This window comes from Aeromonas sp. 604282, from assembly GCF_049170575.1.
Lineage (GTDB): Bacteria > Pseudomonadota > Gammaproteobacteria > Enterobacterales > Aeromonadaceae > Aeromonas > Aeromonas veronii_A.
Genome location: NZ_JAAKMV010000005.1, coordinates 173,015 through 229,903, shown reverse-complemented (window position 1 = coordinate 229,903; position 56,889 = coordinate 173,015). Strand labels below are relative to the sequence as shown.

At 58.4% G+C, this 56,889-nt stretch carries 51 protein-coding genes and 1 riboswitch (1 of these 52 running past the window's edge); of the genes, 36 read left to right on the top strand and 15 right to left on the bottom strand.

Features of this window, described 5'->3' with window-relative positions; genetic code table 11:
• Positions 1-20 precede the first annotated feature (20 nt).
• Positions 21-1,973, bottom strand: coding sequence for a TonB-dependent receptor domain-containing protein (locus G5367_RS08920; RefSeq protein WP_421244007.1), 1,953 nt, complete (start codon positions 1,971-1,973; stop codon positions 21-23).
• A gap of 266 nt (positions 1,974-2,239) precedes the next feature.
• On the opposite strand from G5367_RS08920, the gene G5367_RS08915 reads away from it, so the two are divergent.
• From G5367_RS08915 to G5367_RS08865, 11 genes are all read left to right on the top strand, one after another.
• Positions 2,240-3,388, top strand: a complete 1,149-nt coding sequence (locus G5367_RS08915) for an isochorismate synthase (protein WP_421244006.1) — start codon at positions 2,240-2,242, stop codon at positions 3,386-3,388.
• Positions 3,385-5,037 (top strand): (2,3-dihydroxybenzoyl)adenylate synthase, encoded by a 1,653-nt coding sequence (locus G5367_RS08910; protein ID WP_421244005.1) that lies wholly within the window; start codon positions 3,385-3,387, stop codon positions 5,035-5,037. Before G5367_RS08915 ends, G5367_RS08910 begins: the two co-directional genes overlap by 4 nt.
• Positions 5,034-5,969, top strand: a complete 936-nt coding sequence (locus G5367_RS08905) for an isochorismatase family protein (protein WP_421244004.1) — start codon at positions 5,034-5,036, stop codon at positions 5,967-5,969. The genes G5367_RS08910 and G5367_RS08905 overlap by 4 nt, the downstream gene beginning before the upstream one ends.
• Positions 5,966-6,727 (top strand): 2,3-dihydro-2,3-dihydroxybenzoate dehydrogenase, encoded by a 762-nt coding sequence (gene dhbA / locus G5367_RS08900; protein WP_421244003.1) that lies wholly within the window; start codon positions 5,966-5,968, stop codon positions 6,725-6,727. Before G5367_RS08905 ends, dhbA begins: the two co-directional genes overlap by 4 nt.
• 125 nt (positions 6,728-6,852) lie before the next feature.
• On the top strand, positions 6,853-10,842 hold the full coding sequence (locus G5367_RS08895; RefSeq protein WP_421244002.1) for an amino acid adenylation domain-containing protein: 3,990 nt from the start codon (positions 6,853-6,855) through the stop codon (positions 10,840-10,842).
• Complete coding sequence (locus G5367_RS08890) at positions 10,839-11,699, top strand: hypothetical protein (protein ID WP_421244001.1); 861 nt, start codon at positions 10,839-10,841, stop codon at positions 11,697-11,699. The genes G5367_RS08895 and G5367_RS08890 overlap by 4 nt, the downstream gene beginning before the upstream one ends.
• A 269-nt stretch (positions 11,700-11,968) precedes the next feature.
• Complete coding sequence (pdhA, locus tag G5367_RS08885) at positions 11,969-13,057, top strand: pyruvate dehydrogenase (acetyl-transferring) E1 component subunit alpha (protein ID WP_421244000.1); 1,089 nt, start codon at positions 11,969-11,971, stop codon at positions 13,055-13,057.
• Positions 13,050-14,036, top strand: a complete 987-nt coding sequence (locus G5367_RS08880; RefSeq protein ID WP_021231077.1) for an alpha-ketoacid dehydrogenase subunit beta — start codon at positions 13,050-13,052, stop codon at positions 14,034-14,036. Before pdhA ends, G5367_RS08880 begins: the two co-directional genes overlap by 8 nt.
• Complete coding sequence (locus G5367_RS08875) at positions 14,033-15,133, top strand: dihydrolipoamide acetyltransferase family protein (protein WP_421294171.1); 1,101 nt, start codon at positions 14,033-14,035, stop codon at positions 15,131-15,133. Before G5367_RS08880 ends, G5367_RS08875 begins: the two co-directional genes overlap by 4 nt.
• 207 nt (positions 15,134-15,340) lie before the next feature.
• Positions 15,341-15,550, top strand: a complete 210-nt coding sequence (locus G5367_RS08870) for a cold-shock protein (RefSeq protein WP_005302803.1) — start codon at positions 15,341-15,343, stop codon at positions 15,548-15,550.
• A 78-nt stretch (positions 15,551-15,628) separates the two neighbouring features.
• Entirely contained in the window at positions 15,629-15,934 is a 306-nt protein-coding gene (locus G5367_RS08865; protein WP_337072986.1) for a hypothetical protein, read from the top strand.
• On the opposite strand, the gene G5367_RS08860 is transcribed toward G5367_RS08865, so the two are convergent.
• Positions 15,921-16,169 (bottom strand): TIGR02647 family protein, encoded by a 249-nt coding sequence (locus tag G5367_RS08860; RefSeq protein WP_005334209.1) that lies wholly within the window; start codon positions 16,167-16,169, stop codon positions 15,921-15,923. The two genes, G5367_RS08865 and G5367_RS08860, sit on opposite strands and share 14 nt — an antisense overlap.
• Before the next feature lie 245 nt (positions 16,170-16,414).
• Here G5367_RS08860 and G5367_RS08855 point away from each other — a divergent pair, with 245 nt between their 5' ends.
• Both G5367_RS08855 and G5367_RS08850 read left to right on the top strand, forming a co-directional pair.
• Positions 16,415-16,963, top strand: coding sequence for a hypothetical protein (locus tag G5367_RS08855; protein WP_368225626.1), 549 nt, complete (start codon positions 16,415-16,417; stop codon positions 16,961-16,963).
• A 159-nt stretch (positions 16,964-17,122) separates the two neighbouring features.
• A complete protein-coding gene (locus G5367_RS08850) occupies positions 17,123-17,515 on the top strand; it encodes a DUF2750 domain-containing protein (RefSeq protein ID WP_005334204.1) in 393 nt (130 codons plus the stop codon).
• Positions 17,516-17,609: 94 nt separating this feature from the next.
• Here the strand turns inward: G5367_RS08850 and G5367_RS08845 are convergent, their stop codons facing one another.
• The 5 genes from G5367_RS08845 to G5367_RS08825 form a co-directional block, all read right to left on the bottom strand.
• Positions 17,610-19,460, bottom strand: coding sequence for an extracellular solute-binding protein (locus tag G5367_RS08845; protein ID WP_421243998.1), 1,851 nt, complete (start codon positions 19,458-19,460; stop codon positions 17,610-17,612).
• Positions 19,461-19,589: 129 nt separating this feature from the next.
• Positions 19,590-20,483: an EamA family transporter gene (locus G5367_RS08840; protein ID WP_421243997.1), complete on the bottom strand. Its 894-nt coding sequence runs from the start codon at positions 20,481-20,483 to the stop codon at positions 19,590-19,592.
• A gap of 126 nt (positions 20,484-20,609) precedes the next feature.
• Positions 20,610-21,356, bottom strand: a complete 747-nt coding sequence (locus tag G5367_RS08835) for a DNA-binding transcriptional regulator YciT (RefSeq protein ID WP_005344496.1) — start codon at positions 21,354-21,356, stop codon at positions 20,610-20,612.
• A gap of 95 nt (positions 21,357-21,451) precedes the next feature.
• Positions 21,452-23,884: a formate C-acetyltransferase/glycerol dehydratase family glycyl radical enzyme gene (locus G5367_RS08830; RefSeq protein ID WP_421243996.1), complete on the bottom strand. Its 2,433-nt coding sequence runs from the start codon at positions 23,882-23,884 to the stop codon at positions 21,452-21,454.
• A gap of 4 nt (positions 23,885-23,888) precedes the next feature.
• Complete coding sequence (locus G5367_RS08825) at positions 23,889-24,785, bottom strand: glycyl-radical enzyme activating protein (protein ID WP_421243995.1); 897 nt, start codon at positions 24,783-24,785, stop codon at positions 23,889-23,891.
• Between the two features lie 128 nt (positions 24,786-24,913).
• Between G5367_RS08825 and fsa the strand changes: the two genes are divergently transcribed.
• Both fsa and G5367_RS08815 read left to right on the top strand, forming a co-directional pair.
• Positions 24,914-25,567 (top strand): fructose-6-phosphate aldolase, encoded by a 654-nt coding sequence (gene fsa / locus G5367_RS08820; RefSeq protein ID WP_421243994.1) that lies wholly within the window; start codon positions 24,914-24,916, stop codon positions 25,565-25,567.
• Positions 25,568-25,698: 131 nt separating this feature from the next.
• A complete protein-coding gene (locus tag G5367_RS08815) occupies positions 25,699-25,878 on the top strand; it encodes a hypothetical protein (protein ID WP_047437627.1) in 180 nt (59 codons plus the stop codon).
• An 18-nt stretch (positions 25,879-25,896) separates the two neighbouring features.
• Here the strand turns inward: G5367_RS08815 and G5367_RS08810 are convergent, their stop codons facing one another.
• Positions 25,897-27,096, bottom strand: a complete 1,200-nt coding sequence (locus G5367_RS08810; protein ID WP_421294166.1) for an HD-GYP domain-containing protein — start codon at positions 27,094-27,096, stop codon at positions 25,897-25,899.
• A gap of 168 nt (positions 27,097-27,264) precedes the next feature.
• Between G5367_RS08810 and rsuA the strand changes: the two genes are divergently transcribed.
• Positions 27,265-27,957: a 16S rRNA pseudouridine(516) synthase RsuA gene (rsuA, locus tag G5367_RS08805; protein ID WP_005344508.1), complete on the top strand. Its 693-nt coding sequence runs from the start codon at positions 27,265-27,267 to the stop codon at positions 27,955-27,957.
• Between the two features lie 19 nt (positions 27,958-27,976).
• Here the strand turns inward: rsuA and G5367_RS08800 are convergent, their stop codons facing one another.
• Positions 27,977-28,876 carry a DMT family transporter gene (locus G5367_RS08800; RefSeq protein WP_421243993.1) on the bottom strand — a complete coding sequence of 300 codons (900 nt, stop codon included), beginning with the start codon at positions 28,874-28,876 and terminating at the stop codon, positions 27,977-27,979.
• Positions 28,877-29,032: 156 nt separating this feature from the next.
• Here G5367_RS08800 and G5367_RS08795 point away from each other — a divergent pair, with 156 nt between their 5' ends.
• Positions 29,033-30,670 carry a peptide ABC transporter substrate-binding protein gene (locus G5367_RS08795; RefSeq protein ID WP_421243992.1) on the top strand — a complete coding sequence of 546 codons (1,638 nt, stop codon included), beginning with the start codon at positions 29,033-29,035 and terminating at the stop codon, positions 30,668-30,670.
• Positions 30,671-30,680: 10 nt separating this feature from the next.
• Positions 30,681-31,223: a phosphodiesterase gene (gene yfcE / locus G5367_RS08790; protein WP_421243991.1), complete on the top strand. Its 543-nt coding sequence runs from the start codon at positions 30,681-30,683 to the stop codon at positions 31,221-31,223.
• A gap of 36 nt (positions 31,224-31,259) precedes the next feature.
• Here yfcE and G5367_RS08785 read toward each other — a convergent pair whose 3' ends face one another.
• The 3 genes from G5367_RS08785 to flgA form a co-directional block, all read right to left on the bottom strand.
• The gene (locus G5367_RS08785; RefSeq protein WP_421243990.1) at positions 31,260-31,676 is read right to left on the bottom strand and encodes a flagella synthesis protein FlgN; all 417 of its coding nucleotides are present in this window, start codon (positions 31,674-31,676) and stop codon (positions 31,260-31,262) included.
• Positions 31,673-31,993 carry a flagellar biosynthesis anti-sigma factor FlgM gene (flgM, locus tag G5367_RS08780; RefSeq protein ID WP_005344518.1) on the bottom strand — a complete coding sequence of 107 codons (321 nt, stop codon included), beginning with the start codon at positions 31,991-31,993 and terminating at the stop codon, positions 31,673-31,675. The genes G5367_RS08785 and flgM overlap by 4 nt, the downstream gene beginning before the upstream one ends.
• Positions 31,994-32,084: 91 nt before the next feature.
• Positions 32,085-32,768 carry a flagellar basal body P-ring formation chaperone FlgA gene (flgA, locus tag G5367_RS08775; protein WP_216980329.1) on the bottom strand — a complete coding sequence of 228 codons (684 nt, stop codon included), beginning with the start codon at positions 32,766-32,768 and terminating at the stop codon, positions 32,085-32,087.
• A gap of 144 nt (positions 32,769-32,912) precedes the next feature.
• On the opposite strand from flgA, the gene G5367_RS08770 reads away from it, so the two are divergent.
• From G5367_RS08770 to mgtE, 14 genes are all read left to right on the top strand, one after another.
• A complete protein-coding gene (locus G5367_RS08770; protein WP_005344523.1) occupies positions 32,913-33,824 on the top strand; it encodes a chemotaxis protein CheV in 912 nt (303 codons plus the stop codon).
• Between the two features lie 18 nt (positions 33,825-33,842).
• The gene (locus tag G5367_RS08765) at positions 33,843-34,667 is read left to right on the top strand and encodes a CheR family methyltransferase (protein WP_005344525.1); all 825 of its coding nucleotides are present in this window, start codon (positions 33,843-33,845) and stop codon (positions 34,665-34,667) included.
• Between the two features lie 249 nt (positions 34,668-34,916).
• Complete coding sequence (gene flgB / locus G5367_RS08760) at positions 34,917-35,315, top strand: flagellar basal body rod protein FlgB (RefSeq protein WP_005344526.1); 399 nt, start codon at positions 34,917-34,919, stop codon at positions 35,313-35,315.
• Positions 35,315-35,734 (top strand): flagellar basal body rod protein FlgC, encoded by a 420-nt coding sequence (flgC, locus tag G5367_RS08755; protein ID WP_005344527.1) that lies wholly within the window; start codon positions 35,315-35,317, stop codon positions 35,732-35,734. Before flgB ends, flgC begins: the two co-directional genes overlap by 1 nt.
• Before the next feature lie 15 nt (positions 35,735-35,749).
• The gene (locus tag G5367_RS08750) at positions 35,750-36,490 is read left to right on the top strand and encodes a flagellar hook assembly protein FlgD (RefSeq protein WP_005344528.1); all 741 of its coding nucleotides are present in this window, start codon (positions 35,750-35,752) and stop codon (positions 36,488-36,490) included.
• Positions 36,491-36,500: 10 nt separating this feature from the next.
• Positions 36,501-37,886: a flagellar hook protein FlgE gene (gene flgE, locus G5367_RS08745; RefSeq protein WP_216979074.1), complete on the top strand. Its 1,386-nt coding sequence runs from the start codon at positions 36,501-36,503 to the stop codon at positions 37,884-37,886.
• A gap of 138 nt (positions 37,887-38,024) precedes the next feature.
• Positions 38,025-38,771 carry a flagellar basal-body rod protein FlgF gene (gene flgF / locus G5367_RS08740; protein ID WP_005344530.1) on the top strand — a complete coding sequence of 249 codons (747 nt, stop codon included), beginning with the start codon at positions 38,025-38,027 and terminating at the stop codon, positions 38,769-38,771.
• A 14-nt stretch (positions 38,772-38,785) separates the two neighbouring features.
• The gene (gene flgG, locus G5367_RS08735) at positions 38,786-39,574 is read left to right on the top strand and encodes a flagellar basal-body rod protein FlgG (RefSeq protein ID WP_005344532.1); all 789 of its coding nucleotides are present in this window, start codon (positions 38,786-38,788) and stop codon (positions 39,572-39,574) included.
• A gap of 14 nt (positions 39,575-39,588) precedes the next feature.
• Positions 39,589-40,260: a flagellar basal body L-ring protein FlgH gene (gene flgH, locus G5367_RS08730; protein WP_236346693.1), complete on the top strand. Its 672-nt coding sequence runs from the start codon at positions 39,589-39,591 to the stop codon at positions 40,258-40,260.
• Positions 40,261-40,268: 8 nt separating this feature from the next.
• Positions 40,269-41,366, top strand: a complete 1,098-nt coding sequence (locus tag G5367_RS08725) for a flagellar basal body P-ring protein FlgI (RefSeq protein ID WP_005344534.1) — start codon at positions 40,269-40,271, stop codon at positions 41,364-41,366.
• Positions 41,367-41,409: 43 nt separating this feature from the next.
• A complete protein-coding gene (flgJ, locus tag G5367_RS08720) occupies positions 41,410-42,468 on the top strand; it encodes a flagellar assembly peptidoglycan hydrolase FlgJ (protein ID WP_216979073.1) in 1,059 nt (352 codons plus the stop codon).
• A gap of 2 nt (positions 42,469-42,470) precedes the next feature.
• A complete protein-coding gene (locus G5367_RS08715; RefSeq protein WP_421243989.1) occupies positions 42,471-44,474 on the top strand; it encodes a FlgK family flagellar hook-associated protein in 2,004 nt (667 codons plus the stop codon).
• Positions 44,475-44,478: 4 nt separating this feature from the next.
• Positions 44,479-45,687: a flagellar hook-associated protein FlgL gene (gene flgL / locus G5367_RS08710; protein WP_421243988.1), complete on the top strand. Its 1,209-nt coding sequence runs from the start codon at positions 44,479-44,481 to the stop codon at positions 45,685-45,687.
• Between the two features lie 176 nt (positions 45,688-45,863).
• Positions 45,864-46,033, top strand: a riboswitch (M-box (ykoK) riboswitch).
• 122 nt (positions 46,034-46,155) lie between these two features.
• Positions 46,156-47,505 carry a magnesium transporter gene (gene mgtE, locus G5367_RS08705; protein WP_421243987.1) on the top strand — a complete coding sequence of 450 codons (1,350 nt, stop codon included), beginning with the start codon at positions 46,156-46,158 and terminating at the stop codon, positions 47,503-47,505.
• Between the two features lie 73 nt (positions 47,506-47,578).
• On the opposite strand, the gene ppx is transcribed toward mgtE, so the two are convergent.
• From ppx to G5367_RS08690, 3 genes are all read right to left on the bottom strand, one after another.
• Positions 47,579-49,069 carry an exopolyphosphatase gene (gene ppx, locus G5367_RS08700; protein ID WP_421243986.1) on the bottom strand — a complete coding sequence of 497 codons (1,491 nt, stop codon included), beginning with the start codon at positions 49,067-49,069 and terminating at the stop codon, positions 47,579-47,581.
• Positions 49,059-51,128 carry a polyphosphate kinase 1 gene (gene ppk1, locus G5367_RS08695; RefSeq protein WP_005344546.1) on the bottom strand — a complete coding sequence of 690 codons (2,070 nt, stop codon included), beginning with the start codon at positions 51,126-51,128 and terminating at the stop codon, positions 49,059-49,061. Before ppk1 ends, ppx begins: the two co-directional genes overlap by 11 nt.
• Positions 51,129-51,202: 74 nt before the next feature.
• Positions 51,203-51,718: a glycine cleavage system protein R gene (locus G5367_RS08690; RefSeq protein WP_005344548.1), complete on the bottom strand. Its 516-nt coding sequence runs from the start codon at positions 51,716-51,718 to the stop codon at positions 51,203-51,205.
• Between the two features lie 197 nt (positions 51,719-51,915).
• Here G5367_RS08690 and G5367_RS08685 point away from each other — a divergent pair, with 197 nt between their 5' ends.
• The 4 genes from G5367_RS08685 to G5367_RS08670 all read left to right on the top strand — a co-directional run.
• Positions 51,916-52,794, top strand: coding sequence for a DUF2726 domain-containing protein (locus G5367_RS08685; protein ID WP_421243985.1), 879 nt, complete (start codon positions 51,916-51,918; stop codon positions 52,792-52,794).
• 268 nt (positions 52,795-53,062) lie between these two features.
• On the top strand, positions 53,063-54,484 hold the full coding sequence (locus G5367_RS08680; protein WP_005344552.1) for a sigma-54 dependent transcriptional regulator: 1,422 nt from the start codon (positions 53,063-53,065) through the stop codon (positions 54,482-54,484).
• A gap of 106 nt (positions 54,485-54,590) precedes the next feature.
• Positions 54,591-55,625, top strand: a complete 1,035-nt coding sequence (locus tag G5367_RS08675; RefSeq protein ID WP_337072999.1) for a sensor histidine kinase — start codon at positions 54,591-54,593, stop codon at positions 55,623-55,625.
• Positions 55,622-56,889 carry the 5' portion of a sigma-54-dependent transcriptional regulator gene (locus G5367_RS08670; protein WP_421243984.1) on the top strand. The gene runs 76 nt beyond the window's last position, so the window shows 1,268 of its 1,344 coding nt (coding positions 1-1,268); its start codon is at positions 55,622-55,624; its stop codon lies beyond the right edge, outside the window. Before G5367_RS08675 ends, G5367_RS08670 begins: the two co-directional genes overlap by 4 nt.

The following is a 56,889-nucleotide window of genomic DNA, read 5'->3' as shown; positions in this document are numbered from 1 at the left end:
TTATATCGGCCTCGGCTACCTTAGAAGCGGGCTGAGCCGCTGACGTAGTAGCTGCGACCCGGTTCGACGTTCTGGAAGACGGTGTCTTTCTCTTGCAGGCGCACGTCGGTCAGGTTGTTGATCCCCAGTCGCAGGTCAAAGTTCTCGGTGACCTTGAAGCCGGTGCCGAGATCGAAGGTCTGATAGCTTGGCAGCTTGTGCAGTACGACAACCTTGTTGACGGTCTGCTCGGCAAACTGGGTGCCGGTGTAGGTGGTGCCGACAAAGGCATTGACCCGCTCGGTGGCCTGCCAGTTGATCTTGGCGTTGGCCTTGTGCTCCGGCCGCTCGGGCAGTGCCTGACCCTGATCGCCTTCTGCTTTGAGGTAGGTGTAGTTGGCACCCAGACTGATGTTGTCGGTCAGATCGAGCCTGCCGGTCAGCTCCAGCCCCTTGGTGGTGGCCTTCTCCAGGTTGTACCAGGTGCGGTCAGTGGAGTTCGGCAGCTGTTTGAAGGTGAGCATGTCGTCGATATCGGAGTAGAAGAGAGTGGCGCTGGTTTCCCAGATCCCTTGCCCTGCGATAACGCCCAGCTCGTAGTTGGTGCTGGTTTCCGGCTTGACCTTGTCACTGCCATAGATGCGGCAACTGCCGCCGCAGCTCTCGATGCTATAGCCATTGGAGTACTGGTGCGGTGCCGGTGCCTTGAAGGCCTGGCTGACACCGCCTTTCACTGTCACCACATCGTTCATCTCATAGACCAGATAGCCGCGCGGGGTGAAGTGGCTGCCGTAGATCTCGTGGTGATCGTAACGGCCGCCCAGCGTGAAGGTCAGGCTGTCGGTCAGGCCAATTTCATCCTGGGCGAACAGCGCCTCCTGAGAGTGACTCTCTTTGCCGCCGATATCCTTGTAGCTCACCGCATCCACCAGCTCCCGATCCAGATATTCACCACCCAGGGTCAGGTAGTGGTTGGCCAGCGCCAGGTTGGTATAGCCCTTGAGGGTCAAGGTGTTCTCTTCCAGCTCCCGCTGCTGCGGGGCCGAGTAGCTGGTGTTGAAGTCGTCGATCTGGGAGGTCTCGTAGTTGGCCATGACGGTGGTGTCACCCCAGCTCCAGTTCCCCTTGTGAGTCAGGCCAAACAGGTTGCGATCATTCTGCTGCTGGCGGCTGTGAACCTTGTTGCCGGTCTTGCGGAAGATATCGAGAGGCCGCTCATCCTGGTTGTAGAGATAGTCAAACTCGAAGCGTTGCTGCTCATCCACCAGCCAGCTCAGGGTGGAGGCAAAGTTACGGGTCTGTTTGGCTTCGATGAGGGGGATGCCGTCGGCCGCTTCGGGCGGAGTCCAGGCCTGACGGTCGTACACTTCGCCATTCATCCGGATCAGCAGGTTATCGGTCAGCGGGCCGGTAAAGCCCAGGTTGGTTCTGTGCTGATCGCCGCCATCCTTGCCCTCGATGGCCTTGAAGTCGGCATCGGCCGCCCCTTGCCAGGTTTTGCCCGGCTGCTTGGTGATGATGTTGATGACACCACCGATGGCATCGGAGCCGTAAAGTGCTGACATGGGACCACGGATCACCTCGACCCGCTGGATCATGCCAAGGGGCACGGGAGTGTTGTCGAAGTTGCCGCCGCGCCACAGGGCATTGGAGGAGGAGAGGCGTTTGCCATCTACCAGTACCAGGGTGTATTTGCCCGACATGCCGCGAATACCGATATCGCTGCGGCCATTGGTGTCAGCTTCAGCCTGAATGCCCACTTCGTGGCGCAGCAGGTCGGCAAGGTCATTGACCGGCGCTGCGGCGATCTGTTCGGCCGTGATGACAGAGATAGAGGCCGGTGCCGAGCGGGTATTGTGCGCCGTGGTGGTGACGGTGATCACCTCATCGGCTTGAGGGGCGTTGCTGGCGGCGATCGCTTGCTGGGTCAGCAGAGTGACGATGGTGGTGGCCAGCAGGCTGGGAGCAATAAAACGGGAGGTTGAGGATTTCATTATTTACATCTTCCATAATATACAAATGATAAGCGTTATCATTATCAAGTTGAATTTGCTCCGATCGCAACTCTTTTTTATTGGCGAAGCTCAGTTTCGTTCGTCACTCTCTTTTGACTAAAAAGAAGTTAATGAAATTGATTCTCATTTGTATTGATCGTTTTTTCGCTCCTTGTTAGGATGCCGTTCACTCTGACATATAGTGAGTCAAATGACTCACTTTAAGTCGTGTCAGGCAGTGATTCATTCCAAGGAGTAGCACCGTCATGTGTGACCATGCACTGGAAGGAGAGTGGCCCGCCACAGCGGTCGGGCTGGATAAAGTGTGCTGTTTTGCCAGCGGTGACAGGGTTCTGGTCGCCTCCGGTATTCACGACAGTTTTACCGGCATCCCGCCGGAGAAGCTCCTCGCCCATCTGCGTCAGTTGCGCCAGCAGGGGATGGTCAATCCCATCGCCATCGGCGCCATTCCGTTTGATACCCAATCCCCCTGGCATCTGGTGATCCCGGCGCAATCGCAGTGGGTCGCAAGGGATACGATGTTGCCCGCCCGCTGTTGCCAGCTCCATGGCGAGGTGAGCGAAGTGACCGGCTCTGCCCACTATCAGGGGGCGGTGCGGGCGGCACTGCAGCAGTTCAGTGAGGGCCAGCTTGAGAAGGTGGTGCTGTCGCGCGCCATCGATGTGCAGAGCGCAGAGCAGACCTCCCCCGCACACGCCTTTGGCTCTCTGCTGGCACAGAATCCGGGCGCCTATGTGTTCCAGATCCCGCTGCCAGAGGGAGAGACTCTGCTTGGCGCGAGCCCCGAGCTGCTGGTATCGGGCAGCGAGATGGCGGTGGTGAGCAATCCGTTGGCGGGTTCCCGTCCGCGCCACGCTTTTTCCGATCAACAGGCGGCCAGTGCCGAACTGCTGGGGGCGCAAAAAGATCGCTATGAACATGCGCTGGTGGCCGATGCAGTCGCTGCAGCCCTCGCTCCCTTCTGCCGAGAGCTGGATGTTCCCATCGAGCCGCAGGTGATCGCCACTCCTACCATGTGGCACCTCTCGACCCGCATCGCCGGGCGGCTCCATGAACCCTCTCCCGTGCTGGCACTGGCGTTGGCGCTGCACCCGACACCGGCGGTGTGCGGCACGCCGCTTTCGGCTGCGCGTCAGGCCATCGCCCGGCTTGAGGGGTACGATCGCCGTTTCTACTGTGGTGCTGTCGGCTGGATGGATGCCGATGGCAATGGCGAGTGGGTAGTCACCATCCGCTGTGGCGTGCTGGCCGGCAAGCAGCTGCGGCTCTATGCCGGTGCCGGGGTGGTGGTGGGCTCCTCGCCGGAAGCAGAGTGGCAGGAGACCGCCGCCAAGCTCGGCACCATGCTGCGGGCGTTTGGCCTCGAGAGCCGGGAGCCGGAGGTAACTGCATGAAGCCGCTGGTGCCCTTTACCCCCTGGCCTGTAGAGCTGGCAGCCCACTACCGTGCGCAAGGGTGGTGGCGCGGGCAACCGCTCACCGCCCTGCTCGATGACTCCGCCGAACGTTATCCCGAGCGCACGGCCCTGATCTGCGGCGAGCGCACCCTCAGTTATGGCCAGTTAAAGCGTGAGGTCGATGCGCTGGCGGCGCGGCTGGCAGCGCGCGGGCTGGGCCATGGCGATACCGCTCTGGTGCAGTTGCCCAACTGCGCCGAGTTCTATATCTGCTGGTTTGCCCTGATCCGCTGCGGAGTAGTGGCGGTGCATGCCCTCTACAGCCACCAGCGGCGCGAGCTGGTGGCCTTTGCTCGCCAGATTGAGCCCGCTTTGCTGGTACTCAGCCCCTCCCATCCCGGCTTTGCCGGTGCAGCGGGGAGCCTCGCGGCCCTTGATGAGCGGGTATCGCCTTACTGCCAGACATTGCTGTTCGAGCAGACTGAAGGGGGTGATCTTCAGTCTGGATTTGCATGGCGTCGGCCTGAATTGATGGCTAGTACTGATGGTTCTGTGCAGGTGGCTGCTGCACCAACCCCTACACCGACTCCAGCCGATCAGGTCGCCTTTTTCCAGCTCTCCGGCGGCAGCACCGGCACCCCCAAACTGATCCCCCGTACCCACGATGACTATGGCTACAGCGTGCGCCAGAGCGTAGCGGTGTGTGGTTGGGATGAGCGGGTGATCTATCTCTGCGCCCTGCCGGCGCCCCACAACTTTCCACTGAGCTCCCCCGGGTCACTCGGGGTGTTTTATGCCGGTGGCTGCGTGGTGCTGGCAAAGGATCCCTCTGCAGTAACCTGTCTGCCGCTGGTGCAGCGCCATCAGGTCAACTGGGCGGCACTGGTGCCACCGGCTCTGGCGCTCTGGCTGGAGGCGGCCAGCCACTATCCGCAGACCTCTCTGGAGTGTGTGCAGGTGGGCGGTGCGCGCCTCAGCCCGGCTCACGCCGAGGCGGTGGCGAGCCGCCTCGGCTGCCGCTTGCAGCAGGTGTTCGGCATGGCCGAGGGGCTGGTCAACTACACCCGCACCGAGGATGACCAGTGGCACATCGTCAATACCCAGGGTTGCCCCATGAGCCCGGGCGACGAGGTGGAGGTGCGAGGCAGCGATGGGCGCCCCTTGCCCGATGGCGAGTGCGGCGAGCTCTGGACGCGCGGCCCCTACACCTTTCGCGGCTACTTCAAGGCCGATGCCCACAATCAGCGCGCCTTCGACCGGGACGGTTTCTACTGCACCGGCGATCTGGTTTGCCGCTTGCCCAGTGGTCATCTGATGGTGGTGGGGCGCAACAAGGATCAGATCAACCGGGGTGGGGAGAAGATCGATGCCCTCGAGATTGAAGAGCTGTTGCTGACCCACCCGGAGGTGCGGCAGGCGGCACTGGTCGCCATGCCGGATCCCATGCTCGGGGAGCGCAGCTGCGCCTTTCTGATGTGCCGCGAGCCCCTCAATCTGCCCCGCTTGCGCCGTTTCCTGCGCGAGCAGGGGGTGGCCGATTACAAACTGCCCGATCGCCTGGTGCTGGTGGATAAACTGCCTCACACCCCGGTCGGCAAGATAGACAAACAGAGGCTGCGCGAGCAGCTCGCCAAGGAGTGTGCATGACCATTCAATCCCTCGCCGCCTACCCGCTGCCTACCGCCGAGGAGCTGCCAACCGGGCGGGTGAACTGGCCCTTCGAACCGGGCCGCGCCGTCTTGCTGGTCCACGATATGCAGCACTATTTCGTCGATTTCTACGGGGCGGGCAATCCGCTGATCAATCAGGTCATCGACCATATCGCCACCCTGATCCGTCAGGCGCGTGCTCTTGGCATGCCGGTAGTCTATACCGCCCAGCCCGCCGAGCAGAGTCAGGCCGATCGGGCGCTGCTCAACGACATGTGGGGGCCCGGGTTGACCCGAGCGCCGGAGCGCCAACCCATCGTTCCGGCGCTGGCGCCCGAGCCGCAGGATACGGTGCTGACCAAGTGGCGCTACAGCGCTTTTTGCCGCTCACCGCTGGTCGAGCTGATGGCCGAATGGGAGCGGGATCAGCTGGTGATCTGCGGCATCTACGGTCATATCGGGGTGATGCAGACGGCGGTCGATGCTTTTATGCGCGATATCCGCCCCTTCCTGGTGGCTGATGCCATCGCCGATTTTTCCCGCGAAGATCATCTGCTGGCGCTCTCCTACGTCAGCCGCAATGCCGGTCGGGTGATTACCGTGGCCGAGGTGATGGCGGCCAGCAAACGCCCTCTGACTCGCGAGTCACTACGTGCTCAGGTGTTGGCACGGCTGCCCGCCGAGATGCAGCAGGAGCAGCCCACCGAGGATGACAACCTGCTCGACTACGGTCTCGACTCGCTGGCGGTGATGGGGCTGGTGGAAGAGTGGCGTCAGCAGGAGCTGGTGGTGGAGCTGGCCGAGCTGGCCCGCACGCCGACCCTGGCTCACTGGTGGGCGCTCCTCTCCCGTCAGCTTCACGTTAGTCAGGCCACGGCTTATCAGGTGGTCAACGAAGATCACGTCAGCGAACCGGAGTGCACCCCATGAGCGAGTGGCAAGGTAGAACCATCTGGGTGACCGGCGCGGCGCAGGGAATTGGCCACGCAGTGGCGCACACCTTTGCCGAGGCAGGGGCCAGCGTGGTGGCGTTTGATCTGCAACTGGCCGAGGCGCTGCCCGGCAACGTGAAGGGAGTGCTGATCGATGTGAGCGACAGCGAGGCTGTGACCCGCTGCTGCGAACAGCTGCTGGACGAGGGGCTGGGGCCCGATGTGCTGGTCAATGTCGCCGGCGTACTGGCGACCGGCAGGCTCGATGAGGTGGATGACGCCCTCTTGCTGCGCACCTTCGCCATCAATACCTTCGCCCCTTTCTACCTGATGCGGGCCCTGACCCCCTGGTTTCAGGGGCGGCGCAGGGGATCCATCGTCAATGTCTCCTCCAATGCCGGTCGGGTACCGCGAGTGGGGATGGGCATCTATGGCGCCTCCAAGGCGGCGCTGACCAGCCTCACCCAAACGGCGGGGTTGGAGCTTGCCCCCTACGGTGTGCGCTGCAATCTGGTGTCACCGGGCTCGACCCGTACCCCGATGCTGTACGGCATGTGGCAGGAGGGGGAACAGCGCGAAGGGGAGATACGTACCATCGCGGGCCTGCCCGGGCAGTTCAAGCTGGGGATCCCCCTTGGCAAACTAGGGACCCCCGACGAGGTGGCTGCCTGCGTGCTGTTTCTCGCCTCCGATGCCGCCAGCCATATCACCTTGCAGGATCTGGTGGTCGATGGCGGTGCCACCCTGGGGGTCTAGCCCACGTGCTGCCGATCTGGCAGGCGTGACACTCTCTTTATGCAGGAGGCCTTGTCTCCTCGCTTTTCAGCCATGCGGGCAGGGGCAAGCCGCTGCCCGCCCGATGTTTGCGCAAGGACATTCCCATGGAACAGACAATGGCGATGCGCGCCACCCACCAGCGCGGTGAGCACCCGCGCTGGCCGCTTACCACCGCTCAGGCGGGCATCTGGTTTGCCCAGCAAAAATACCCGCAGAGCCCCGCCTGCAATACCGGCGAGTACTGGCTGCTGGAGGGGGCGCTGGCTCCCCATCACTTCACCCGCGCGGTGCGTCAGACCCTCGACGAGATCCCCGGTCTGCACTGCGCTTTTGTGGCCACTGCCGATGGCCCGCAGATGGTGGCCAACCCCGCGTGCTGGCAGCTGAGCGAACGGGATCTGCGCAGCGAAGCTGACCCGCTCGCAGCCGCGCAGGCCGAGATGCGTGCACAGCTGGCCGCCCCCTTCAATCTGGCCGGGGGGCCGCTGTTTGCCACCATCCTTTATCGCCTTGACGAGCAGCAGTGGGCCTGGTTTATCGCTGTGCACCATATTGCCATCGACGGCTTTGGCCTGAGCCTGCTCTGCCAGCGGGTGGCGAGCTGGTATGAGGCGCTCTGTGCCGGCGAGCAGCCAGCACCCTGCCGTTATGCGACCCAGCAGCAGCTGCTGGCCGAAGAGGTGGCCTATCAGGATTCGCCGCGCGCCGCGCGGGATCGCGATTTCTTCACCCAACAGCTAGCTGGGGTGGAGAATCCTGCGTCGCTCTCCCGTCGTCCGGTGCAAGGGCCGGGCCCCACCTATCGTCTTGAGCAGCGGCTTGTTGGCCGCCAGTGGCAGGCATTGGTGGCGCGGGCGAGTCGTTCGGCCTGTCACCCCTACAGCCTGCTGCTGGCGGCGGTGGCCAGCTATGTGCAGCGGATGAGCGGTGCTGGCGAGGTAGTGCTGGGTATTCCGCTGATGGGACGGCTGGGCTCAGCGGCGGCCGATACCCCCTGCATGAAAGTCAATGTGGTGCCCCTGCGCATCGAGCTGAGCGGCACCAGCCGGGTAGGGGAGTTGCTGGCACAGGTCGAGCGGCAATTTGCCGCCCTGCGCCGTCATCAGGGCTGCCGTCAGGAGTGGTTGCAACAGCGTCAGCCGGGCCAGCCGCTGTTTGGCCCTCAGGTCAATTTGATGCCCTTTGCCCGCACCCTCAGCGTTGGTGAAGGGCACAACCAGGTTCGTGGCGAGGTGCAGGTGCTGGCGGCGGGGCCGGTGGAGGAGTGCGCCTTCTACTTTGCCGAGGAGGCAGGCGCGATGACCCTGACCCTCGAAGCACATCAGGGGCGCTTCAGCCAACAGGAGAGCGAACGTCATCTGGCCCGACTGCTGGCCTATCTGGCCGCCTGGAGTGAGGCGGATGACGAGGTGGAGGCAGTGCGTTTGCCGCTGCTGCTGCCTTGCGAGCAGGCTGAGCTGGCGCGCTGGAACCAGACCGACTATCCGTTGCCGACCACCACCCTGAGCGCACTGCTGGCCGAGGGGCTGGCGGCGGCAGATCAGAGCGCCATCGCGCTGGAGTGTGGCGCCGAGCGCTGGAGTGTGGCCGAGCTGCGCCAGCGCACCCGCCAGCTGGCCAGCTATCTGGCGGGGAGGGGCGTGGGCCCCGGTTGCCGGGTGGCGGTGGTGATCCCGCGCGCTCCCGAGCTTATTCTCGCCCAGCAGGCCATCATGGCGGTGGGAGCCGTCTACGTGCCCGTTGATCTGGACTATCCGGCGGAGCGGATTGGCTACATTCTCGCCAGCAGCGATCCTGCGCTGGTGTTGACCAGCCATACGCTTCAGATGCCGCTCGATGTGGCGGCGCCACTTGTCTGCCTCGATGCCCCCGGTGTGGCAGAGCAACTGGCGACGATAGACGTGGCGGGGATAGCACCTTGTGATCTGCCAGCCCCCAAACCGGAAGATGCGGCCTACATCATCTACACTTCCGGCTCGACCGGTCGGCCCAAAGGGGTGGTGGTGAGCCATGGCGCCATCGTCAACCGGCTGCTCTGGATGCAGCACATGTATCCCATCGGCCCGGCGGATCGGGTGCTGCAAAAGACCCCGGCCGGTTTCGATGTCTCCATCTGGGAGTTTTTCTGGCCCTTTATGACCGGGGCGCGGCTGGTGCTCGCCAAACCGGGCGGCCACAAGGATCCCGCCTACCTTGCCGAACTGATTGAGCAGGCCGGGATCACCACCTTGCACTTTGTCCCCTCCATGCTGCAGATCTTTGTCACTCAGGCCGAGCCTGCGCGTTGCCGCGCCCTGCGCCAGGTCTTCTGCTCCGGCGAGGCGCTGCCCGCGGATCTGGTGCAGCGCTGGTATGGAACATTTTCAGCCCCCCTGCACAACCTCTATGGCCCGACCGAGGCGGCGGTGGATGTCACTTGGTATCCCTGCCGGGCAGACGAGGCTGTAACCAGCGTGCCCATCGGCTATCCGGTCTGGAATACCAGCATCCACATTCTCGACCCCTGGTTGCAACCGGTGCCCCCCGGTGTGGCGGGGGAGCTCTGGATCGGCGGCGTGCAGGTGGCGGATGGCTACTTTGGCCAGCCCGAGCTCACCGCCGAGCGCTTTATTGCCAACCCCTTCGGCGCGGGACGGCTCTATCGCAGCGGCGATCTGGCCGCCTGGCGCGAGGATGGCGCCATCGAGTATCTGGGGCGCCTCGATTTTCAGGTGAAGATCCGCGGCCAGCGCATTGAACTGGAGGAGATCGAACAGGTGCTGCTGCGCCATCCCCGGGTGGCGCAGGCGGTGGTGCTGGCCCCCGAATTTACCCCCGGCGATCGCCGTCTGGTGGCCTATGTGGTGGCCGCAGATAGCAGCGAGCTGACGCTGGCCGAGCTGGCACCTGCCCTTGGCGCTGCCTTGCCTGACTACATGGTGCCGGGGCTCCTGGTCACTCTGGCTGAGCTGCCGCTCACTCCCAATGGCAAGCTGGATCGCAAGGGGCTGCCACTGCCCGACATGGCGTCGGCGGTGGGTCAGTCACTGCCGAAAACCCTGCTGGAGGAGCGGCTCTGTCGCCTCTTCGCCGAGATACTGGGGCTGGTGCGGGTCGGCGCCGACGATAACTTCTTTGCCCTCGGCGGCCACTCCCTGCTGGCGGCTCAACTGGTGGTGCGCATTGAAGAGTCGACCGGACAGGCGTTCACTTTGGCCAGTCTGTTCGAAGCGCCGAGCCCCGCCCAGCTGGCGCGCCGTCTGGGCGGCGAGCGGGAGGCCATGCCCATGCTGTTGCCCCTGCGGGCGCATGATGCTCAATCGGGTACATCGTGCCCCACCCTCTTTTGCGTCCATCCCGCAGGGGGGCTCGGCTGGTGTTATGCGCCGCTGGTGCCCCATCTGCCGGCCGACATGGCGGTCTATGCCCTGCAGGCAAGGGCGCTCTGCCAGCCGGATGCCCCGCTGCCCGCCAGCTTCGACGAGCTGGCACTCGACTATGTGACCGAGCTGCGTCGTCAGCAGAGCGAGGGGCCCTACTGGCTGCTCGGCTGGTCACTCGGGGGCATGCTGGTGCACCGGATGGCCGCCATGTTGCAAGAGCAGGGACAAGAGGTGGCCATGGTGCTGCTGCTCGATGCCTACCCCTGTCAGCAGTGGCAGACCCAGCCGTTGCCCGACGAGCAGCGGATGCTCGATGCGTTGCTGCGGATGGGAGGCATTGCGGTTGCGGACGACGCGCTCGATTCCCTTACTCGCGCCGAGGTGGTGGCCCGACTGGGGGCGGAGGGGAGTGCGCTGGCCATGCTCGACGAGCAGGTGGTGAGCGCCATGATTGAGCTGGTTGGCCACAACAACCGACTGATCCGTGAGCCGGTCGATTACTGCTACCACGGGGACGTCATCTTTATCGAGGCGTCAGCCTCCCGCCAACCCTGGCTGGATGGACGCGGCTGGGCGTCGCTGACAAAAGGCGAAATCCGCTATGAGCGCTTCCCCTGCCTGCATCAGGAGATGGTGCATCCCGACTGGCTGGCAAAGATCGGCACTTTTATTTGTGAGCGGGTCTATGGGGTCGGGCAGCAACCGCACATCCGGCAGGAGGAGGACGCATGACCCCGGTTGCCGCCATCCGGGAAGCCTTGCTGGCGGGTAAGCTGGTGGGGCTGGGGGAGCCGCATTGGCACCCGGATTTTATCCGGCGCCAGCACGCCTGGCTGTGTGATCCGGCGCTCTGGGGAATCATGACCGATCTGGTGCTGGAGTGCGGCAATCGCCGCCATCAGGGCTTGCTCGATGCCTGGCTGACGGGGCAGGAGAGCTGGCAGGATGAGCCGCTGACGCTGGCCCGGCTCTATCCGGTCTGGCTCGACTCCTGCGCCTTTCCTGCCTGGATGGCCCCCGAGTTTCCGGCTCTCTTTTCCGCTCTGCGCCAGAGCAATCTGGTGCGCCCTGAACATGTGCGGCTACGGGTGCATCTCTGCGAGCCCTTATTCGAGTGGCAGGAGATGAGCCCGGAGCGGTGGCAGCAACACAACAGGGGGCGGGATCAGGCGCTGGCCGACTATCTTCTTGCACTTCCCCCGCGCGGCGTGGTGGTGCTGGCGGGGACGCGTCATCTGCTCAAAGTCGCTGGGGATCCCCACTTTGCGCAGCCGACGCTGGGCCAGTTGCTGGAGGCAGCACGGCCGGGTTGGCTACAGGTGCTTCACCCTTGGCCAACGGTTGATGGGAAGGGAGAGGAGCGGGTGTGCGAGTTGGCCGGGATCACAACTGCTGACCTCTATCCTCACTGGCCGGCGCATCCGCCACTGGAGACCCTCATCGATCGGTTGGTGCGCGTGGCTGACCGGGGACGGGAGATGCGAATTTGCCCCACCTTGCTGGCCGAGCCCTGGCGCAGTCGCTTGTTGAGTCGCGCTCACTTGCTGCCAGTTGGCATGGCCAGCCAGCTGCAACAGTGGCTGGCGTAACTGCTGGTTGGAGTAACGGCTGACTGAAGTAACTCAATGGGGGAGCAAGGCTCCCCTTTTTCACATTTTGCATCCTGCGTTCGGTGCTGCAAAGTTGCACCATTTACGGCATACCTTGCCACTCATCGCCGAAAATTCAGCTCCTTAGCTACTTTAAAGAAGTTTCTACTGGTCTTACCTGAGTAAATCTCTTTGCTTTTTGTTTAACAAGGTATTTACATCTAGGTGTCACCAGCATCGGTGACGCTCACAACGGCAAGGAGCCAGTTATGACCCATGTCGACATCCCTTTCCTTCGTTACCTCGATGCGGAAGGGTGCCCGGTCGCCACCTTACCGACCTGGCTGGACAAGGCGATACTGCACACCTTCTACCGCAATATGGTGATGGTGCGCAGCTATGACAAAAAAGCGATTGCGCTGCAACGAACCGGCAAACTCGGTACTTTTCCCTCCCATCTCGGCGCAGAAGCCGTGGGGATTGGCATTGGTCTGGCCATGCAGCCGCAGGATGTCTACGTTCCCTACTATCGGGACATGCCCACCCTCTATGTGCGGGGCGTGCCGATGGAGAAAAACCTGCAATATTGGGGTGGTGACGAGCGGGGCAGTTATTTTCTCAAACCCGATGGGACTCCCTCAGAAGATCTCCCCATCTGCGTCCCCATCGCCACCCAGATCACCCACGCCTGCGGTATTGCCTCGGCTTTCAAACTGCGTAATCAACCGCGCGTCGCCGTGGTCACCATCGGCGACGGCGGCACCTCCAAGGGGGATTTTCTGGAGGGGCTCAACTGCGCCGGTGTCTGGCACCTGCCGATGGTGATCATCGTCAACAACAACCAGTGGGCGATCTCGGTGCCGCGCAAGCTGCAATCGAGCGCCCCAACGCTGGCCCAAAAGGGGATTGGTGCCGGGGTGCGCAGCCTGCAGGTGGATGGCAACGATGTGGTGGCTGTCTACGATGCCGCGCGCAGTGCCGTCGAACGGGCCCGTAGCGGCAAGGGGCCGACTCTGATCGAGGCGGTCAGTTATCGCCTCGGCGATCACACCACGGCCGACGATGCCACTCGCTATCGCGATGGGGCCGAGGTTGAGGCAGCCTGGGCGAAAGAGCCGGTCAAGCGGCTGCGCCAGTATATGCACAGCCAGGGCTGGTGGGATGAAGAGCAGGAGCAGAGCATGCTGGCGGAGGCTACCCGAGAGGTCGAACAGGCGGTCGCCCGTTATGAGGCGATGGTGCCTCAGCCACCGGAGGCGATGCTCGATTATCACTACGCCAGCCTGCCCGCCGAACTCTTGCCCCAGCGCGAGCGAGTAATTGCCAAGGGGATGAAGCAGGAGGTTGGCCATGAGTGAGATCAGTTTGCTGGAAGCGGTCAACATGGCCCTTCACTACGAGATGGAACACGACCCTGATGTGGTGGTACTCGGCGAGGATGTGGGGGTCAACGGCGGGGTGTTTCGCGCCACGGTTGGCCTGCGTGACAAGTTCGGTTTCAAGCGGGTGATCGACACGCCGCTGGCCGAGGGATTGATCGCCGGGGTGGCGGTCGGCATGGCGACCCAGGGGCTCAAGCCGGTGGCTGAGTTCCAGTTTCAGGGTTTCATCTTCCCCGGGATGGAGCAGATCATCTGTCAGGCGGCGCGGATGCGAAACCGCACCCGTGGCCGCCTCTCCTGTCCCCTTGTCTATCGCTCCCCGTATGGTGCTGGCATTCACTCGCCCGAACACCACAGCGAGAGTGTCGAGGCGCTGTTTGCCCATATTCCGGGGTTGCGGGTGGTGATCCCCTCCAGCCCGAGGCGCGCTTATGGTTTGCTGCTCTCGGCCATCCGTGATCCGGATCCCGTGATGTTTTTCGAACCTGACCGCATCTATCGCTCGATGAAATCCGAGGTGGTGGATGACGGTGTCGGCCTGCCGCTGGATGTCTGTTTCACCCTGCGACCGGGCCGGGATATCACGGTAGTGGCCTGGGGGGCCTGCATTCAGGAGGTGATGCGGGCGGCGAACCTGTTGGCCGAGCAGGATATCCAGTGCGAGGTGCTGGATCTGGCCACCATCAAGCCGCTGGATATGGAGACCATCCTCACCTCGGTACGCAAGACCGGCCGTTTACTGGTGGTACACGAGGCGTGTGGCAGCTTCGGGGTCGGGGCCGAAATTGTGGCGCGGGTGACCGAGCAGGCACTTCCCAGCCTCAAGGCGCCACCCAAACGGTTGACCGGGGTGGATGCCGCCGTCCCCTACTATCGTAACGAGGCGTATTACCTCATCACCGAGCAGGATATCGCCGATGCCGCTCACCAGCTGATGGAGAACCAGTGGCTATGAAATTTTTCAAATTACCGGATCTGGGTGAAGGGTTGGCCGAAGCCGAGATCGTCGAATGGAAGGTGAGTGCCGGTGATACCGTCGCGGTCGATCAGGTGCTGTTGTCGGTGGAAACGGCCAAGGCGCTGGTGGATGTACCCTCTCCGGTAGCCGGGGTGATTGCCCGTCTCTGCGGCGCCGAGGGGGATATCCTCCATATCGGTGCGCCGCTGGTGGAGTTCGAGGGGGGCGAAGATGATGGCACCGTGGTGGGCAAGGTGAGTGCCCATCAGCAACATATCGAGGATCACTTCGTGGTGGGGGCCATTGCCCCGGGGGGATCGCTGGTGCAAGCCATGCCTGCCGTGCGCCTGCTGGCACAAAAACTTGGTCTGGATATCGAGCGGATCCAGGGAAGTGGCAGCGGTAGCATGGTGACCGAGCTGGATGTGCAGCAGGCATTCGAGGCCCAGCAGAGCAGTGGCAACAAGTTCCTCAAAGGGTCACGGCGTGCCATGGCCAAGGCGATGGAACTCTCTCATCAGACTGTGGTGCCGGTCAGCATCACCGACGAGGTGGATTTACGTCACTGGCGCCCTGATGAGGATGTGACTGTGCGCCTTATCAAGGCCATTGGCGTGGCGTGCCGCGCCGAGCCCTCGATGAACGCCTGGTTTGATGGCGACACCCTGTCACGGCGTCTGTTCAAAGAGGTTAATGTAGCCATCGCGGTGGATTCAAAGCATGGCCTCTATGTGCCGGTGATGGAGAATGTGGCCGAACGGGAGGGGGCAGATATCCGGCTGGGGCTGGATCGGATGATCGCCGATGTGAAGGCGCGCGCCGTGCCGCGTGAGATGTTGCAGGGGGCGACCATTACGCTCACCAACTTCGGCGCCATCGCAGGCCGTTATGCCAGCCCTATCGTGACGCCGCCGCAGGTAGCCATCATAGGAGCAGGTAAACTGTTCGAAAAAGTGGTGTTCATACATGGTGAAGCGCGTCCCGTCAGGGCATTGCCGCTGTCGATGACATTTGACCACAGAGCCTGTACTGGCGGGGAGGCGGCCCGTTTTCTCAGAGCGCTGGTGGAAGCGTTGGAAGCTGCCACCTTATAGCGGTTTATGCCCTGTCATTGGCGGGGCATAAATTTGTTTGCGTAATCTATAAAGCCACGTATAATCCAAATCAGCTTGAAAGGGCGATAGTTATGTCAATGAATACGATGTTTTACATCTTGTCCTGTTGTTCATAAGTTAATCCCGTTTTTTGAGCTTTATCCGCTGAAAAGCATAAGTAATTATTTTGAATACAGGTTTAAAGATATGTCTAACATGATCACCGGTACCGTTAAGTTTTTCAACGAAACCAAAGGTTTTGGCTTCATCCAGCAAGAAAACGGCCCGGACGTTTTCGTTCACTTCAGCGCCATTCAAGGTAACGGTTTCCGTACCCTGGCTGAAGGTCAGCGCGTACAGTTCTCTGTGACCCAAGGTCAGAAAGGCCCGCAGGCTGAGAACGTAACTGCTCTGTAATCCTTACAGAATTTAAGAAAGCCGTGGTACCTCTGGTGCCACGGCTTTTTGTTTGTCTTGCTTCTGATGTGCTAAATCATGCTGCTATCGCTCATGCTTGTTGCCACTCTGACAGCGACTTCTGATGTGCCGGTACCGGTTCAATCCGCGATGGAGGCGCAGGTGATCTGCCAGCAATTTGTCCAGGTCCGGATGGGCACTGCACAGCAACCCGATGAGGTGAATGCGCGACTGGTGCCTGAAAGGGAGGGGGAGTGGCTGGTGGATGGCAAAGTAAAAGGACCCGAAGGTCCTTTGCTGTTTGCCTGTCATCTGCACCAAGGGGAGCGCTGGGAGCTACTCAACTTTGCACTCTGGGCACCACAGCCGGTCAAAGCGGTTTGAGTGCGACCAGCAGATGTTGCAGGTGTTCAACCATGGTCATGCCAAACGGGGTGAGATAGCCGCCATCTTCTGCGCTGATGAGGCCCTGTTGATGCAGACGGGCTGCCGCCTGGCACAACTCTTCAGACATATCGCTGCGTAATTTAATCCCCAGGCTCATGTTGGCCGGATCAAAGCATGCCAGTATTTTCAAATCGTTCACGAATTCGTTAGAAACCTGGTCGATCCCAATCATGGATTTACTCCTTACGCTAAAGATGTATGCAAACTAGCATCCCCGGATCCACTTTAGTGGGCGCTGGCTCAAATTATTGATCTTTGGCTGGATACTGCGTTTCAAATGCTGTTTTTTTCGGCGTAATCAGATGGTTGGCTGACAGCTTCGTCAAGGGCCGAGCCGGACCAAACGTGGTAGGATAGGGCACTTCTTTATATCGGACGGTCTATTGGTGGCTGTTCGCCCTGTTCAAGGTATCGCTCATGGTCAAGATCACTCTGGTATCCCTGCTGCATTCACTTTGTACCCGCTTTCCGGTTTACCCCACTGCTTCGTTGACGTCCCTGCTGGATGCCCATCAGGGCGAGGTCTGGTTGCCTGCACGCAAGGGGGCCGACATTGCACTGTTGCGCAAGCATGCCAAGGGGGCTCATGAGCTGGCGTCACTCGATGCGGGCTGGTGTGATTTTGCCGCCAGCGACAGCGGTGAGACACCCGAGCTGGATGCGCTGGCCAACTACGACAGCGAGATGATGGATAACCTGCTGATGTACTGGCACACCGCCGCCAAGATCAACAGCCCGATTACCGATAACCTGTTCGAGTTGCGCCGCGAAGTGGTGGATGAGGCCCACGGCACCAAACTCGCTGCCGCCTGGGAGCAGCAACAACAGTTGCGTTTTGAGCAGCTGATGGCGATGGCGGCCAATGGCCAGGATCTGCTCTGCTTTGTCGAGGTGGAGTCCGCCTACTGGCTGCGGCAAAAGCTGAGCGAGCAGCCTGATGTGGAGCTGATCACCCCTGCGCTGTAAAAGGGGCAATATGATGGCTGGCGGTCTCGTTATCGAGGAGGCTGCTCTATCCTTATTGGCGTCATTGCCCTCCCCATCCGGTGCCAAGGGGCTGCAAGCTGGACAAGCTGACGACAAGATGTGAACATGGCGCCCTTTATCGAGAGAGAGACTTGGCCAATGAGCTATGAACTGAGCGACACCGAGCGCAATGCCGCGCTGCAACTGAACGCTGATTACCGTTACGATCACTTCATCAGCAAGCTGGTCGAGCATGAAGAGCTGTTCGTCCTGACTGACGAGCATGGCGTCATGATGCTGACCACCGACGATGAAGATTGCATCCCGGTATGGCCGCACCCGGAGTACGCCAAGGCGTGGGCCGAAGGCGAGTGGGCCGATTGCAAGCCACAGTCCATCACCCTGAAGGTATGGCTGGAGCGCTGGGTTGACGGTATGGAGCAGGACGAGCTGTGTGTTGCCGTGTTCCCGACCCCGGATCAGGAAGGCATTGTACTGGAGCCGGCTGACGTGGCTGACGCCATTGCCGAGAAGCAGGCCAAACGCGGCTGATCACCGAGCTATTCGCAACACTGGTTGCCAACAAAGACCTCGCTATCTGGCGGGGTCTTTGTTTTAGGTCTGTTTGCCAAACGAGTTGTGGCTATCAGGGCTGGCGATAGGTGGTGTCGATGATGGGCTCGGCCGGGAAGATCTTGCCGCTCTTGATGGCTGCCCTGGTCTCGGATTTTAGCTCTTCATCAATCCACAGCAGGCCGCCATAGCTGTAACCGCTGTTGTCGCCCCCGAGAGGCCAGTAGAGCTGCTCGCTCTTGGGTGTTGCAGGTACTTTTGGCAGTTTTATCCAGCGCCAGGCGCTTTCCCGGGTGTAGGGCACCTGATAGGCGGGGACGAAGCTCGCCAGCTCATAGAGCCGCTGCTGGATCTGCCGTGACAGAGCAGCCTTTTTGGCAAAGTCGAACTCCTTGTCATACTGCTCCACCAGCGCCGTGATGGCATCGTCATCGATGTTCATAATGTTGTTGGTCTGGGGCTTGTTGGCGTTGACCTTGTGGAAGAACTCCCAATAGGCGGGATAGCGGCTGCCCGCCCAGGCCATCCAGGCACTCTGGTGCTTTTTCTCCAGCATCGATTTGAACCCGGCCGAGGCATCCATCAGGTTGAGCTCCAGATTAAGTCCCGCCTTCTTGGCCTCTTCCCGCAGCAGCGTGAGCCGCTGGGCGTGCTCCGCCGTGGTGTAGGTGATGGCCAGGGTCAGTGACTGTGCCTTGTCGTTTTGCAAAATCCCCTGTGGCCCAACCTTGTTGAAACCTGCTTTGGCAAAGTATTCCCGTGCCAGTTTGGGATCGAACGGACGGGCCTTGATCTCGCTGTTGGTAAACTCCCCCTGACCGGCACCATAACTGTTGAGTCGCTGGTAATCCCCCCGCAGCAGGGTGGTGAGCATCTTGTCGAGATTGAGGGCATGCTGGATGCCGAGCCGCACATCGAGATTGCTCAGCAGCGGATCGGCGGTGTTGAGATAGAGCCCCATCGGCGATTGCGGGGTCTGGTTGTAGAACCAGGTGCGCCCGATATACCCCTTCTCGAACTCCGCGGTTTTGGTCTTGTCGTGCCACCAGTTGGGCATCACCAGCGGGAAGGTGTCGAGATCGCCGCGCAGGAAGTGCTGCCAGGCGATGTTCAGATCCCTGAGCACCTTGATCTCGATCCGTGCAGGATTGAAGCGATGCTGGAAGTAGCGCTCTTCATCCCCCCACCAGTTTTCAACCCGTTTGAAGGTGACCGATTTGCCCTTTTTCACCTGATCGAGCTGATAGGGGCCGGTGACCGGCAACACCTTCCAATTGTACTCCTTGACCCAGTTGGCGGTGAGCTTGATGGCGTGGCTCGGCTCCGGGCTGATGGGCAGTGACTCGAGCAGATCCTGGCGGCTCTTTTCGGTGCCGCTGGTGATAGCCAGGGTGTGATCATCAAACTTGGTGATGTCGGTGATCTGGGTGCTGTAGTAGTTGTTGTACCAGGGGTCGTTGATCTCCTTGCTGCGCATCATTTTGAGGGTAAAGAGCCAGTCATCAGCAGTGACCGGCTGGCCGTCTGACCAGCGTGCCTTGGGATTGATGCGAAAATAGAGGGTCTTGTTGTCGGCGCCGAAGGCCCACTCATTTGCCAGCATCGGCATGGGGTTGCCGGTGACGGGGTGGGTGCTCAGCAGTGGCAGGTTGGTTTCCCGCACGTAACCGGCAAAGCCGCCGTTGGAGTCGGGGCCATATCTGCGCAGGGTTAGGGGGAAGCTGGTCATAAAGGTGCGAAAGGTGCCGCCGCGCTTGGCGGCCGGATCGGCATAGAGAGGATCCTGGTTGTTGCTCTCCCACTTCAAGTCAGCGGGCAGCGTGGCACTCCAGCCAAACGGGCTCCAGCACAGGGTCAGGGTGATGGCGGTGGCGCGAATGATAGGGGAGAGTCGGCGCTCCCCGGCGATGATGGTCGATGGCATGTCCTTGCTCTCCTGAAGTCTGCTTCCTGCAGATCACACACTGGTGATGTCAGTCCCGATGGGGACTGGCTCATCATGGAAATTTTATCCTGTCAGGTCAATGAAATAGCGTAAATGGGCAGGCGCTCATCATGTCGCTCTCTGTGGTTTGAACCAGCGCAGTCGGCTACCCAGCAGATGGACCACAAAGCCGAGCAGCACCAGAGCTGAGCCCAGCCACTGCAAGGGTGTTGGATGTTCATCGAGCAGCAGCGCTGCCGTGACCATGCCGACACAGGGGATCAGCAGGGAGAGCGGTGCCACCTGCGCCACCGGATAGCGCATCAGCAGTCGTCCCCACAGGCCGTAACCCAGCCAGGTCGCGACATACGAGAGATAGAGCACGCACAATAATCCCTGCCAGCTGAAGTTGAGCAGGCTGCTGGCCATCAGCTCCGGCCCCTCGAACAGCCAGGAGAGGGCAAAAAACGGCAGTATGGGCACCAGACCGCCCCAGGCGATCAGGCTCGGCAGCGTGGTCTGGTAGCGCAGCCCGATCTGGCGATTGATGACGTTGCCAAGGCCCCAACAGGCGGCGGCGCACAGCGTCAGGATAAACCCGAGCAAGGTCAGGTTGCCTTCACCGTGAGTGGCGATGAGATAGAGGCCGAATCCCGCCAAGGGCAGCGCCACCCAGTGGTGGGATTGCCAGCGCTCCCCCAGCCAGATCATTGCAAAAAGCAGGGTGAATACCACCTGGGATTGCAGCACCAGCGAGGCCATACCTGCGGGCATGCCGAATTTCATGGCACTGAACAAAAATGCGAATTGACCGAGGCTGATGGCGCCGCCATAGGCCAGCAGCCAGCGCCAGGGCATGGCGGGTTTGGGTACCAGCAAGATGGCGGGGAAGACCACGCCGATAAAGCGCAGCGCACCCAGCAGCAGTGGGGGGCTCCCCTCCAGCCCCCACTTGATGGCCACGAAGTTAAGCCCCCAGCAGAGGATGACCAGAGCGGCCAAAAACTTGTCTTTGGTGTGCATGCGGTGTCCTTCGGTCTGTGGCCTCTGCCATGAGAGGCCAAAAGAGGACGAGCATACCCCCGCCAGGGTGGGCGCCGTCAAGCCGACCGGCGGGGGAGCAACCCGGCAACGGGGGCCAGGTGCGATTCAGGCAGAGACGCAGTGCACTGTGATGCCGCGTGCGGCCAGGGTGGCCCGCATGGGGGCGGGCAGGGCATCATCGGTAACCAGCACCTTGATCTGGCCCGGCGCGCCAAGCTGACTCGGGTGGATGGCGCCAAATTTGCTGCTGTCGGTGATCACCACATTGGTCATCCCCTTGGCCAGCACGCTGTTGACCACGTCGGCCCGCATCATGTCGCGGCCGGTGAAACCCATCTCGGGATGAAAGCCATCCACCCCGATAAAGGCCTTGGAGAAGTGCACCTGCTCGATGCAGAGGCGAGTGAGCGGCCCTACCACGCTCTCGCTCTGATGCTGGAACAGCCCGCCGAGCAGCACCACCTGAGCCGGGGTGTCTTTGAGCAGATGGGCGATATAGCTGCTGATGGTGATAATGGTGACCCGTTTGTGCAGGGCCAGATGGCGCGCCAGCATGGCGTTGGCGCTGCCCCCCTCGATAAAGACCGTCTCGCCATCTTCCACCAGCTGGGCGGCTCGCTCGGCGAGGCGCTCCTTGAGCAGGTAATTGATATTCATCCGGGCATCCGGGTCATCGGTCTCCAGCGCCATGGCCGAGCCGTGTACCCGTCTGAGCAGTCCCTGCTTCTCCAGCGCGGTGAGGTCGTTGCGCACCGTCACCTCAGACACGCCGGTGTGTCGGGAGAGTTCACTCACGCTCATCTTGCGAGCCTGATGGACCAGAGTGAGGATCAGTTGGTGGCGTGGATTCATGGTGCGCTCACATAGAAGGTGTTGGATAGCGGCAAGCCACCCATGGGGTGGCTTGCCAATCATATGACGTCACAGGCGCCATGGGGAGCGCCCCGTCAGAGACTGTGCTCGGTGCGGGCGATGATATCATCTTGCGCATCCGGGGATAAGGCGGTGAAGAAGGCCGAATAGCCCGCCACCCGTACCACCAGATCCCGGTATTGATCCGGATTGGCCTTGGCCGCCAGCAGGGTCTCGCGCGAGACGATGTTGTACTGCACGTGCCATCCCTTGTGCACCTCGAAGAAGGTGCGCAGCAGGCTCATCAGTTTGGCCTTGTCCCGCTCGTTCTCAAGGCTCGCAGGGCTCAGCTTCTGGTTGAGCAGCACCCCGCCGAGGATGGCCGCCGTGGGCAGCTTGCCGATGGAGTTGAACACCGCCGTCGGGCCGAGACGATCAGAACCCGAGGAGGGGCTGGCCCCTTCCGCCAGCGGCGTGCGGGCATGGCGACCATCCGGGGTGGCCATGGTGGCGGCACCGAACGGCACGTTGGCGGAGATGGAGGAGGTGCCCGCATAGTAGGTACCGCCGATGGGGCCGCGGCCGAAGCGGGTGTTGTGCAGCCCCTTGAGCTCGTCGATGTAGCTCTGGTAAGCCTTTACCAGCAGCATGTCTACCTCATCCAGATCGTTGCCATATTTGGGGGCGGCATTGGTGAGGCGCTGGCGCAGCTGCTCCCCCGCCAGTCCTGAAAAATCTTGCTCGAGTGCTTCGGCCAGCTCTTGCTGATCCACTATCCCCTGTTCGAACACCAGTTTCTTTAGGGCAGCCAGGCTGTTACCAAGGTTGGCGATCCCCACCTGCAGACCTGAGACCCAGTCATAGACGGCGCCCCCCTCCTTGATGGTCTTGCCGCGTTCGATGCAGTCATCCACCAGGGCGCTGCAGAGGATGTCATGGGCTTGAGCCTCCAGCACGCTGTCGACCACGCAGTCGATCTCGATGGATTTGCGGGTGAAGTAGCGCACCTGCTCATCCCAACGGGCCATCACCTCGTCAAAGTTGCCAAAGGTCCCTTCCCGCAGCGACTGGGATTGGGGCAGGAAGACCTTGCCGGTGGTGGCATCGCGGCCACCATCAAGGGAGGCCAGCAGGATGCGGGCGAAGTTGATAAAGCTCATGCCGGTGCAGCGGTAGCCCCACTTGCCGGGCACGGCGGTCTCGATGCAGCCGATGGCGGCGTAGTGGTGGGCATCCTCCACGCTCACCCCGAGCTTGATGAACTCGGGGATCACCACCTCGTCGTTGTTGAAGGCGGGCATGCCAAAGCCGCAGCGGATCACCTGAATGCAGGCGTCGAGGAAATCCTCGCTCATCCCGGCGTGGTAGCGCACCGAGAGGTTGGGCTGGGTGGAGCGCAGCTGGCCACAGGACTCCAGAATCGCGTAGGAGAGGCCATTGACCGCGTCATGGGCTGCACCATCCCGCCAGTTCTGGCCGCCGATGGTGACGTTCTGATAGAGCGGGCTGCCGGCGGATGCCTTGGAGTGGGTGCCGGAGCGGATCTTGTTCACCTCCAGCAACTTGAGCCAGCACCCTTGCAGCAGCTCGATGGCGCGCGTCCGAGGCAGGGATTCCGACAATTCCACCTCGCGGCGATACCAGGGGTAGAGGTACTGATCCATCCGGCCAAACGACACCGAGTGACCGTTGGATTCGATCTGCAGGATGAGCTGGATAAAGTAGCAGAGCTGCAGTGCCTGCCAAAAGGTCTCGGGGGACTGGTGGGCGATGTGGGCGCAGTTGAGCGCGATGGTCTCAAGCTCGTTTCGGCGCTCGGGGCGAGATTCTTGTGCTGCCATGTCACGGGCAAGGGCAGCGTAGCGCCCGATGTGAGCGCTGACCGCATCCAGAGTGATGGCGACGGCGTGCAGGAACTGCTCGCGCTGCAGATCGGCCCAATCCGCCAAATCCAGCCGACTGCGGCGCTCGGCCACCTTGGCCTTGAAGCCATCGAGACCCAGCGTGAGCAGCTCCTCATAGTTGACCGCGAGGTGGGCATCCCCCGAGGTCATGTTGCCCTCGGCCTTGATGATGCCGCTCTCCAGCAGCGCTTTTTGCTCGTCGGTAAAGAGGCCGAAGCAGCGATCCTGCACCGTCTGGCCGCGCCAGAAGGGGGTGAGGGCGTGGATGATCTCCTTGTCGGTTTCGCTGACTGCAAAACCGGCGCCGGGACGGTCTGCCAGCTCGTCGATCTCCTTCTCAATCCAGCTCACCGTGTATTCGGGAAAGAGCGGGGCCGCCCGTACCTGACTGGCCTGATTGCCGACGATAAGCTCGTCGTGCTTGATCCAGATGGTGCGCTCCTTGAGGTGATGAGCCAGCGCCAGGGCGCGGCGCACCGGCAGCGGCCGGGCGAGATGAGCCTGATAGGCCTCGGTGTAGTGGCGGGCACGCTCGGTGCAGACCGGCGGCTGAACGATGTGGATCAGGCTCTCTTTGTGGGCGCGGATCCGCGGGCTGAGGGTATTGAGGTCGAGCTGGGTCATGATCTTATCCTCTGGTCACAGGGGTCAGCCCCTGACGTTGGGCGTATGCATGGGCAAAGTGGAGTAAATCGGGAGCGTCGAGCGGTGTGTCCGGCGCCTGATAGGGCAGATCCAGCAGGGCATATTTGCCCATCCCCAGGGTGTGATAGGGGAGGAAGTGGATCTCCTGCACGGTGCAGAGGCTGGCGGCGGTGTCGATGATGGCGCTGATCGATGCGCGGTCGGCATTGAAGCCGGGAATGAGCGGCACCCGGATCTGCATGGGCACGCCGCGCTCGGCGAGGCGCTTGAGGTTCGCGATGGGCTGCTCAACCTTGCCGCGGGTCCAGTGGAAGAAACGTTCTTTATCCACGTGTTTGAGATCCGCCAGCACCAGATCCAGTGAGGGGAGGCTTTGCTCAATCTGGTGCCAGGGCACATGCAGGCAGCTCTCGACCGCCGTGTGCAGCCCTTCTGCCTTGCAGCGGGCGAGCAGGGACGCGGCAAAGTCGGGCTGCATGAAGGGCTCGCCGCCGGAGAGGGTGACGCCACCGCCGCTGCGCTCGAAGAAGGGGCGATCCCGCAAGATGGTGTCCATCAGGGTGTCCAGGGTGTCATCCCGACCGCACACCTGTAGCGCTTCGCTGGGGCAGAGGCCGCGCAGCCGTTCCATATCGTCGGCCTTGAGGGCAGAACGGCTGAGCTGGATGCCCTTGCTGTCACGCAAGATTGCCGGACACGCCTGGCTGCAGAGCTGGCATCCCTCGATGCATTGGCGCCGGTCGAGTAGTATGTCCGGCTTGGGAGAGCGGCTTTCCGGGTTTTGACACCAGCGACAGGCCAGCGAGCACCCCTTGAGAAACACCAGGGTGCGAATGCCGGGGCCATCGTGAGTTGAATATCGTTGCAGGTCAAAAATCATACCGCCTCCTTTTGTATTTGCATTCTATTTGCTTTCATTCGAAAGTTGATTTGATTTCGATCAAGCTATTTGCAGATGTTTTATCGCTAGAATGGCGACATATTGAACATCCCGTTAAGGAGTTAGAGATGGAGCTGTATCTCGATACCGCCGATGTGGCGGCAGTGCGTCGCTGGTCACGGATCCTGCCGTTGGCCGGTGTCACCACCAATCCTTCCATTACCGCCGCCGGGGGATTGCCGCTCTGTGAGCTGCTGCCCGCCTTGCGCGATGTGCTGGGGCCCAAGGCGCGCCTGTTTGCCCAGGTGATGGCCAAGACCGAGACCGAGATGGTGCGTGAGGCGTTTGCCCTGCGTGAACTGGACCGCGACCTGGTGATCAAGATCCCGGTATGTGAAGAGGGATTGGCGGCCATCAAGACCCTGACCGCCAACGGGGTGCCGACGCTGGGGACGGCGGTCTACACCCCGCTGCAGGGTTGGCTGGCGGCGGTGGCGGGGGCGGAATATGTCGCGCCCTACGTCAACCGGCTGGATGCGCAGGGGGGCGACGGCATCGCCACCGTGCAGGAGCTGCAGCAACTGCTGGCGCTGCATGTTCCGGGTAGCAAGGTGCTGGCGGCGTCGTTCCGCACGCCCCGTCAGGCGCTCGACTGCCTGCTGGCGGGCTGCCAGTCCATCACTCTGCCGCTCGACGTGGCCGAACAGCTGTTGAGAGTGCCGGCGGTGGATGCGGCGCTGACGAAGTTTGATCAGGATTGGCAGCGCGCTTTCGGTTGCTGATCCCGGTGACAAGCTGATTACAGTGATTGAGGGGGGAGGGTGAAGAGGCGCGGGTGATAGGGATTGACCGACTAGACTGGAAAGAGGTGGCTACATTCGCTGGTCGCCTTGCAGCCTACTGGAGGTATCCCATGAGCGACCATCTGCTGCTCCCCCATGGTGAAGATTTACGTCGTGCGGTGCTTTGGCTCAGCGAGCATCACCAGCACGATATCGCCGCCATTGAAGAGGCCAGCCTGCGTTTTGATCTCTCGCCGCTGGATGAGGAGTTTCTGATCCAGCACTGGCTCGACAGCCAGCGCCAATCATGAATATCCGAGGTGAGAGATTTAGAAGAAGTTGGCGAGGTTGATGCCAAACTCTTTGGGGTCGACCGTGTTTTCGATGCTCTCCTGCACCCCTGACTTGGCCAGATCCAGCCACTGTACGTCGAGGTAGTGACGCTGGGTGGCGTGATAGATCACCTTGACCACCGGCTTGAGCGGCTGCTGCTCGTTGCGCTGCATCACGATAGCCAGGCGCTGGTTTGAGAGCTGTACCAGGGTTCCCACCGGATAGACTCCCATGCACTTGATGAACTTGGTAACCAGTTCTGCATCAAAGTGCTGATTGATCCCCTTGAGCAGAATGCGGAAGGCCTGGGTCGGCTGCATACCCGCTTTGTAGACCCGATCTGCAGTGATGGCATCATAGACATCGACGATGCCGCTCATCCGGGTATAGAGAGAGAGCTGCTCTCCCTTGAATCGCTGCGGGTAGCCGGAGCCATCGAGCCGCTCGTGGTGGTTGGCGGCCACTTCCAGCATGGTGGGGGTGATGCCAGGGGTATTGCTGAGGATCTCGTAACTGTGCACCACATGCTGACGCATGATGGCGAACTCCTCATCGGTCAGCTTGCCCGGTTTGTGGAGCACCTCGTCCGGGGTCATGATCTTGCCCACGTCGTGCAGCAGGCCACCCAGGGTCAGCTCCTTGAGCACGCTGCGCTCCAGTCCCAGATAGCGGCCGAAGTTGGCCAGCAGAATGGCCACGTTCATGGAGTGCTCCATCAGGTAGGCATCCTTGGCGCGAATACGAGCCAGACAGAGCATGGCATCGCCGTGGGTGAACATGGTGTCCACCATCTCTTCGGCGACTTCGGCCAGCGGAGTGATGTCGATGGGCTCACCCGCCTTGAGGTGGCGAATGAACTTGCCTTGCAGCTCGCGCGCTTCCTGATAGAGGCGGCGGATTTTAAGCTCCCGTCCTTCGCCGTTGGCACTGGCACGGCGCCCTACCTGGGCGCTGTTGGCATTGAGATCGGGGGAGGTAACGGCGTCGCTTTCGGCACTGCCCAGCTTGCTGCGGGCCAGATCGATGCGTACCGTGAGCACCCCCTGACGTACCAGATTGGCAATTTGCGCCACGCTGGTCACCAAGCCCATCTGGGCGATCTCCATCCCACCTGTCTGGCTGGCAATAGCAATCACATACATGCCGGGTTTCAGCTGGTTGACGGGAATGACGGGGTAGGATGCTTGAGACTTCATGAGGGCTTCCTGACTCTTATTATTATGTGTATCGTGCGAATGGCTCGCACCCGAGAAGTGTAACATCGGATGGTTGGTTCGTCATAATTGGCAGCTCCTTAACAGTGGCGTTGTCTCCTCCGCCCGATATAATGACGCCCCTTTACTTGTTGGACTCCGAGGTTGTGCATGCGGCTTGATAAATTTCTGTGCGATTGTTCCGATTTGACCCGTTCGCTGGCTGGCAAACTGATCCGTCAGGGAGAGGTCATGGTGGATGGTATTGTTGTCAAGCAGCCCGCCTTTCATATCAATGAGCAGAGTCAGGTCGAGTTTGACGGCGTATTGCTGACATTGGAGCAGCGCAACCGCTATTTCATGTTGCACAAGCCAGAAGGTTACGTCTGCTCCAACGAGGATCCGGATCATCCGACAGTCTTCTTCCTGATGGATGAGCCGGCCATGGGCAAGCTGCATGTAGTGGGGCGCCTTGACCTCGATACCACCGGGCTGGTGCTGGTGACCGACGATGGTCAATGGTCCCACCGCATCACCTCGCCGCGCCGTGAATGTGCCAAAACCTATCATGTATGGCTGGCCGATCCGGTGAGCCAGGATGCGATCGAGTTGTTCGCCGAAGGGGTCTACCTGCGCAATGAGACCGACAAAACCCGTCCAGCCCAGCTTGAAATCCTCGGGGAGTGTGAGGCCAGGCTGACCATTCATGAAGGCAAGTACCATCAGGTCAAGCGAATGTTTGCCTCCATCGGAAACAAGGTGGTGGGACTGCATCGCGAGCGAATTGGTGGCCTGACGCTGGATGAGGCGCTAGCTCCCGGTGAATACCGTGAGTTGACCGCTGAGGAGATTGCCCTGTTCTGAGCTGGGATGGTGCCGGGTGTCAATGAGTGCTGAAACCCAGCACCAGTGCCGTACCCAGGGTGGCAATCAGTGCCCCCGCCCAGGCGGCAACGGATGGCCGCTCCCCCGAGTGCCACCACAACAGCGGCAGCAGCAGTACCGGAGTGGTGGAGGAGAGAATCGCCACCATGCCCACCTCGCCTTGCCGCAACGCCATCAGGATCAGCGTCATCCCCAGTCCCATCGCCAGAAAACCGTTGGTGGCAATCATGGCGAGGATCTGGCGACTCACCGGTTTGAGCGGCATGGCGAGCGGCAAGCGCCCCAGCCGCAGGACGCAGTGGGCCAGCAGGGCACTGCCCATCCGGATACCCGATGCACTCACCGCGTCCACCTCACCACTCATCATCACTGGCTTGGCGATGATGGCTCCCACGCTCTGACACAGTGCCGCCGTCAGGCCAAGGCCAACTCCCAGCGCCAGATTGCCACGGATCTGCTCCCACTCGTTGCTGCTACTGCGTCTGCCAAACAGGATCGCCAGCATCACGCCGGCAAAGACCAGCATGGCCCCCAGCAGTCGCCAGCCCGTCAGCTGTTCATTAAAGAGCCAGAGCCCAAGCAGGGCGGAAAACAGCGCATGGCAGGAAAAAAGCAGGGCACTGCGTCTTGGCCCCAACCGGTTCATGCAGGCAAACAGCGCCGTATCGCCCACGAAGATGCCGACCAGCCCCGAGATGGCGAGCAGGGGCAGGGCGTTTGCGGTGAGGGTTTGCCAGCCACCGGTGAGCAGACTCATGGTGCCGAGCATCAGGCTGACCAGAAACATGCGCCAGCGGCTGTAGGCAAATGCGCCGAGATGACGGGCCGGTTTGACCGAAATTAGCGCTGCAACTGCCCATAAACTGGCCGACGCGAGGGCCAGCCACTCATAACCCATAAAAACTCCTGAAAAAATTAACCCGAAAGACTCCATCTCCCGGGCAAGCCCGATACAATACGGGGCGTTTTCGGGGATAACAAGAGCGGCATCAGGCATTCATCAGGCGCGCCGTCGGCCTTCCCCTCCTGCAGTGGTGTTATTCGAGGTTTTGTCATGAGGTATGGTTTCTTCCCCAAGCTGGCGCAACGCTGGCTCTCCCCGCTATTGCTTGCCGTGCTGGCTGGGCCCCTGGCCCATGCCACCACCGTTGAGCAGCAGCCTCTGCTTGCCGATCGGCAAACCCTGGTCAAGGGCAACGGTGCCGAGCCGGAGTCACTGGATCCGGCGCTGGTGCGATCCGGTTTTCCGGGGGAGGCGGTACTGGTCGATCTGTTTGAAGGGCTGGTCAGTGATGATGGGCAGGGGAATATCGTTCCTGCTCAGGCCCAGCGCTGGGAGGTGAGTGACGATGGGCTGGAGTGGCGATTCTTCCTGCGCCCTCAACTGAAATGGTCCAATGGCGAGCCGCTGGTGGCCGCTGATTTCGTCTATGCCTGGCGCCGTCTGCTCGATCCGGCCATCAACTCCCCTTCTGCCGGATTGCTGCTGGCGACGGGGATCAACAATGCGCAATCCATCTATGCCGGTGCGCTGGAGCTCGGCAATCTGGGCATTGAAGCGCAAAGTGATCAGATTTTGAAAATCACCCTGGAGCGGCCGGCTCCCTATTTCCTGCAGCTCATCAGTCAGCGCCCCTTTGTGCCGGTCAATCAGAAGGCGATAGCTAAATTTGGCAAACAGTGGACCGAGCCCGGCAAGCTGGTGAGCAATGGTGCTTACCGGCTGACAAGTTGGACGCCAAACGAGCGGATAGAAGCCGAGCGCAATATCCACTACTGGGATGACCTTCACACCCGTATCGGACGGGTCACCTATCTGCCGATCACTTCGCAACATGCCGAACGGCTGCGCTATGAGGCTGGTGAAATCCAGCTCACCAACAAGGTCTCCCTCGGCTATTACCAGAAGATGAAGCGCGAATCTCCGGAGCGGCTCTGGGGCTTGCCGCTGTTTGGTACCTATCTCTATGCGTTCAATTTGAAGCGCCCCGAACTGCAGGATGTGCGGGTGCGTCAGGCGCTCTCCATGGCGGTTGATCGACAGTTGCTCATTGGATCGGTGAGCGGGCAGGATGAACAGGCAGCATGGTCGCTGTTGCCGGAGATGCCGGGTTACCCCCGGGTGATATTGCCTGTGGCGCTTGAAGATATGCCAACCCGCCAGGCCAAAGCGGCAGCGTTGTTGTCAGTTGCCGGGTATAACAGTGCCAATCCACTCAAGCTGAGCATTACCTACAACAGCGCAGAAACCCACAAGCAGATGGCAATGGCCATTGCTGCCATGTGGCAGAAGCTGGGGGTACAGGTCACCCTCAACAGTCTGGAGTGGGGCGCCTATCAGGTGGCCAAGGATAGCGGTGATTTCCAGGTGGCCAGAAGTTTCCTGTTTGGCGATTACGTGGAGCCGTCAGCCATATTGGGCAGCTTCCGTTGTCAGGATCTGCGCAACGAGAGCGGCTACTGCAATCCCGATTTTGATCTGCTGCTGGAGCAGGCTGCCAATACGCTGGACAGTGCGAGTCGGGTTGAATTGTACCGGCATGCCGAACAGTTGCTGCTTGAAGAGGCGCCGATCCTCCCCGTGTATCATTACAATCAGATGAGACTGGTGGATCCCACCCTGCGGGGACTGCCCAGCCAGAATTTGAAAGGGACGATTGCCACCAAGGATCTCTATTTCAGCCCGCAGTGAGGAGCATCTTATGAAACTTGCGATTATTTCCGACATTCACGGCAGCATTACTGCGCTGGAGCGGGTGCTGACCCAGCTTGAATCTTGGCAGCCGGATCACTATCTGCTGCTCGGCGATCTACTCAACCATGGCCCGCGCAATCCTCTGCCGGAAGGGTATAACCCGGCTGCCGTGGCCGATCGACTCAACGAGTTGGCACCGCAAATCATCGCGGTGCGGGGAAATTGCGATTCCGAAGTGGATCAGATGCTGTTGCGCTTTCCCATCACAGCCCCCTACAACCAGTTGCTGATCGATGAGCGGCGCTGGTTTGTCAGCCACGGTCATCTTTATCGCCCGGATGAGGTACAACTGCCGGAGGGCAGTCTGTTCCTGAGCGGTCACACCCATGTGCCGGTGCTGGAGTTGCAGGGGGAGCGGGTATTGATGAACCCGGGGTCGATCTGTTTCCCGCGCGGCGAGTTGCCTGCCAGTTACGGGTGCTATGAGGACGGGGTACTGCGCGTCAATGCGTGTGAGGATGGGCGAGAGTTGTTGCGACTGGTGCTTTAAAACTGCGAGCAAAAATGCAAGGCCTGATAAGAGATGTCAGGCCTTGATACCGTAGGAGCGGGTGCCAGAGCGAGTATTACCCTTGGCGTCATAGGTCAGGCTGTTGCGATCGCGCAGTTGACTCAGAAAGGTTGCCAGACGACGGTTTGAGACGATGCTCAATTCAAGCAATCGACCGTTGATATCATTTTGTGCCTGGCAGGCATCCAGTTTTGCACGAAGCTGCGCCATCTCGTCTGGATAGGCTGCCAGCTGCAGTGCCAGTTCCGGCATCTCTGCGAGGGTCTTGTCCAGCGTTTCTATCGCAGCAAGCAGCTGCTGTTTGCGCTCGGTCAGTGCAGGCAGGGCCAGTGCCTGATGCTGTTCGAGCAAGCTGAATTCCTCTTCCAGAATGCATTGCATCTGGCTGAGGTAATTATCTTGGGTGTGCAGTAACGAAGGTAAATCTATCATCCCAGAACTTTGTCCAGATTGGCCTCGAAACTGAACATCTTCTTGGCCACAGCGTCGCTGTTAACCTGATATTCGCCACTCGCGACGGCTTTCTTCAGTCGTTCAACCTTGCTCTCGTTGCCGGTTGAGGCGGTATTGAGATTCTGTTGCATTTTTTGCAATTGTTGCGCCTCACTGGTCAAGGAGACTGAGTCCAGCTTGACAGTGGTCGCTTTGTTTTCGGGCGATGAGGTGACTGACTTGCTGCCTGTCCCCTGGCTATTAGCGGTATTTTGCAACCGATTATTCGCCAAGTTGTTGATATTGTTGATGGCCATTTTAGTTACCTTCGTCTGCTTTAAGGTTTGCTTACCTGTTTATCGGTGCGGCAGGTCAAAACTTTAGAAAAAATTGTTCAGGCTCCGGATATCAAAAAGTGACCGATGCGGCACCGACAGCTGTGACTTTACCTTCCACCGTTTTGCCGGAGCGAATATTGACGAGTTTGATGATCTCTCCGAAACTGCCATCTTGCAAGGCTCGGGCCATGGTTTTGATCTGGAAATTGCTGTTCTCGGCAGTCAGGGTGACCTGATCCCCTTTACATACCACGCAAACTTGGCTCAAACGGATGGGCTGTCCCGGTTTGATCTCCCGCTTGCTGCGGACTCCGATAAGAGGGGCTGTGTCAGTCAGGTAGTCGCCGCGGATCAGGGTTTGATCCTGAAACGCTACTACCAGCTGGCTTTCACTCAGCAGATCCCCTTTGGCTATCGGAGCCGTGACGGTAACAAAGGGTTTTTGAATACTGACCCTTACAGGTAAGTAGACATCCCAGGGTTTGTCTTCTTCACACTTAATGTAAACTGTTGTATTACGGCGAATTTCCATTTTTGCTGGTAAGCTGATGGTCAACAGATCTTCGCAACGGGTCAGTGGGAGTCTCTCATCAAGGGTCGCAGCTGTGACCTCTGCTCTGGCATCCAGCTGCAGATCGAGTTGGCTATAAACGAACTCTTCTGCCCGCTCCCTCAGATAGGTTGTGACCTCCGAGGCATCGCTGGAAGATATGCAGCCAAAAAAGAGGCTGATGAGTAAAAGTCGGTTAATCATTTTCGCTCGTCGGTCGATAAGTTGTTCACGCATATCACCATATTTAACTATGATTGCTTCAGAATCTGTTTGTTGTCACATCGATAGTCTGACGCAATCCATCACGCATGCATGATTAATGCCAAGCGTTTTTAGGGAGTGTTTATGGCCAGTATCCTGGACTCGGTCAACCAACGTACCCAGCTAGTGGGGCAAAACCGGCTGGAATTGTTGTTGTTTCGTCTTAATGGACGTCAAAGATTTGGCATCAACGTATTCAAAGTGCGTGAAGTGTTGCAGTGTCCCCCGTTGACCGTGATGCCCAAGTTGAACTCCTGTATTCGCGGGGTTGCTCATATTCGAGGCCAGACTATCTCGGTCATCGACCTCAGCATGGCGATGGGCAAGCGTCCAATTGAAGATTTGAGCAAGTGCTTCATTATCATCTCCGAGTACAACCGTTCTATTCAGGGTTTTTTGGTTCACTCTGTGGAACGCATTATCAATATGAATTGGGAGTCTATTCTGCCTCCCCCCAAGGGGGCCGGCCGTATCAACTATATGACGGCGGTTACCGAGGTTGATGGTGAGTTGGTCGAGATCCTCGACGTTGAGCGCATTCTCAACGAAATCTCTCCTGTTTCTACCGAGGTCAGCCAAGAGCTGGTGGAAGCCAGTGTCGAGCATCCGACCTTGGGGCGTCCTGTGCTGGTTGCTGATGACTCGTCTGTTGCACGCAAACAGGTACAGCGTGCGCTTGAGGCAATCGGTGTCGAATGTGTGCTGGCAAAAGATGGCCGCGAGGCATTGAATATGTTGCTGGAGATGACCAAAAATGGCCCTATCAAGGATCAGATTGCGCTGGTGATTTCTGATATCGAAATGCCTGAGATGGATGGCTATACCTTCACTGCCGAGATCCGGAATAATCCCAATCTCAAAGATTTGCATGTTATTCTGCATACCTCGCTCAGTGGTGTATTTAACCAGGCAATGGTGCAAAAAGTTGGTGCAAACAACTTTATTGCCAAGTTCCAGCCTGATGAATTGGCCAAAGCCGTACAAAACGCACTCTAATTAAAGAAGAACAGCTGCATGAAGACACTTTCGGACGACTTATATAAACAGTTCAGCAACTTTCTTGCGGTACAGAGCGGAATCGTGCTGGGTGATAACAAACAGTATCTGGTGAAGAGCCGTCTCTCACCGTTGATGGCGCAGTTTGGCATCGAGAGTCTGTCTGAACTGGTCACCCGTGCAATGAGTGTGCGTGAGCGTGACCTGAAAATGGCGGTTGTTGATGCGATGACCACTAATGAAACACTCTGGTTTCGCGATACCTATCCGTTCCAGCTGTTGACCGACAAGATTTTTCCTGAGCTGGGTAAAAGTGGTCGTCCTGTCAAGATTTGGTCTGCCGCTTCGTCTTCGGGGCAGGAGCCCTATTCTATCGCCATGACTGCGCTGGAGCAGCAGATGAAGAAACCTGGCACCTTGCCTGGTGGGGTGCAGATTGTCGGGACAGACATATCGACTACTATGCTGAATCAGTGTAAGGAAGGGGTATATGACAGTCTGGCATTGGCCCGCGGATTGTCGCCAGAGCGCAAGAAGATGTTTTTTGAACCCTATGGTGATAACAAAATGCGGGTGGTAGAGCGAGTCAGAAAATTGACCACCTTCCGGCCGCTTAATCTGCTGGAAAGCTATAGTCTGCTCGGTAAATTTGACATCATTTTTTGCCGTAATGTGCTTATCTATTTTGCACCGGAAGTGAAGTCAAAAATCCTCAACCAGTTTGCCTCCAGCCTCAATCCTGGTGGGTACTTGATGCTGGGAGCCTCAGAATCACTTGCGGGACTGACCGACAGATTCGAGATGATACGCTGCAATCCCGGAATTGTTTACAAGGTCAAATAGCGTTGTAGCCCTTGGTATTCGAGGGTGTCGGGATTGTTGACACTGTTTATAAGAGGGGAGGCACTGCGCCTCCTTCTCTCTTTTCGGCTCCATTCATGATGGCATTGTGCCATGTTCCTATATACCGCACTGCAGAGCTTTTCATTCCGTCCACAAGGTTGAGCATACCTGGACTCGACAGCCAGCAGAGTCTTGTAAATCGTCTGGCACATCTCTTGCAGGCAAAATATACCAAGCAGGAGGTGTGCTATGGCTTTTTCATTTGACAAGGCATTTGGTATCCATCAATACACGCTGGGTGTTCGCGCCAAGCGTGCCGAGGTGTTGTCCAGTAATATCGCCAATGCGGACACGCCAGGTTTTAAAGCAAGAGATATCAACTTTGCACAGGCGTTGCAGGATGCCCAGCATAAACAGGGTTTTGGCCTGGTAACAACCAGTGAAAAGCACTTTGCCTTGAATATGGATGCCCCCGGTACTGTCCAATACCGCAATCCGTTGCAGCCCGATACGGGTGATGGCAACACGGTGGATGTGCAGCAGGAGCGGAGCGAGTTCTTGCGCAACAGTCTGGAGTACCAAACCTCCCTGGAATTTATGAACCGCAAGATCAGTGGCTTGCTTAAAGCCCTGAAAGGAGAGCAGTGATGAGTTTGTTCAAGGTCTTTGATATTGCCGGCTCGGCCATGAGTGCGCAGTCTGTGCGTCTCAACACGGTTGCCAGCAATATGGCCAACGCGGACAGCGTCAGCTCCAGCGTGGAAAACACTTACCACGCCAGGCGGCCAATTTTTGCCGCTCAGCTCGATCAAGCCATGTCAGATAAACAGGGGTCGGTCGGCGTTGAGGTGAAGGGTATTGTCGAAAGCAAGGCTCCACTGCTCAAGGAGTACAACCCTAACCACCCGATGGCGGACAAGGATGGCTTTATCTTCAAACCAAATGTCAACATGGTTGAAGAGATGGCTGACATGATCAATGCCTCGCGCAGCTACCAGACCAACGTACAGGTTGCAGATTCGGCCAAGAAGATGCTGCAGCAGACGCTTCAGCTTGGCAAATCCTGATAGGAGGGATGCAACATGGTCGATACCACCAACAGTGTGAACGGCATTGGCCGTACCACGGCCCAGACTACTGGCACCACCACTACGCCGAAGAAAGAGCTGGATCAGGCTTCGTTTATGAAACTGCTGACCATGCAACTGTCATATCAGGATCCCTTCAAGCCGGTGGACAATGCCCAGATGCTCTCCCAGATGGCTTCCATGTCGACCTCGGAGGGGATCAACAGTCTGTCTACCCAGATGGGCAAGCTCAATGAGCAAATGATCTCCAGCCAGGCTCTGCAAGCCTCTTCTCTGGTTGGCCAGAATGTGCTCTTGCCCAGCAATGTTGGCTATCTGGACAAGGAGGGCCCTATCTCAGGCGTAGTGCAGGTTGGCACTGCCAATAAATATGCGGGAATAAAGATTACCGTGGAAGATGAAGCTGGCCAGGTTATCAAGGAGTTTAGCCTGGAAGGAGAGCAGAAGGGCAATGTGGAGATCGCCTGGGATGGCACTGACAAGGCAGGTAACCGGGTCAAACCTGGAAAATATGTGCTCAAGGCCAGTGGCAGTGTGGATGGCAAGGCGGAAACTATCCCTACATACGCTTATGGCAAGGTCGATAGCGTTGCCTTGGGGAATGCAACAAACCCCACACTGCTCAACTTGAAGGGATTGGGCAGTACCCTGCTGAGTTCCGTCCTTCAAATATCAGGAACCAATGCAAACCAGACGGTTACTCCGTCAAAAACCACGTCGACAGCATCGATCTAAGGAGCTGGATATGTCATTTAACAATGCCTTGAGCGGTGTTAACGCGGCACAAAAAGACTTGAACGTCACCGCTAACAACATTGCGAACGTTAATACTACGGGCTTTAAAGAGTCCCGTGCCGAGTTTGCGGATGTCTACGCCAACTCCATTTTTGTCAATGCCAAGACCCAGGTTGGTAACGGTGTGGCGACCGGTGCGGTGGCTCAGCAGTTTCATCAGGGGGCTCTGCAATTTACCAATAACGCGCTGGATTTGGCTATTCAGGGGAATGGCTTCTTTGTGACCTCTGACAGCTTGACTAACCTGGATCGCACCTATACTCGGGCTGGCGCGTTCAAGCTCAATGAAAACAGTTATATGGTTAACAATCAGGGCCATTATCTGCAAGGTTATGAAATTAATGCTGACGGTACGCCGAAAGCTGTGAGTATCAATGCGACCAAGCCGATCCAGATACCGGATCGAGCGGGTGAGCCTATAAAGACCAGCAAGGTTGAAGCGAGCTTCAATTTGCCTTCCAAGGCGACCCCCTTGTCGGCGGGAACAATGCCGGATCCTCTTGCGGTGCCTCCTGTGGTTGGCAGTCTGTCGAGTTTTGATCCAAAAGACTCGAAAACTTACTCGTCTTCCACGTCTGTTGTGGTGTACGACTCTTTAGGTGAACCCCATACCATCACCCAGTATTTCGTCAAAGAAGCAAGCGATGCGGATCCTACCAAACCGGCAGATCCTACAGCATGGCGTATGTATTTATATGAGGGCGACAAGCCTATTGATATTGATAGCGGGGTTCAAACCCAGATGGCAACAGGTGTGAATCCTGTACCGTTAGCTGCTCGTTTTACCTTTGGTGCCGATGGTAAAATGATCACCCCAACTACCCCTGCAACAATTCAAACAGTGGCGTTGGGGGCAGGCGGCGCAGGCATCATCACTAATGGTGCTGATCCCACTCAGACCTTTGAGATTTCGTTGGGCACAATAACCCAATATGCCTCACCGTTCGAAGTCAACAAGTTGTCACAGGATGGTTCCACAGTCGGCCGTTTGACCAAAGTCGAGATCACGCCGGATGGCATTGTGTCCGCGACTTACAGTAACGCGACAACCATCAAGGTGGCCATGGTGGCCATGGCAAAGTTTGCCAACTCACAAGGGTTGACCCAGATAGGAGATACCTCCTGGCGGCAATCCCTGCTCTCCGGCGATGCATTGCCGGGAACGCCCAACTCCGGCACCTTCGGTACCATCAAATCGTCGGCGCTGGAGCAATCCAACGTGGATTTGACCTCCGAACTGGTTGACCTGATCACTGCCCAGCGTAACTTCCAGGCCAACTCCCGCTCTCTGGAGGTAAATAGTTCGCTGCAGCAGACCATCTTGCAGATCCGTTAATTCCTCTCCGGCAACGGGGCACCTTGGGTGCCCCGTTTTTTTATAGATCTCTGCTGCCGAATGGTGCGGCATTCCCCCTTCTGTTGGCATCCAAATTGCAGCTCTGCTGTCAGAGTCATCTGTTTGACGGAGAATCCCATGGATCACCTGCTTTATATCGCCATGTCCGGGGCCAAAGAGAACATGAACAGCCTGGCTGTTCGCGGTAATAACCTCGCCAATGCCAATACCACCGGCTTTAAATCAGATTTCGAGCAGGCCCGCAGCATGCAGGCTTTTGGTGAGGGGCTGCCCAGTCGGGTATTTGCCATGACGGAACGTCCCGGCCAGAACTTGCAGCATGGCATGTTGATGACCACGGGGCGGGATCTTGACGTGGCGGTGGATGGTCCCGGCTGGATTGCAGTGCAAGATCCCAAGGGGGGGGAGGCCTATACCCGTATGGGAAATCTGCAGGTCAATGCGACTGGTAACCTGCAAACCTCGACCGGTCTGAACGTCGTGGATGACGGTGGTCAACCCATCGTGCTGCCAATGCCGATGGAGAAACTCGAAATCAATCGGGATGGCACTATCAGTGGTCGTCCTGAAGGGGCAGCTGCGAACTTGTCGGAAGATTTTCAGCGGATCAAGCTGGTTAACCCGGCTGCCGATGCGGTAGAGAAGGGGCAAGATGGTCTGTTCCGGCGCAAGGATGGCCAGAATGAACCCGCCTCGGCCAATGTTGGCCTGATTGCCGGCTCCCTGGAGGGGAGCAACGTCAATGTGGTGGATGAGATGACCAACCTGATCAGGTTACAACGACAGTTTGAAACCCAAGTCAAGATGATGAAAACGGCCGAAGAGAATGACGAGGCCCAAACCCAGTTGCTGCGTATCAGCTAATCGAGGAGTTACCTATGAATCCTGCACTCTGGATCAGCAAGACCGGGTTGGATGCTCAGCAGACCAATATTTCGGTCACATCGAACAACCTAGCGAACGCCAGCACCGTTGGTTTCAAGAAATCGCGGGCTATTTTTGAAGATTTGCTTTATCAGAACATTAATCAGCCCGGTGGCCGTTCGTCGGCCGATACCGAGCTCCCCTCCGGCTTGATGCTCGGTGCTGGAGCCAAGGTCGTGGCCACCCAGAAAAACCACAGCCAGGGCAACGTACAGACGACTGACAATTCGCTGGATCTGATGATCAGTGGTCGTGGCTACTTTGAAATCCAATTGCCCGACGGCAGCCTTGCCTATACCCGTAATGGGCAATTCACCCTTAACAGTGAAGGCACCATAGTGACACCGGGTAACGGCTATCCTCTGCAGCCAGAAATCCAGATTCCGGAAAATGCCCAGAGTGTCACTGTCGGTACTGATGGTCAGGTCTCGGTACAGCTCAAGGGGGATGGAGCCTCTCAGGTGGTCGGACAGATCACCCTGTCAGACTTTGTTAATGCCAGTGGCCTGCAGCCGATGGGTGAGAACATGTTTCTGGAAACCCAGTCCAGCGGTGCCGCCATTCAGGGGACTGCGGGGGCGGATGGTATGGGAGTCATTAAGCAAGGGATGCTGGAGAGCTCCAACGTTAACGTCACCGAAGAGCTGGTGAATCTTATCCAGGCTCAGCGAGTCTACGAGATGAACTCCAAAGTCCTCTCTGCGGTGGATGGCATGATGTCCTTCCTGATCCAGCGGACCTAATGGGGAGAGCCATGATGAAAAGCGTATGGATGCTGGGGTTGCTGGTGTTGGGGGGGTGTAGTAGTACTCCCAATACACCCAGGCCTGATGACCCCGAGTTTTCCCCCGTATACGGGGAGTCGGAACCGGTCTCGGTGAGGCCGACGGGTGCTATTTTTCAACCGGATCAGGTTAATGGCATCTACTCGGATATCAAGGCACACAAGGTGGGTGACATCATCACCATCGAGTTGTCGGAATCAACATCTGCATCGAAGAAGGCCAATACCCAGAGTGGCAAGGACAACAAGTTTAATCTGGAACCAGTGACGCTGGGGGGCGTACCGGTTACGGCCAGCCCCTATGATCTCTCCGCATCCATCGGTCAAAACAGTGCGTTCAAGGGGCAGGCAAAAGCAGATCAAAGCAACAGTTTGCAGGGCAATATTTCGGTCAGTGTTGCCAAGGTATTACCCAATGGCAATCTGCTGGTACGAGGTGAGAAGTGGATCATGCTCAACAATGGCAATGAGTATATCCGTATCACCGGCCTGATTAGACCGGAGGATGTCACCTCGGATAACAGTGTGTCATCCCAGAAAGTCGCCAATGCCCGCATTTATTACGGTGGTACCGGCGATCTGGCCAATACCCAGGAACAGGGATGGCTTACCAGCTTTTTCAATGGTCCCTGGTGGCCGCTCTAGGAGATGTTATGAAGTCACTCCGTCTCGTGACTCTGCTCTGCTGTCTGCTGCCCTTGGGGCTGGCGAATGCCGCCCGGATCAAGGACATCAGCTCGGTGGAGGGGGTGCGTAGCAACCAGTTGATCGGTTACGGTCTGGTCGTGGGTCTGCCAGGTACCGGCGAGAAGAACAACGCCTTTACCGAGCAGACCTTCCGCACCATGCTCAACAACTTCGGCATCAAGGTCCCGGACAACATCAAACCCAAGATCAAGGATGTGGCGCCGGTGGCGATCCATGCGGATTTGCCGCCGTTTGCCAAGCCGGGCCAGACTATCGACGTCACTGTCTCTGCCATTGGTGAGGCCAAGAGCCTGCGCGGTGGTACGCTGCTGCAGAGTTTTCTGAAAGGGCTGGATGGGCGGGTCTATGCAGTCGCACAGGGCAGCCTGGTGGTAGGCGGGCTGGGTGCCGAGGGGGCTGATGGCTCCAAGGTAGTGGTCAATACTCCGACCGTCGGCCGGATTGCCAATGGTGCAACCGTAGAGCGAGAGGTGCCCAACTCATTTAGTCAGGGAGATACGATCACCTTCAACCTCAACCGCCCCGACTTTACTACTGCGCGTCGGCTGGCTGACGTAGTCAACGATCTGGTGGGGCCCAATACCGCTCAGGCTCTGGATGCCACCTCGGTCAAGGTCTATGCCCCGCGGGATCCGGGCCAGCGAGTTTCCTATCTGGCGACTATCGAGAACCTGGAGGTGGACCCGGCCAACGAGGCGGCCAAGATCATCGTCAACTCTCGTACAGGCACCATCGTTATCGGCAGTCAGGTGAAGCTCAAACCGGCTGCTATCAGTCACGGTGGTTTGACGGTGACCATCGCCGAAAACCAGCAGGTCTCTCAACCCAACCCGCTGGCGGGGGGCGAGACCACGGTCACCAACAACTCGACCATCAATGTCCAGCAGGAGCCTGGGCGGATGTTCAAGTTTGATACCGGTGCGACCCTGGACGATCTGGTCCGGGCGGTCAATCAGGTTGGCGTCGCCCCCGGTGATTTGATGGCTATTCTTGAGGCGCTGCAGCAGGCCGGCGCTATCGAGGGGCAACTGGTCATATTGTAACTGGCGGCAAGTGATTGCCACGGGTGGCAATGAGGTAAACAAAATGGCGGAGTTTGACACCAACAGCGGCATTAATCTCGGGGTGGTACAGGATATCAAGAACCTGGACCGTCTGCGCCAGATGAGCCACAGCAAAGAGGGGCAGGCCGAGGCACTGCAGGGAGCTGCGCGCCAGTTCGAGTCAATCTTTACCCAGATGCTGTTTCAGAGCATGCGTCAGGCCAACGGGGTATTGACTCAGGACAACCCGATGAACAGTAGCTATACCCAGTTCTATGAAGGGATGCTGGATGAACAGAGAGTGGCAGACATGTCCAGCAAGGGGGGGCTTGGATTGGCTGACATGGTGGCCAGGCAGCTCTCACCGGAGACATTTGTCCACCAGGATGGTCGGGTGCTGAAGATGCCGCAGCGTACGGAACGAGTTTATAAACCCTACGAACCACCCACGACGGCAGCCACTGATTTGATCTCAGCATCAAAAGTTGGCAAAGATTTTGCTGAAAAAGAGATGGAAAAGGGGAAAACCCCGCTCGTCATGCCCACGCGCGCCCACCGTAGTGTACCGCCAATGGTGCCTGTGGCTCACCATCGTAGTCATGGGGAGGGGAGCGCACAGTTTGATAGTCCGGAAGCGTTTGTGCAGCACCTGATGCCGTTAGCCAAGAAGGCTGCGGACAAGTTGGGATTGAGTCCGGCGGTGCTGGTGGCTCAGGCGGCATTGGAAAGTGGTTGGGGCAAGCGGGTGATCAAGGATGGTGAGGGGCAGATGACTCATAACCTGTTTGGCATCAAGGCCGACCCTCGCTGGGAGGGCCCCAGGGCGGTCGTCAGCACCCTGGAATATGAAGAGGGCGTCGCATCCCGCCAGAAAGCGGCATTTCGTTCGTATGGCTCGTTTGAAGAGAGCTTCAATGACTATGTGGACTTTCTCACCTCGGGTTCGCGCTACAAGGGGGCCCTGGCCAAGGTGGACAGTCCGGATCGCTACTTCGAGGCATTGCAACAGGCAGGTTATGCCACCGATCCGCACTACGCCAGAAAACTGAAACAGGTATTGCGCAGTGATGCCATTGCCCGATACAACGAGATGGAGCTGTAAATATGGCAAGCGATCTGCTTGGAATTGGATCATCGGGCGTGCTGGCCCAGCAGCGTCTGTTGCAGAGCACCAGTAACAACATCGTGAACGTCAATAGCCAGGGCTATGTGCGCGAGCGTACGCTGGTGTATACCAATGCCATCGGTCTTGGTACCGGTGATATCAAGACCGAGCGAGTGATCAACAGCTATATGCAGGGAGAGGTGCGTCGCGATACCTCTGCCTTTTACGCATCTCTGACCCATTACGAACAGCTGGCCGATGTGGATCGCCTGCTGGGAGACACCAGCAACAGTGTGGGTGAGACCATTACCTCTTATTTCAAGTCCTTTCATTCGGCAAATGAATCGCCCGCCGAGATCGGGGGCCGCAAGGTAGTGATGACGGAGTTGAGTGGTATGGTAAACCGATTTCACACACTATCGGCCCAGCTCGACAAGCACAGCGATACCCTCAATACCCGTATTGAAGATGAAACCAAGCAGGTCAACAGCTTGTTGACCAGTATCAATGATCTCAACCAGGCGATCATTCGCACTCAGGGATCACCCGAAGAGAACCTGATGTTGTTTGATCAGCGTGACGAGGCAATAAGACAGCTTTCCGAGAAGATGGATATTCGCACCGTTGCTCAACCCAACGGCAGCATGCTGGTCAATATGAGTACTGGCCATTCGCTGATCCTGGATGGAGGCGTTGCCCAGTTCAAGGTGGTGGCAGGAGACCCTGATTCCCGTGATCAGGAGTTGCAACTGACCCTTGGCGACAATCAGGCACTCATTGATCACGATACGTTTGGGGGAGCCATAGGAGGGTTGTTCAAGGCGCGTACCGACCTGGAGCCGACCAAGCGTGAGCTGGGGCAGTTGGCCGTTGCGATGGCAGATGCCATGAATCAGCAAAACCGTCTCGGGATGGATCTGGACAACGAGTTGGGCAGCGATATTTTCACCCTGCCAACCAGCAAGGGATTGCCTTATGGCGACAACACGGGGTCGGTCGGGGCGAATGTCAGCTTCGTCGCAGGCAAAGGAAGCTCAGTGACCCCTTTCGATTATGAAGTACGCTTTAGCAGTGCGACCGGATATGAGGTGTTCTCGCTGGACAAAGCAGGAAATCGAACTTCTGTGGCAACAGGCACCACGCCGCCAGCGACGTTTGAAGTGGCTGGTCACGGGATCTCGATCGATCTTACCGGCACACCGGCGGCAGGAGACAAGCTGCTACTGCAACCGGCAAAGGGGGCTGCTGCCGGGCTTGCTCAGCAGATCACCCGGCCGGAAGACCTGGCCCTGGCTGCACCGCTTAAAGTGCAGAAGACAACCAACAACATCGGCAGTGCGGACATTAAACTGGATGGTGTCTTCAATACCGGAACGGGTTCCGGTTTTGGTACCAATAGCCTGGATCCCGCCGCGCCCCAGATCGTCAAGATCGGCAACAACGGCAACTATGAGGTATATGCCGGTGATGGGACTACCTTGATAGGAATCGCTCCGGCAGCCAGCAAAGGGCAGAATTTGATGGCATCTATCGTCAGCCCCTTTCCGGGCGGACCCGCGGTCTATAGCAACCCTAAACAGAGCCCGGGCTACGAGTTCAGTATTACCGGCACGGTAGTACAAACCGACAGCTTCCAGCTCAGTTACAATACCAATGGTTTTGCTGACAACAGTAATGGCTTGGCTATGGCGGAGTTGCAAAACAAGGATCTGGTGCGCAAGAGTACCAACGGGGGAACGACCAACGACAAGATGACTTTCAACCAGGCTTACTCAGGCTTGGTGATGGAAGTGGGCAACAATACGAGCCAGGCAAAAACTCAGCTTAAAGCCAATGAATCCAAGCTGATCCAGAGTACCGGGATCTATGAGAGCGTCTCCGGGGTCAATCTGGAGGAGGAGGCGGCCAATCTGATCCGTTTCCAGCAATCTTATGCGGCATCCGCCCAGGTGGTCAGTACGGCCAAAACCATCTTCGATACATTGCTTTCGTCCGTGAGGTAACGTCATGCGCATCACCACCAACATGATCTACGATCGGAATCTTTACTCCCTGACCAATACCAACGAGCGGCTGGACAAGGCCTATCAGCAGTTGCAAACCGGCAACAAGTTTCAGACTGCTGGTGAAGATCCAGCAGGCATGAGCCAGAAGATGGCATTGAACAAAGAGATTGAGTTGTTCAAACAGTACAGTGTGAATGGCAGTTTGCTGCAGAACAGCCTGGGACATGAAGAGACGGTATTGGATTCTCTCAATACTGCGATGCTCAGTGCCCAGACCCTGATCCAGAAGTCCAATAATGGTGCCATCAGCCTTGATGACCGCAAGGCCATCGCCAGCGAACTGGAAGGGTTGCAGCAGCAAATGTTTGACCTGATGAACAGCAAGAACTCATCGGGTGAATTTATTTTCGGTGGCAATCAGAGCAAGACACAGCCCTATATAAGAGACGCCAACGGCAAATACATTTATCAGGGTGATCCTGGCCAGCGAAATATTCAGGTATCACCCACAGTGCAAATTGCTGCCAATGATTCTGGACAGGATCTGTTTGAAATCGTAGCGACCAGAAGAACCGCCAGTGCCACCAGTGCAAATATCAACGTCGGGGTCGGTGATCAGGGGGATTTTGATAATTTCTATAAAGCAAGTTATGACCCGACACTGCCCAGCAACACCTACACTGTTTCTACCACCATTGGCCCACCTGATACCTATGATATCAAAGATGCCGGTGGCAATACTCTGCAGACGGGCAATTACACTCCTGGTACCAAAATACCGTTCAATGGTCTCGAATTGACACTGGACCAGCCTGCAGGTGGCGCAGCCCAGCAGTTTGCTCTTAATCCTCCCAAAAATGACAACGTGTTGAACGGGATGTCGGATTTTATTACTGCTCTGCGTGACCCCAATATTTCCGCGGAGAGCTTTGAGCAAAAAGTGGCTGATGCCACTGTTCATATGAAAAATGCTCGTTTGAATATCGATCACGGGTTGGGTGAGCTGGGTGGCCGTATGAATAGTCTGGAGCAGGTGATGGGGTCCAACGAGGGATTGAGCACTCTCAACGCCGAAGCGAGATCCAAGGTGTCGGAGGCCGATCTCTATGAGGTGATTTCAACGTTGTCCAAAGAAGATGCTGCCTTGAGTGCCTCACAACTCTCGTTTAGCAAAATAAGTCGTCTGACATTATTTGACTATATTCGCTAAGAAAAGGCCCCTATGGGGCCTTTTTACTGTGGGTTTCCGGCAGAGTTCCCCTGGTATTGTCGGACAATTGTAACAAGCTGTTGCCATACTCGGTTTCATGGTTGAGGCGGGGTTGACCTCCCGGTGGGATTGGATAATCATGCCGCCCGCACAACAGAGGGTTGTGCATATTATTTGCAGCATCTCGTTAGGCGAGGCTCCTGTATAAACACAGGCCACTGATCTCACGACGTCCAGAGACGCCCAAGATCAGGACAGTTTTCATCGGATTAAGGTGTAAACCCAAGTGGCTTCCGGCATGCCGGATACGTTATACAGTGCTAAAGCTGGTACGTGGGGATGATGACACGCCGAACGGCGTCATTTCCTGCCTATTACTCGTCAATCAAATTGCTGTTTTCTTGTCGTTGCATCCGGCTATTTCCGGAAGCATTCAGGCTTGCCTGAAATCACATGAGGTTCTTTGTGATGAAGAAAACACACACCATTCTCAACCGTCATCAACTACTCGATCTCGCCAGTCTGCAAAGCTGGCTGGAACACAACCTGGATCCGGTTCAGCGTGCCGATCAGCTGCTAACCCTGCGTCCGGAAGAGCTCAACTGCATCTTTGACACCTTGCCTGCGTCAGAAGGGGCAGAACTGATCGCCTCTCTCTCCGCAGAGTGTGCCGGTCGCCTTTTGCTGCGGCTACATGGCAGCATCGTCAGCGTATTGCAAGAGGCGATCCCCCGCCGCGAAATGGTGGCTATCCTGCGCAAGCTGGGTCGCCAGGAACGCACCATGCTGCTGGCCCGTTTCCCGGCCCAGGCGCAGGCGTTGTACTACTCCCTGCTGGATTGGCCGTCTGAGTCCGTTGGGGCTAACATGCGCTATGAGTATCTGGCGGTGAGCGAACAGGATACCGTTGGCAAGGCCAAGCAGCTGATCCACGACGCCTGGGACAACGCCCAGCTATTTCGCCACATCTATGTGGTCAATGTAGACGGTCGTCTGCAGGGGAGTATCTCGCTCAAGAGCTTGCTGATTGTCGACCCCGAGGCCAGTGTTACTACGCTGATGGATCGCGAAACCGTCCGGATCAATGCCCGGGCGGATCAGGAACTGGCTGCACGCCTGCTGATCGATCGCGACCTTTCGGTCCTGCCAGTAGAGGATCAGGGGCGCTTGGTCGGTATTTTCCATGTTGATGATGCGGCCGATATTCTGGAACTAGAATCGACCGAGGATGCCGAGATGCAGGGGGGCTCATCCCCGCTCGATACCTCTTACTTACAGGCGACACCTTGGCAGCTATGGCGTAAAAGAGTGGGCTGGTTGCTCATCCTGTTTGTGGCGGAAGCCTACACCGGCACCGTGTTGCGAGCGTTCGAAGAGCAGCTTGAGGCGGTCATCGCGCTGGCGTTCTTTATCCCGCTGCTGATCGGCACAGGGGGCAACAGTGGTACCCAGATCACCACCACCATAGTACGTGCCATGGCGGTCGGGGAGGTGAGTCTGCGTAACCTCGGTACCGTGCTGAAGAAAGAACTCTCTACAGGTCTGCTCATTTCAGGTGCCATTGCAATGGCGGCCTGGGTTAGAGCATGGAGCCTCGGTGTCGGTCCCGAAATTGGCATGGTAGTGACCTTGACGGTGATCGCCATCGTGCTCTGGAGCGCCACAGTTGCCTCCATCATCCCAATGGTACTGCGTCGCTTCCGTATCGATCCTGCTGTGGTATCGGCTCCTTTTATTGCCACCCTGGTGGATGGCACTGGTCTTATCATCTACTTCGAGATTGCCAAGCTGCTGCTCCCGCAGTTGCAGGTAGCCTGACGGGGAAACAGCAAAGCAAAGAGGCAGCCGATGGCTGCCTCTTTGCTATCTGCGTATCTGCGTATCTGCGGGCTCAGGCCAGTTGAAAGAGCAGGGGCCAGCCCTGCTCCTGGCAATAACGGTGCTCCTTCTCCAGATTCTGCATCAGAAGGCGGTTCTCCTCGCACCAGTCGATCGGCAGGGTCACAACCAGCTGATCGCCTTGCACTGAGACTCTCCACTCAGGCAGCAGGTCGTCCTGGCGTCTGTGATGGGCTGCTACCGCAAGGCGCAGAATGCGGATGCAGCGCAGCACCGTTTGCATGTCGTGGTTGGGCAGGGAAGGGAGCTCGGAGAGCTTGAGCCCCTTACGCTGAAAGCGTACCAGCGCCGCCAGCAGAGCTTGATCGTCCTGGTTGAAGCCGGGCAGGTCGGTGTGTTGCAGGATATAGGCGGAGTGGCGGTGGATGCCGCTGTAGTTGATGGCAAGGCCAATTTCGTGCAGCCGCGCTGCCCAGCCGAGGATGGCGCGATAGGGCTCTACCTCCATCTGCCAGGGCTCTTGCAGGGCGTCAAACAGGGTCAGCACGCTCTGCTCTACCCGGGCGGCTTGCTTTTTGTCCATCCGGTAGTGGGTGCCAAGGGCTTGCGCAGTGCGCTCGCGGATATCGTGGTGCTGCAAGCGCTCCTCAAACTCGTAGAGCAGCCCTTCACGCAGGGCGCCATCAGAGTAGTCGAGCCGCTCGATGGGCAGCGAGGTAAACAGGCCGAGCAGGATGGCGACCGCGGCGGCAAACACCTCCTGACGCTCTTCGGTGAGCCCGACCAGCTTGAGGTTATCGACCCGCTTGCGCTCGATCATCAGGGCTTTAAGTCGCTCCAGCCCCTCCAGCGTAATGCTGCCGTCAGTCAGCCCCTCACCCTGCAGTACGTCGCGCACGGTGCGGATCGAGCCTGAACTGCCAAGACAGCTCTGCCAACCCAGCTTGCGGTACTGGTTGACGATGGGGGCGAGCTGGTGCTGCGCCTCCAGCACCGCATTGCTGAAGTTTTTCTCGCTCAGCTTGCCGCTGGCAAAAAAACTCTGGGTAAAGCTGACGCAGCCCATCTTGCGGCTGGTGAGTGCCTTGTGATCGAACCCCTCGCCGATGATGAGCTCGGTGCTGCCACCGCCGATGTCAACTACCAGTACCTGACCTTCAATATGCTGGGTATGGGCGACGCCCTGATAGATGAGGCGCGCCTCTTCCTGCCCGCTGATGATCTCGATGGGGTGGTTGAGCACCTTGGCCGCTTCGCTGACGAATTCACGGGCGTTACTGGCGCGGCGCAGGGTGTAGGTACCGGCAATACGAATTTGATCCGGTTTGATATTGGTGAGCCGTTCGGCAAAGAGTGACAGACAGGCGAGGCCGCGTTCCATCGCCTCTGGGCTCATGCGCTTCTGCTCGTCCATCCCCTCGGCCAGACGCACCCGCTCCTTGATGCGATCGACGATGCGAAAACGCCCTTCGCTCAGATGGGCGATCACCATGTGAAAACTGTTGGAGCCGAGATCGACGGCGGCGTAGAGGCTATTGTCCATTGTTTGACTCGATACGTTTGAGATAGTCGTAAATCGCGACCTGAGAGCGGATTTTTCGGCGATTGCCCCGCTTCACATATTCGTTTTTCTGGTCGGCATCGATCACCCGCGCCTTGCAGGTATCACTCAGTTGTAGCTCGAGAATATCCATGATGCGCTGCTTGAGCCGCTCGTCATAGATGGGCGTGCCCACCTCGATCCGGCCGTCAATATTGCGGCTCATCCAGTCAGCGCTGGAGATATAGAGCTGGGGGTTGCCCTTGTTGTGGAACACCATCACCCGCGGGTGCTCGAGGAAGCGGTCGATGATGCTGATCACCTTGATGTTGTCACTCAAACCCGGCACGCCCGGCCGCAGGGCGCACATGCCACGGATGATCATCTGGATCGGCACGCCCGCCTGACCGGCGGCATAGAGCCGGTTGATGAGATCCCGGTCCACCAGATTGTTGATCTTGAGGATGATGCCGCTCGGCTGGCCCGCCTTGGCGTTGGATAACTCGTTGTCGATGAGACGATAGAGCTGACGTCTGCTGTTGATGGGGGAGACCAGCAGGTGGTTGAATTTGTAGCGCCGATAGGGGTACTCGATATATTCAAACACCCCCTCTACTTCGGCGGTGATATCCGGATTGCGGGTCAGCAGCGAGAAGTCGGTGTAGATCTTGGCGGTCTTCTCGTTGAAGTTACCGGTACCGATGTGGGCATAGCGCACTGGCTCGCCATTTTCGTGGCGAGTGATGAGGCATAGCTTGGAATGGATCTTGAGGCTCGGTACCCCGAACACCACCTTGACCCCGGCATCGGTGAGGATGTTGGCCCAGTCGATGTTGGCCGCTTCGTCGAAGCGGGCACGCAGCTCGACCACCACGGTCACCTTCTTGCCGTTGTTGGCGGCATCGATGAGGGAGTGGATGATCCGCGACTTCTTGGCCACCCGATAAATGTTGATGCGAATGGCGCTCACCGCCGGATCGAACGCCGCCTGGCGCACCAACTCGGTGAAGTGGTGGAACTTGTGATACGGGTAGTAGAGCAGAATATCCTGCTTGGTGATGGCATCGAAGGCGTTGACGAAGCCGTCAAAATCGCGGCAATCGAGGGCCGGCAGTTTGGGGTTTTCCAGATAGTCACGGCCCACGTTGGGGAAGCCGATGAAATCCTTGAAGTTGTGGTAACGCCCACCCGGCATGATGGCGTCGTAGGAGCTGATCTGCAGCTTGAGTTTCAGGAAGCTTATCATGGCGGCGGGCATCTCCCGCTCGTAGACGAAACGCACCGGCATTGCGGTGAGGCGCTGCTTCAAGCCGTCACTCATCTTGTCCACCAGGCTCAAGTCCAGCTGGTCGGAGAGGTCGTATTCGGCATCCCGGGTCAGCTTCACCGCATAGGCGGCAATCTCGTCGTAGTCGAAGAAGCCTTTGAAGATCTCGTCGAGGCAGAAGCGGATGACGTTATCCAGAATGATGATCTGCTTCTTGCGGCGGGTCCCTTCCGGCGGCAGCTGGAAGAAGCGGGGCAGGTCGTCGGTCGGCACTTCCACCAGGGCGTACTGGATCACCTGACCGTTCTTCTTCATCTCGATGGCCAGATAGGTGTACTCATCCTTGAGGAATTTGACCGGATTGACCTCCTTGTTGAGCAGGATCGGGATGATATGACGCAGCACCTTCTCCTTGAAGAAGACCCGCAGCCATTTCTGAATGGCATCGGAGAGCTGGTTCTCGTTGACCAGGAAGATGTTGTGGCGAGCGAGCGCAATCAACAGCTCCTTGTAGGTGTTGTCAAACGCTTCACCGAGCGCCATCACTTTTTGCTGGATGGCGCGCAGCAGCACCTTGGCTTCATCGTCGCCTCCATGTACTTCATTGATGAGGATGCGACGCTTGACGTCCGATACCCGCACCTTGAAGAACTCATCCTGGTTGGAGGAGAAGATCCCCAGAAAACGGACCCGCTCGATGAGGGGCACCGTCTTGTCCATTGCCTCTTGCAACACCCGTTCATTGAATGAGAGCCAGCTCAGCTCTTTCTCTTCATACAGCTTGTCGGTGCTCATCTTGTGCCTCTGTTTCAGGTCGCGTCTGCGCGGCAGTTATGGCGTTAATATATGACAAATAAATGACGGTATTGTTACTGCTCGCTGAACGCCTCGTCTATGTCGACCACCAGATCGTCGGAGAGGGATTCCAGCGCGGTGATCAGGTCATCCATCGCGAGTCCGTCGGGCAAGGCAACCAGCGCGTGAGCATAGAATAGCGGGGCGCCTGAGTGGGGGGCCGGCTCACAGCCGGTAGTGAGATCGGCCACGTTGATCTCGAGCTGGCGCAGGATGCTGGCTACTTCATGGACGATGCCGGGGCGGTCGTTGCCGGTTACCGTCATCATTACCTGATGAGCCGGCTCGGTGGTTGGTGTCCCTTCGGCAAAGCTGATGGTCAGACCCGGCAGCAGGGCCAGTGCTTCGCATAGGCTGCGATAGTGCTCGTCGGGGACTGAGACATGGAGGATTCCGGCAAACTGGCCTGCCAGTTCGCTCATGGCGCTGCCCAGCCAGTTGCCCTGCTCGCGGCTGATGACAGCCGCCAGACTCTCGACGATCCCGGGTTTGTCTGAACCGATCACGGTGACCACCAATTGCTTTTGCATCCTGCTCTCCTTGAAATTGGATTTCTTGCTCGATCCCCATTGTGCCTGCTGTGGCTGGTCATATGAACCCCCGTCTGCTGGCAAATAGATAAAAAGACGGGACTTTTACACTTTCCATACGCTTGTCTGCTGCCTTGCTTCGTGGCGGCTGTGGTAAAGTAATTCCCCTTTCGTGTTGTGAACTGGATCGTGCTCTCATGAATACCCTTGTCCTATCGGGATTACTATTGCTGGCGCTGCTTGTGCTGGCGATCTTCTGGAGCAGAGGCAGACAGCAAAAGCGCCTGCCCTATGATGTGCAGGAGACCCTGTTCACTCCCGCCGAGCGATCTTTCCTCGGGGTACTGGATCTGGCGGTGGGTGACAAGGCCCGGGTCTTTGCCAAGGTGCGGGTGGCTGATGTGCTGACGCCGCAGGCCGGGATCGGCAAAAGCAAATGGCAGCAGTATTTCAACAAGATCAGCGCCAAGCATTTCGACTATCTGCTTTGCCACCCCGCCGATCTCTCCTTTATCTGCGCCATTGAACTCGATGACAGTTCCCACCGTCACCAGAAGCGCAAGGCGCGGGATCTCTTTCTGAAAACCGCCTGCGACAGCGCCGGTCTGCCGTTGCTGCAGATCCCGGCAAGTGCCAGCTATCTGGTGGAAGAGCTGCGCGAACAGATCCTGCCGCTGCTGGTCAAAACCAGCGAGCCGCTGATCGACGATCTGCCGCACGGGGCGCGTCGCGAGCCGACGTTCAACCCTCTGCTGCTGGATGGCGTGGATGTCGGTGCCGGGATGCGTGGCCGCACTGCCCATGCCGAGGCGATCTCGCCTGCGTCGCTCCACGAGCCCGCCATTCAGGCCAAGGGGATGGTGGAGGCGCCACAGAGTGAGGGGGAGCTGGTCGATGGTTTGTTCGCCGATGTAGAGGATGACGAGGAGCATGAAGTGCACCACTGCCCTCGTTGTGATGCGCCGCTGGTGGAGCGGGAGGCGAAAAAAGGCCCCCACGCCGGTCGACTCTTTCTGGCTTGCAGCCGTTTCCCCGAGTGTCGTTACGCGGCGCCGCACAACCATAATCGCCACTGAGTGCTCTTCACTGTGTCACATGCTGCCCTCTGACGAGGGCAGTTTTCTTTCTGCCATTGGTGGCGTTTGTTCGCGGCGCCCATGGAGAAAATTCCTCGGCAAAATTTATCTAATCTCCCGTTTCTGTCGATACACTTAGCCTGAATACGACAATTTTTGACAATGCGTCGGTTTTTTGGCACTTTGTGTGCTTGCAAAAATACAGTCTGTAGCTGTTTTATTACTAAATAAAACAATAAGTTAGTTCAGGATGTCGCGAGGGATGGATATGGTGGAGATGGGCGTGTTGATTGTTGATGCCGATGCGCAGCGGCGCCAGCAGTTGGGAACCGTACTCTCGTTTATGGGGATCCTGTGGCAGGATGTCGCAGAAGGGGACCTGGATGTTGCTATCGAATCTTCCGGCCCACTGCAAGGGGTACTGGTAGGTGAGCTGACTGGTCGCACTTTGCCCGAGTTACTTGCCGCTTTCCCTCGTACCCCCTTTATCTCGCTGGTTGAGGAGGAACTGCCCAACAGCAACTTCATCGGGGTCGCGCTCTCACCATTTACCTATGAATCTCTCACCCGCCATCTGCACTTCTGTCAGGCCTTTGTATCCTTGCATCCCCGTCAGCAGACCCATGACAAGGGGCAGACGTTACTGCGTTTGCTGGTGGGTAAAGGAAAAGGGATCCAGGAGGTTCGTCGCCTCATTAGCCAGGTGGCCGAGACAGATGCCAACGTGCTGATCCTCGGCGAGTCCGGAACCGGCAAAGAGGTCGTGGCCCGTGCCATTCACGAACTCTCGGCCCGCAGTAGTGGCCCCTTTGTGCCTATCAACTGTGGTGCCATTCCTGCCGAGTTGCTGGAGAGCGAACTGTTCGGTCACGAGAAGGGAGCCTTTACCGGCGCCATCGCAGCCCGTCGCGGTCGTTTCGAGCTGGCGCAGGGGGGCACCCTGTTCCTCGACGAGATTGGCGACATGCCGATGCCGATGCAGGTCAAACTGCTGCGGGTATTGCAGGAGCGGCTGTTTGATCGGGTGGGTGGTGGCAAGCCTATTCAGGCTGATGTGCGCATCATTGCGGCGACCCACCGTGATCTGGAGGCATTGATCCGCAGTCAGGGCTTTCGTGAAGATCTCTACTATCGTCTCAACGTCTTCCCGATCGAGACTCCGCCACTGCGGGAGCGCATCGATGACATTCCGCTGCTGCTGCAAGAGCTGCTCAACCGTCATGCGGAGCAGCACCACAGCGTGATCCGTCTGACTCAGCGGGCGTTGGAATCACTGATGCAGTATCCCTGGCCGGGTAATGTACGCGAGCTTTCCAATCTGCTTGAGCGGCTGCTTATCCTTTACCCACAGCAGATTGTCGATGTGGCGGATCTGCCAAGCCGTTATCGTCTGCTGCCGTGTGAACCGAGGGATGAGCGGCTGACAGAGTTGGATGAGCGGGATGCGCTGGCTGCGGTATTCCAGGAGCCGCCGGAACTGGATCATCCTCTCGCCTCTGCCCGCACCATGCAGTTGCCGGAGGAGGGGGTCAATCTCAAGGAAATGTTGGCCGACCTCGAGGTGGAGTTGATCCGCCAGGCGCTGGAGTCTCAGGACGGGGTGGTGGCCCGCGCCGCCGATCTGCTCGGCATGCGGCGCACCACCCTGGTAGAGAAGATGAAAAAGTACGGGATGAGCAAGGACGTCTGAGGGTCAAAGCCTTGACGCCAACGCACAATTCATTGTTTTAATTCATATAATTTAGTGGCATGGAAATTGAATAACCTGACCCAATAGCCAGTTTGAGGTCAGCTTTATGACAATCCAGCAACAGGACATGCCACTCCAGTCACACGAAGTGAGCCAGCTCTACGCCATCTTCAAGGCGCTCCCCACCGGGGTGTTGCTGCTTGATGGGGCTGGTGTGGTCACCCGCGCGAATCCAGCTGCCATCTCACTGCTGGGAGAGCCGCTGGAAGGGGAGCTTTGGCGTAACATCATTGCCCGCTGCTTCGAGCCGCGCGAGGATGATGGCCACGAGATCTCCCTGCGCGACGGGCGCCGAGTGCAGCTCTCGACCCAGCCGCTGCCTGATCAGCGTGGTCAGCTGGTCTTTATCAACGACCTGACTGAAACCCGCAAGCTGCAGGATCGCATCAATCACATGAAGCGGCTGTCGGCACTCGGTAATATGGCGGCTTCGCTCGCCCACCAGATCCGCACTCCGCTCTCCGCAGCCATGCTCTATGCCGCCAACCTGGCCAACCGTACCCTCAAGCCGGAGTCCCGCACTCAGTTTCAGCAAAAGCTGATGGCCCGTCTGCAGGATCTGGAGAAGCAGATCAACGATATCCTGCTGTTTGCCCGCAACGGTGACAGTCAGGTGGTCACCCCCATCTCGGTACAGGGCCTAATGGTTGAAGTTCAGGCAGGCGCCGAGGCTTTCTGTCAGCAACAGGGCTGCGAGCTGCACATGGAGGCGCCTGAGCCCGATCTCTGTCTGCTGGCCAACAGCAGTGCGCTGGCGGGAGCCATCAACAACCTGATAGCAAATGCTCAGCAGGCAGGGGCCACCTCGCTGCTGGTCAGCGCGGTGCGCAGTGGTGCCCGGGTGGAGATACGGGTCATCGACAATGGCAAGGGGATCCCTTCCCATCAGCTCGGTCAGGTATTCGAACCCTTCTTTACCACTCGCTCCCAAGGCACTGGCCTCGGGTTGGCGGTGGTGCAATCCGTCGTGCGTGCCCATCAGGGGGAGGTCGGTGTGGCCTCGGTTCCCGGTGAAGGCACCTGTTTTACTCTGTCGTTCCCCCTGCATCAGCAACCGGTGCAGCTTGGAGGTGTAGCATGACACAGGCCAGGATCCTGGTAGTTGAAGATGACAATGGCCTGCGCGAAGCGCTGGTGGATACTCTGTTACTGGGGGGCTATGAGTGTCGTGAAGCGGACAGTGGCGAGCGGGCTCTGCTGGCGCTCTCCCGTCAGCCGTTTGACATGGTGATCTCCGATATCCAGATGGGGGGGATGGATGGGGTGACGCTGCTGGCCACCATCCGCCAGCAATATCCACAGATCCCCGTGTTGCTGATGACCGCCTACGCCAATATCGACGGTGCAGTTCGTGCCATGCGCGAAGGGGCCATCGATTATCTGGCCAAGCCCTTTTCTCCGGAAGTGCTGCTCAATCAGGTTAGTCGTTATGTACCGGCCCAGAAGGTGGAGAAGCGCGCCGTGGTCTACGGGGATCCCAAAACCGCCGAGCTGTTCCAGCTGGCGACCCGAGTGGCCAGAAGCGAAGCGACCGTGATGGTGACCGGCCCGAGCGGAACCGGCAAAGAGGTGTTGGCCCGTTACATTCACGACAACTCCAACCGCGCCGAGCAGCCTTTCGTCGCCATCAACTGCGCCGCCATTCCGGAAAACATGCTGGAGGCGACCCTGTTTGGCTACGAGAAGGGGGCTTTCACCGGTGCGGTACAGGGGTGCCCCGGCAAGTTCGAGCAGGCGCAGGGGGGCACCCTGCTGCTTGACGAGATCACCGAGATGGATCAGGGGCTGCAAGCCAAATTGCTGCGGGTGTTGCAGGAGAAAGAGGTGGAGCGGCTCGGCAGTCGCAAGATGATCCCGCTGGATGTGCGGGTCATCGCCACCAGCAACCGGGATTTGAAAAAAGCGGTACAGGATGGCCTGTTTCGCGAAGATCTCTACTATCGTCTCAACGTCTTCCCGCTGCGCTGGTCTGCTCTGAACGAGCGGACCGGTGACATTCTGCCGCTGGCGGAACATTTGCTGGCCCTCCATGCCAGCCAGCAGGGGTTGCCGACACCCAGATTGACCGAGACATCACGGAGGAGGCTGCTAGCACACAGCTGGCCCGGCAATGTGCGGGAGTTGGACAACGTGGTACAGCGCGCCCTGATCCTCAGTCCGGACGGGCTGATCGATGGGGAGCACCTCATTCTGGAGGAGCTGGACGAAGAGAGCATGGAGTCGATCTGTGTGGAGCGCAGTTATGGCGGTGATCGCCTTGGCAGCGAGCTCAAGCAGCAGGAGCACCAGATCATTCTCGACACCCTGCAAGAGTGCAACGGCAGCCGCAAGGATGTCGCGGACCG

What these genes read in the sequence shown, in the direction of transcription:
- G5367_RS08920 (WP_421244007.1), bottom strand. Translation starts at nt 1,973, where the DNA reads ATGAAATCCTCAACCTCCCGTTTTATTGCTCCCAGCCTGCTGGCCACC.
- G5367_RS08915 (WP_421244006.1), top strand. Translation starts at nt 2,240, where the DNA reads ATGTGTGACCATGCACTGGAAGGAGAGTGGCCCGCCACAGCGGTCGGG.
- G5367_RS08910 (WP_421244005.1), top strand. Translation starts at nt 3,385, where the DNA reads ATGAAGCCGCTGGTGCCCTTTACCCCCTGGCCTGTAGAGCTGGCAGCC.
- G5367_RS08905 (WP_421244004.1), top strand. Translation starts at nt 5,034, where the DNA reads ATGACCATTCAATCCCTCGCCGCCTACCCGCTGCCTACCGCCGAGGAG.
- dhbA (WP_421244003.1), top strand. Translation starts at nt 5,966, where the DNA reads ATGAGCGAGTGGCAAGGTAGAACCATCTGGGTGACCGGCGCGGCGCAG.
- G5367_RS08895 (WP_421244002.1), top strand. Translation starts at nt 6,853, where the DNA reads ATGGAACAGACAATGGCGATGCGCGCCACCCACCAGCGCGGTGAGCAC.
- G5367_RS08890 (WP_421244001.1), top strand. Translation starts at nt 10,839, where the DNA reads ATGACCCCGGTTGCCGCCATCCGGGAAGCCTTGCTGGCGGGTAAGCTG.
- pdhA (WP_421244000.1), top strand. Translation starts at nt 11,969, where the DNA reads ATGACCCATGTCGACATCCCTTTCCTTCGTTACCTCGATGCGGAAGGG.
- G5367_RS08880 (WP_021231077.1), top strand. Translation starts at nt 13,050, where the DNA reads ATGAGTGAGATCAGTTTGCTGGAAGCGGTCAACATGGCCCTTCACTAC.
- G5367_RS08875 (WP_421294171.1), top strand. Translation starts at nt 14,033, where the DNA reads ATGAAATTTTTCAAATTACCGGATCTGGGTGAAGGGTTGGCCGAAGCC.
- G5367_RS08870 (WP_005302803.1), top strand. Translation starts at nt 15,341, where the DNA reads ATGTCTAACATGATCACCGGTACCGTTAAGTTTTTCAACGAAACCAAA.
- G5367_RS08865 (WP_337072986.1), top strand. Translation starts at nt 15,629, where the DNA reads ATGCTGCTATCGCTCATGCTTGTTGCCACTCTGACAGCGACTTCTGAT.
- G5367_RS08860 (WP_005334209.1), bottom strand. Translation starts at nt 16,169, where the DNA reads ATGATTGGGATCGACCAGGTTTCTAACGAATTCGTGAACGATTTGAAA.
- G5367_RS08855 (WP_368225626.1), top strand. Translation starts at nt 16,415, where the DNA reads ATGGTCAAGATCACTCTGGTATCCCTGCTGCATTCACTTTGTACCCGC.
- G5367_RS08850 (WP_005334204.1), top strand. Translation starts at nt 17,123, where the DNA reads ATGAGCTATGAACTGAGCGACACCGAGCGCAATGCCGCGCTGCAACTG.
- G5367_RS08845 (WP_421243998.1), bottom strand. Translation starts at nt 19,460, where the DNA reads ATGCCATCGACCATCATCGCCGGGGAGCGCCGACTCTCCCCTATCATT.
- G5367_RS08840 (WP_421243997.1), bottom strand. Translation starts at nt 20,483, where the DNA reads ATGCACACCAAAGACAAGTTTTTGGCCGCTCTGGTCATCCTCTGCTGG.
- G5367_RS08835 (WP_005344496.1), bottom strand. Translation starts at nt 21,356, where the DNA reads ATGAATCCACGCCACCAACTGATCCTCACTCTGGTCCATCAGGCTCGC.
- G5367_RS08830 (WP_421243996.1), bottom strand. Translation starts at nt 23,884, where the DNA reads ATGACCCAGCTCGACCTCAATACCCTCAGCCCGCGGATCCGCGCCCAC.
- G5367_RS08825 (WP_421243995.1), bottom strand. Translation starts at nt 24,785, where the DNA reads ATGATTTTTGACCTGCAACGATATTCAACTCACGATGGCCCCGGCATT.
- fsa (WP_421243994.1), top strand. Translation starts at nt 24,914, where the DNA reads ATGGAGCTGTATCTCGATACCGCCGATGTGGCGGCAGTGCGTCGCTGG.
- G5367_RS08815 (WP_047437627.1), top strand. Translation starts at nt 25,699, where the DNA reads ATGAGCGACCATCTGCTGCTCCCCCATGGTGAAGATTTACGTCGTGCG.
- G5367_RS08810 (WP_421294166.1), bottom strand. Translation starts at nt 27,096, where the DNA reads ATGAAGTCTCAAGCATCCTACCCCGTCATTCCCGTCAACCAGCTGAAA.
- rsuA (WP_005344508.1), top strand. Translation starts at nt 27,265, where the DNA reads ATGCGGCTTGATAAATTTCTGTGCGATTGTTCCGATTTGACCCGTTCG.
- G5367_RS08800 (WP_421243993.1), bottom strand. Translation starts at nt 28,876, where the DNA reads ATGGGTTATGAGTGGCTGGCCCTCGCGTCGGCCAGTTTATGGGCAGTT.
- G5367_RS08795 (WP_421243992.1), top strand. Translation starts at nt 29,033, where the DNA reads ATGAGGTATGGTTTCTTCCCCAAGCTGGCGCAACGCTGGCTCTCCCCG.
- yfcE (WP_421243991.1), top strand. Translation starts at nt 30,681, where the DNA reads ATGAAACTTGCGATTATTTCCGACATTCACGGCAGCATTACTGCGCTG.
- G5367_RS08785 (WP_421243990.1), bottom strand. Translation starts at nt 31,676, where the DNA reads ATGATAGATTTACCTTCGTTACTGCACACCCAAGATAATTACCTCAGC.
- flgM (WP_005344518.1), bottom strand. Translation starts at nt 31,993, where the DNA reads ATGGCCATCAACAATATCAACAACTTGGCGAATAATCGGTTGCAAAAT.
- flgA (WP_216980329.1), bottom strand. Translation starts at nt 32,768, where the DNA reads ATGATTAACCGACTTTTACTCATCAGCCTCTTTTTTGGCTGCATATCT.
- G5367_RS08770 (WP_005344523.1), top strand. Translation starts at nt 32,913, where the DNA reads ATGGCCAGTATCCTGGACTCGGTCAACCAACGTACCCAGCTAGTGGGG.
- G5367_RS08765 (WP_005344525.1), top strand. Translation starts at nt 33,843, where the DNA reads ATGAAGACACTTTCGGACGACTTATATAAACAGTTCAGCAACTTTCTT.
- flgB (WP_005344526.1), top strand. Translation starts at nt 34,917, where the DNA reads ATGGCTTTTTCATTTGACAAGGCATTTGGTATCCATCAATACACGCTG.
- flgC (WP_005344527.1), top strand. Translation starts at nt 35,315, where the DNA reads ATGAGTTTGTTCAAGGTCTTTGATATTGCCGGCTCGGCCATGAGTGCG.
- G5367_RS08750 (WP_005344528.1), top strand. Translation starts at nt 35,750, where the DNA reads ATGGTCGATACCACCAACAGTGTGAACGGCATTGGCCGTACCACGGCC.
- flgE (WP_216979074.1), top strand. Translation starts at nt 36,501, where the DNA reads ATGTCATTTAACAATGCCTTGAGCGGTGTTAACGCGGCACAAAAAGAC.
- flgF (WP_005344530.1), top strand. Translation starts at nt 38,025, where the DNA reads ATGGATCACCTGCTTTATATCGCCATGTCCGGGGCCAAAGAGAACATG.
- flgG (WP_005344532.1), top strand. Translation starts at nt 38,786, where the DNA reads ATGAATCCTGCACTCTGGATCAGCAAGACCGGGTTGGATGCTCAGCAG.
- flgH (WP_236346693.1), top strand. Translation starts at nt 39,589, where the DNA reads ATGAAAAGCGTATGGATGCTGGGGTTGCTGGTGTTGGGGGGGTGTAGT.
- G5367_RS08725 (WP_005344534.1), top strand. Translation starts at nt 40,269, where the DNA reads ATGAAGTCACTCCGTCTCGTGACTCTGCTCTGCTGTCTGCTGCCCTTG.
- flgJ (WP_216979073.1), top strand. Translation starts at nt 41,410, where the DNA reads ATGGCGGAGTTTGACACCAACAGCGGCATTAATCTCGGGGTGGTACAG.
- G5367_RS08715 (WP_421243989.1), top strand. Translation starts at nt 42,471, where the DNA reads ATGGCAAGCGATCTGCTTGGAATTGGATCATCGGGCGTGCTGGCCCAG.
- flgL (WP_421243988.1), top strand. Translation starts at nt 44,479, where the DNA reads ATGCGCATCACCACCAACATGATCTACGATCGGAATCTTTACTCCCTG.
- mgtE (WP_421243987.1), top strand. Translation starts at nt 46,156, where the DNA reads ATGAAGAAAACACACACCATTCTCAACCGTCATCAACTACTCGATCTC.
- ppx (WP_421243986.1), bottom strand. Translation starts at nt 49,069, where the DNA reads ATGGACAATAGCCTCTACGCCGCCGTCGATCTCGGCTCCAACAGTTTT.
- ppk1 (WP_005344546.1), bottom strand. Translation starts at nt 51,128, where the DNA reads ATGAGCACCGACAAGCTGTATGAAGAGAAAGAGCTGAGCTGGCTCTCA.
- G5367_RS08690 (WP_005344548.1), bottom strand. Translation starts at nt 51,718, where the DNA reads ATGCAAAAGCAATTGGTGGTCACCGTGATCGGTTCAGACAAACCCGGG.
- G5367_RS08685 (WP_421243985.1), top strand. Translation starts at nt 51,916, where the DNA reads ATGAATACCCTTGTCCTATCGGGATTACTATTGCTGGCGCTGCTTGTG.
- G5367_RS08680 (WP_005344552.1), top strand. Translation starts at nt 53,063, where the DNA reads ATGGTGGAGATGGGCGTGTTGATTGTTGATGCCGATGCGCAGCGGCGC.
- G5367_RS08675 (WP_337072999.1), top strand. Translation starts at nt 54,591, where the DNA reads ATGACAATCCAGCAACAGGACATGCCACTCCAGTCACACGAAGTGAGC.